Genomic DNA, 57671 nt, shown 5'->3' on the forward strand with positions numbered 1-57671 from the left:
GTTTTGACGTCATTACCAAGAGGTGATAAAGCTCCTAATCCGGTAATGACTACTCTTTTACTATTCATAAGTTGCACCTCACCTTTCTTTTAGCGGCCCCAGCGCATGGCGATGGCTCCCCATGTCAAACCTCCGCCGAAGCCGACCATCACAATGACGTCACCGTCTTTTATTTTACCAGCTTCAAGCTCTTCCACAAGAGAAATCGGAATTGAAGCAGCTGATGTGTTTCCGTATTTATGAACCGTTTTAGACATTTTTTCGACTGGAAGCTCCAAACGTTCGCGCGCCGCTTCCATGATCCGGATGTTGGCTTGATGCGGTACCAAAAAGTCGACATCCTCTTTGGATAATCCGGCTTTTTCAATGACATTCACACTGGATTCACCCATTTGGCGGACGGCAAACTTGAACACTTCTCTGCCATTCATGATTGTATGATCTTTTTCATCCAAGTACAAGTGCTTTCCGCCTCTGCCGTCTGCACCGAGCTCAAAAGACAAAATCCCTTTATCGTCGCTGACAGGCCCGACAACTGCGGCGCCCGCACCGTCTCCGAACAGAACAGCGGTATTGCGGTCATCCCAGTCCGTAATGCTTGAGAGCTTTTCAACTCCGATGACAAGCACATGCTTATACGTTCCGGCTTCGATAAACTGTTTTCCAGTGACTAAACCGTACATAAAACCGGCGCACGCTGCGCTGATATCCATTGCACAGGCATTGAATGCACCGAGCTTTTCTTGAATCATGCAGGACACTGTCGGGAATGCCTGATCAGGAGTAACGGTGGCGACGAGAATCATATCAAGATCTTCCGCCGCGATGTTTGCGTCTTCCATCGCTTTTCTAGCGGCGGCCACAGCCATGTCGGACGTTTTCTCGTCTTCAGCTGCGATTCTTCTTTCTTCTATGCCTGTTCTTGTACGAATCCACTCGTCAGAAGTTTCAACCATTTTTTCCAAGTCGAAATTGGTCAGCACCTTTTCAGGGATGTACCGGCCGATTCCAATAATTCCAGCTTTCATAGGAAAGACTCCTTTATACATGATTTTTTCCAACTAATGTTATGAGTAATTATTAGTATCTGGTACTAATCCTACCCTATTTTTTTTTAGTTGGCAATATATTCGTCTAATCTAGCAGACCAAAACATTCATATAGTAGTGATATATATGAAAAAGGAGGGATGAAGAGTGGCGAACGACGATTTTTTCACAAAAATGATGTTTGGCGCAAACGCACCCGGCAGGCATGAAGAGACGGAGACGGATGCGGATGCCGATGCGGATGCGGAAACCGCCGAAGACGCTGAAGTTCCTCAGGAAGCCGATTACATGCACGTGTTGAATCAGGTTGGAGAAATTATGGATTCGATCGATGAGCTGAAACCTGTATTTAAAGAAATCGGCTCAATGGTCAGCGCTTTGAAAAATAAGATATCCATATAAAAAAGCCACTTCTTCTGAAAAGTGGCTTTTTAAGCGTGTGCGGGCGTTTAAGTCAGGCGTCTGAACCGGCGTCCGCTTTACCGAGCTCGTAAGCCTCGGCCATCACTTTCGTAAACAAGTTCATGAATGGCTCAAGCATTTCCGGGGAAAGTTCGATTCCCGCTTTCTCCATCTCTGCTTTCGCTTCCGGAACGTACTTCATGGCAATTTGCAAAAATTCCATCGATTTTTCGTGCATCTTGATCACCTCAATGTTCGTTTGGCAGTTTGTTTGTTTTTTTGTATTCGTCAATCAGCCGATTCATCTTTTCTTGAAATGACTGATCGACAACAGGGCTGAATTTTCCCATTTCGATGACGCCGTCTTGAATGTCAAATGAGCGCTTGCCGCCTTTAAGCGTTCCTTTATTAAACTCATCGGCGGTGAGTTCATAAGCGTCGTCTACATGCTGTATGGTGCTTGTCAAAACGACATTCTCACCCAATTCCGACTGGTCGCTTACATAGCCGATAGCGTACAGCCCGTCCTTTTTGATTTGTTCGATGACAGGGACATTATACCCGTCTCCGGCCGGATACACAACATCCGCGCCTGCCTTCTTCATTTTTTCATACAGTTTGACGGCATTTTCGCTGTCGTCCCACTGGCCGACATATGCTGTCATCACCTCAATGTCCGGATCGAGGTATTTTGCTCCTTCGGCAAACCCTTCTACTTCAGGTTGCCATTTATACGTTGCGAGCACGCCGATTTTCTTTGTTTTTGACTGATGGGCCGCCGTCATTCCGCCGAAAAACCCCATCGCTTCTCCTTCAAGCGATATGCTTGTCACATTTTGGTGGTCGGCTTTCGAGTTCATTAAAACAAAATGAATATCAGGATAATCTTTGCATATCTCATTAAAGGCTTTTTCATATTCGCTTCCGTGCCCGTAGATGAGGTTGACGCCTTTTTTATGAAAATCTTCTACAGCCATTTTAATGGCAGCGTCATTATCGATTCCCTCTTTATAATAGACGTCGACATTGTAGACGGATTGTATTCTTAATAATCCTTTATATCCTTTGGTTCCCCATACTTGGTCATTTATCGTATCAGGGACAAGCAAACCGACTTTTTCAATTTTCCCTTTCAGCGGCGATTGTCCGCAGCCGCTTAGCGCCAGGAGAATGAAAAAAATCGCGACAAGCCTGTACACCATGCCATGTTCAACTCCCTTTCGAAAAAAAGCAATTCAAATCTATCTTTATTGTATCCTTTCAAGTGTAAATTAGGAAGATCTTTCTTATTTTTTGTCGAAAAATGTAGACTTTTGTCTGCTCCATTCTTGAATGATCTCATCGGCTTTATCGGCTGGCGTCTCCTGTACAAACCGCAAATCCGAAAAATCTTTTTCAACAGCACAGGCAGCGGCTTGTGCGGCCGCGTCGTTCACAAAAAGCGCTCCATCCCTGTTTTGTTTATCCTCTGCCCTGACGTCCCACGGACCGAACAGATCCGGAAGCACGATCAGTTCAACGCCCTTTTCCTCCATGCCGGCGCGTAAATCCTCTTCGAATTGTTCTTGATAGACAAACAGAATAACAGGCTTGTTTTCAACGCCGGCAGCCAGCGCTTCTTCCGGCACTGAGCCTGTGTATTGGATGAAGACTTGTTCGTACGGGGCTTCAAGCTCTTTTTCGATGAGGCGGAAATGCTGGTTTCTCCCCAGCCACATCAGCCGCTCTTCGAGGTACATCAGCTTTTTTTCGTCGCTTGTCTGTTCCAGCTTTACATCGATGTCAACACCCTCTTCAAGTAGATGTTCACAAAATGAAAGGCCGAAGAATTCATCTGCTCCATATACAAGTGCCGGCTTCATTCGATGGACCACCTTTCGTTTCAGCTTTTTTAACCAAGCAAAAAACAGCCCTTTTCACCATTTTCGGGCTGCTATTATTCTATTCTCTATAAGACTTTTTCATGCGTTTTGAAAAAGTTCGCGATTGCTGAATGAATGCGCTGAGGATGTTCAGACAGGTGCAGGGTAAGCCCCACGCTGTGACGGCCTTTAAGCTGGCGCTCCTCAAACGTTTTGGCATGAATCATATACGGATACGGTGAGCCGTTCAGTCTTTGCCAAATATGAACGGGCACGAGATTTTGATAAGGGGAGATGCTTTTGAACGGATAATCGGCAGCCTCCCGCTCCGTAATTCGGTAGCTTGCGGCAATTTCTTTAATAAACTGTTTGTAGAAAAACTTGTTTTCTTTTTCTCGTTTATGATGAGCCTGAAGATCGAGGCAAGGATTAACCATCGCTGCAGAACGTATTTGGTTCGGGATCGAGCGAAGGAGCTCATCTGCAATGAGGGCGCCTGTGCCTTCCGCCAATAGATGAATTTTTTCATTTAAAATCTCTTGTTTGAACACGCAATGAATCAGCTGTTTAGCGTATGCAACCGCTTTTTCGGAGCCCCAGTGCCTGCCGAACAAATTGCTGTTTACCAGGGTGTAGCCTTTGTTTCTCAGGCTCGTTAGAAGCTGATTTCTCCCGTAATGCTGAAGCCAGAAGCTCGAATCTTCCCCGACGAAATGGTTCCGGTCGCCGAAAATGAACACCAGAAAACCGTTCGGCTTGTACGGAAGATGAACCACGTTCCATTCTGAATCCACTTGAAAAAAACGTTCGGTTATTTTCATCACTTGCCTGCCTCCTTCCTGCCGTAATCTGCTCATTATTTTATGTCGTACGTGCAGCAAACGAATAAGGAAAAGTCCCAGTCTTCATGATGAAAAATGAACTTTAATAAAATGTCCTTTCTGATATTTCTGAAAACAGAGTTGAAAGCCCTGTCTTGTTCACTAAAATGTCTTTTCCAGCTGGCTATGTATATGGTATGATAAGTTTTAGAATTGAATGAGAAGGACGAGGTGGAAAACGTGCGATTTGTGGTCGCTTTTTTCTGGACATTTCTTTTGACGCAGATGGCCTGCTATATTGTCGGCGCCATGAACGGTGCTGGGTATGACCTACAAACCAGTGTCATTATGGGCTTTATCATCACCGCAGCCGTTATTGTTCTTGGAGAAATTATGCCTGTTAAACAGGATGCAAGTCAACATTAAAACCCCGGCTTTTGAAAGCGGGGTTTTTTGCTTTAGACAGCCAGCCGTCCGAAAAAGCCGACGGCTGTTTTTTAAGGCTTTCTTTTATATGTCCAGAGCCGGTTATGGTTGGAGGTTTCAGGGAAGAACTCGCCGGCGCTCAATTTGATTTGCTGAGGGTTCTGAACCATGCTTCCCGTTTCGCCGATCTCCACATACACTCCATTATTGGGCGCTTTTTGACCCGGCCGGAATTGACGCTGCTGTCCCATTTGCTTCACTCCCTTTTATGATTAGGTTACCCCACTCTCCCAAAAAACATGTCGATTTTATCTTTACATCTGTTTGCTTTGTGTAGTTTAATGAAAAAAGTGTTCCGAAAATTGAAACGAACCGCCCGTTCATTCCGTCTTTTAAAAGGGCGTCACAACTCGTGGGAAACGGAGGAGTATCATGGATTTTTTAATGTTGATCAAGTATATCCTTTTAGGGTTGCTTCAGGGATTCACAGAGCCGATTCCTGTTTCTTCAAGCGGCCACTTGGTGCTTGCACAGCACTTTTTAGGCTTGAACATTGAAGGCTTCAGCTTTGAGCTTTTGATGAATGCCGGTTCTTTAATTGCCGTATTGCTCGTTTATAAAAACGATATTTTCAGGCTGGCGGTAAACGGACTGTCTTATGTCACAACAAAAAATGAAAAAGGAAAAGCGGACTTCAGGTTTATCATCTATCTGATTATCGCCACGATTCCTGCCGGTGTCATCGGCGTTTTATTTGATGATGAGATTTCGGCTTTCTTTAAAGACGGCGTACGGATCACCGCGGTTACTTTGCTGATCACGGGTCTGGCATTGTTTCTCATTCGCAATTTGCGCGGCCGGAAAAACGACGGCGAAATCAGGCTGAGAGACGCCGTGATCATCGGCTTGTCGCAAATGGTGGCACTTGTTCCCGGTATCAGCCGTTCGGGAGCAACGATCGTTCCTGCGATGGCGCTCGGTCTCAAATCTGAAACCGCGCTCAGGTTTTCATTTTTACTGTACATACCGGTCAGTCTTGGCGGGACCATTTTAAGCATTACCGATATTTTTCATGATCCGCGTTTAGGGGAACTTTTCCTTCCTTATTTGTTTGCGTTCACCGCATCGATTATCGCTACATACTTTTCATTGCGCTGGTTCATGAATATTATGGCGAAAGGAAACTTGGTTTATTTCTCGATTTACTGCTTTGTCATCGGCATCGCCGTTTTAATATTCGCCTAAAAAAACAGCTGATCAAGTGTGATCAGCTGTTTTTTATTTAAGATAACAGTGCTTTTAATAAAGCTTTTTGGACGTGCAGGCGGTTTTCAGCCTGCTGGAATACCGCTGAATTCGGGCCGTCGATGATCTCTGCGGTGACCTCTTCTTCCCGGTGGGCAGGAAGGCAGTGCAGAAAGACGTAATTTGGTTTGGCATGGGAGACAAGCGCTCTGTTGACCTGATAAGGAGCAAAGATATTCATCCGTTCTTCGGCTTCCTTCTCCTGGCCCATGCTTGTAAACACATCGGAATAGATGACATCCGCCTGTTGAACGGCTGACACGGGGTCATTTGTGATTGTGACGGCTGCTCCGGACTCTTCGGCGAATCCCTCGGCCAGTTTTACCACTTCCTGATTCGGCTCATACCCTTCAGGCGAAGCGACCGTAATGTCGCATCCCACTTTCGCGCAGCCGATTAACAGCGAATGCGCGACATTGTTTCCGTCTCCAACATAAACGGCTTTCAGCCCTTTCAATGTTCCTTTCATCTCTTGAATCGTCAAGAGGTCACTAAGCGCCTGACACGGATGAAAAAGATCGGTCAATCCGTTGATCACGGGAATCTCGGCATGCTTGGCAAGCTCTTCGACTTTTTCGTGCTCGAATGTGCGGATCATAATCGCGTCGACATAACCCGAAAGCACTTTCGCGGTATCTGCGATCGTTTCCCCTCTGCCCAGCTGCATGTCTTTACTGCTTAAAAACAGGGCGTTTCCGCCGAGCTGCGCCATTCCGGCTTCAAATGATACGCGCGTTCTCGTCGACGACTTTTCAAAGATCATCGCCAATGTTTTTCCTTTAAAGATGTCTTGAATTTTATTTTGCTTCATCTCTGCTGCCTCTTTCAGCAAATAAACGATCTCTTCTTTTGAAAAGTCTTTCAGGCTTAAAAAATCGTTGCCCGACAGATTGATTTCCCGGGTCGCCCCGATGTTTACAGTAGACATGTCTCCACTTCCTTTTTATATAAATCTTTAAGCGACACGGCTTTAGTCGTTCCATGCCCGCTCGTCAAAAATGCCCGCACCGTCTCTTCCTCCGTCATTACCGCCACACCGTGGGTGACGGCTTCCATTCGCTGCTTGCTCGCCTCTTTTGATTCGGCTAAATGGATGTGCAGCGCTTTGTCTTTCCGTTTGATCCAGCCCGGAAAATCGTCCGACTGTACGGTGAAACCCGCCTGTTCTGCGAGAGAACGAAGCTCACCGGCCCCTTCCATGTAAATGCAGCCTTTCGTTTGCCAGATTCCCGCAAAGATTTTCTTCAGGGCGCTTTCCGGATTGAAGCCGACATACATGCCTTCTCCGGTCGATTTCATTTCCGGCCCAAGCTTCAAATCGACATCCTGAATAGCGTGCGATGAAAAGACCGGAAACTTCACGGCAACGCCGCGTGAGTTTTTGGCGGCGGGCTTCAATTCTTTGAGTGACGAACCGGCCAACAGCTGCGCCGCAAGCGGGATCATCGGAACCCCCATCACCTTGCTGACAACCGGAACCGTCCGGCTCGCCCTCGGATTGACTTCAAGGATGAGCAGTTCATCCGCATCCGCTATAAATTGAATGTTCATAATACCTTTAAATCCGAGCTTGCGGACGATTTTTGCGGCAGCATCCCGCGCGGCGCTTTTCATCTCCGGAGTGACCGAAGGCCCCGGCAAAATCGCGTAGCTGTCACCTGAATGCACGCCCGCTTTTTCAATATGCTCGATATAAGTCGGGATATAAAGATCGTCGCCATCGCTGACAAGGTCGATTTCAAACTCTTTTCCCGATACGTATTGATCGATCAGAATCGGGTAAGGCATTTGCGACGCTCCGCCCAGCAGCTCTCTGAGCTCCGCTTCGGAGTGAACGATCATCATGCCCATACCGCCGATCACATATGACGGCCTGATCAGCACAGGATAGCCGATTTCGTTCGCTTTCTGCACCGCTTCCGCTTTTGATGAAGCCGTTTCTCCTTTGGCATGGGAGATGCCGAGCTCGTCAAGAAGCTGATAAAATTGATCGCGATCTTCAAGTATGTCAAGGGTTTCCGATGATGTCCCAAGCAGGGTGATGCCCGCTTTTTCAATCGCTTCAGCCACATTGATGGCGGATTGGCCGCCGAATTGAACAATCGCAAAGTCGATGTCTTCCGCTTCAGCGACATTGAGAATATGCTCGGGTGTAATCGGTTCAAAGTACAGGCGGTCTGCCATTTCATAATCCGTGCTGACGGTTTCCGGGTTGTTGTTCAGCATAATTGTTTCAAACCCGAGGTTTTTCAGCGTCATGACGCCGTGCACGGCGCTGTAGTCAAATTCGACTCCCTGGCCGATCCGTATCGGGCCGGAACCGATAATCAGTGCGCGCTTTTTCGTTTTTTGAGAGATGTCTCCGTCGCTTTTCCCGAAATACGTCGAGTAAAAATAGTTTGTCTTCGCATCAAATTCTGCTGCGCATGTATCGACGATTTTAAAGGATGCGGCAATGCCCATTTTCTTGCGGAGCGCGCGCACTTCTTCTTCCGTCTTTCCGGTGAGGGAAGCGATCGTAAAGTCGGTAAATCCCTTTTCTTTCACCTTTTTCAAAAGGCTGACGGACAGCGCGTCTCCCTGTTGCATCAACATGTTTTCCAGCTGAATGATGTTAGAAAACACATGAAGGAAATAGTTATCGATTTTCGTTTTCTCGTGTATCTCGCTGATGGAAGCCCCCCTGCTCAGCAGCTCCATGACCGCAAAGAAACGGCGGTCATCAGGGGTCTCAAGCAGCTTCCACAACACTTCTGAAGATACGCCGCCAAGTTCGGGCAAATGGGTTCCTGACGTTTTCAGCTCAAGGGATGCGACCGCTTTTTGCAGGGCCGCTTCAAGATTGCGGTCAATCGCCATGACTTCTCCGGTCGCTTTCATTTTCGTGCCGAGCTTACGGTCGGCTTGTTTGAATTTGTCGAACGGCCAGCGCGGAAATTTGACGACGACATAGTCAAGCGCAGGCTCGAAGCTGGCGTATGTCGAATCTGTGAGCGGATTTTTCAGCTCGGCAAGCGTGTAACCGACAGCCAGTTTAGCCGCCATTTTTGCGATCGGATAGCCGGTCGCTTTTGAGGCGAGCGCCGATGAACGGCTTACTCTCGGATTCACCTCGATGACATAATAATTTTTGCTTTCCGGGTCCAAAGCGAATTGAATGTTGCAGCCGCCGACAACATCGAGCGCGGAAATGATCTTTAAGCTGGCAGAACGAAGCATTTGATAATCCGCATCCGTTAATGTCTGCGACGGGGCGACAACGATCGAATCCCCCGTATGGACGCCGACCGGATCGATGTTTTCCATATTGCAGACGGTGATGCATGTATTGTTTCTGTCACGCATGACTTCGTATTCGATTTCTTTAAAACCGGCAATGCTTTTTTCGACAAGGCATTGATGAATCGGGCTTGCGAGGAGGGCGCTTTCGATTAAAGGCAGGAACTCCTCTTTCGTCGCCGCGATGCCGCCTCCTTTTCCGCCCAGTGTATAGGCCGGCCGCACGATAATCGGAAAACCGATTGAGAGCGCAAAACGAAGCGCATCATCTTGATTGTCAACGATTTCTGAATCCGGCACAGGTTCGTTCAGCTCCTTCATCAAGGCGCGGAATTTTTCCCTGTCTTCGCCCTTTTCGATCGTATCGACAGATGTTCCAAGCAGCTTTACCCCGTATGTTTTAAGAATACCGGCCTTTTCGAGCTCGACAGCCAAATTCAGCGCTGTCTGTCCGCCCAGATTGGCGAGCAGTCCGTCCGGTTTTTCGCGCTTGATGATTTGTGTGAGGCTTTCCACTGTCAAGGGCTCAAAATAGATTTCATCTGCAAAAGATTCATCGGTCATGATGGTCGCCGGGTTGCTGTTGACGAGAATCACCCGGTAGCCTTCGCTTTTCAGCGCCATGCAGCCCTGGGTTCCGGAGTAGTCGAATTCAGCGGCCTGCCCGATAATAATCGGCCCCGATCCGATAACGAGAATGCTTTTGATGGTTTGATCTTTAGGCATGGGCGATCTCTCTCCTTGCTTCGTTCAATTTCTGCAAATATTCGCCGAATATCCATTCGCTTTCAGCCGGTCCCGGATGGGCTTCCGGATGAAACTGAACGGATATGACAGGCAGTGTTTTATGCATCAGCCCTTCTACTGAACCGTCGTTGACATGATGAAACCTGACGGAAAATTCATTTTCGCTGATGGTGTCCCGATCAACGACATAGCTGTGGTTTTGGCTGGTCATGAACACGCGTCCGGTCTCTTTGTCCATGACCGGATGATTGGCTCCCCTGTGGCCGAACGGAAGCTTATAAGTATCGCTTCCGAATGCGAGCGCGATCAGCTGGTGTCCGAGGCAGATGCCGAGAGTCGGATAGGAAGAGATGATATCCCGGATCGCATCCAGATATGGATGGATCGCTTTCGGATCACCCGGCCCGTTTGAAAGGACGATCCCGTCCGGATTCAGCTTTGAAATGCCGTCCATCTCTTGATAGGGAACGACCGTTACTTTGCAGCCCCGGTTTGCAAGCGATGAAGCGATCGACTTTTTATAGCCGAAATCGATCACCGCAATATGCGTATTGCCTTCCCCGAAGGCGCCGTTTTCGTTTTTTCCGGCAACCTGTGCCGCATAGTTTTCCAGCTTGCGCGGAGCCGGAATGCCGTCCTTTTGTTTCGTCAGTCTGGCATTCAGCGTCCCCTTTGCCCTGATATGCTGGACAACCGCTCTTGTGTCCACGTGCGATAAAAGCGGAACATCCCACTTCGCCAAGTATTGCCGAAGGCTTTCTGTCGCCTGATGATGGGAAAACCAGTCACACGCTTCATAGACGACAACCCCTTTTACCTGAGGCCGTTTGCTTTCATCATCGCTTTTATTGATTCCGTAGTTGCCGATCAGCGGGTACGTAAAGACAATGATCTGGCCTTTATAAGAAGGGTCTGTCAAAACCTCCTGATAGCCGGTCATGCCCGTAAAAAAGACGACTTCACCGGTGCAGCCGTCAAGACCGTCCAGTTCACCGCTGAAGGATGTACCATCTTCAAGAACTAAATATCCTTCCATCTTATGCCCACCTTTGATGAATAAATAATGATATTCATGAATTTTTATACTTGTATATCGAAAAAAAATTACTGTTTTACAGTTGAATGATGTGCCATGACAGCTTTCAGCTTTTCCACGGCAGCTTTGATTTCGCTTTTCGCAACCGTCAATGGCGGCAGAAGTCTGATCACGTTCGGGCCCGCGGGAAGAACGAGCAAGCCTTCCTTTTGAAGCGCTTTGATCAGCGGCTGCACAGGTTCTTTGCACTCGATTCCGGCGATCAGCCCTTTCCCGCGGATATCTTTTACAAGCGGAAATTGAAGCTTATCTTTCAGCTGTTGATGCAAAAATGCACCTTTGGCGCTCACTTCTTCAAGAAAGCTTCCCTCAAAAATGGTCTCCAACGTGGCGTGTGCTGCAGCCATCGCCAGCATGTTCCCTCCGAATGTCGTGCCGTGGGAACCCGGAGAGAACGCTTCTGAAAGTTCTTTTTTCCCGATGACGGCTCCGACCGGAAAACCGCTGCCCAGCCCTTTCGCGACCGTGATGATATCAGGTGACAGCCCTTCGTGTTCATAGCCGAAAGCTTTACCGGTGCGTCCGATTCCGGTTTGAACTTCGTCAACGATAAGGAGAGCCTGCTTTTCGCGGCAAAAATCTTGAACGCTCTGCAGAAATTCCCTGCTCGCCGGGATGACGCCGCCTTCGCCTTGAATCGGCTCGAGCATCACCGCCGCGATATCTTTTTCACCCTGCAATTCGGCAAATGCTTTCGGCTCGTTGTAAGGTAAGTAGTGGAATCCTTCAAGCATTGGTCCGAATCCGTGCTTAATCTTTTCCTGTCCGGTTGCGGCCATTCCCGCATATGTCCGTCCGTGGAACGATTGCTGAAACGTTACGATTTTTGTTTTTTGCGTGTGTTTTCGCGCGAGCTTCACCGCCCCTTCATTCGCTTCCGCTCCACTGTTGCAAAAGAAGACGAGATCGCCTGCACTGTTTTTGGCAAGAAGCTGTGCAACCTTTTCTTGAAGCTCATTTTGAAACAGATTGGAAACATGCCAGACATCATCAAGCTGTTTTTTGACAGCAGCTGTCACTGAATCAGGGCAATGCCCGAGATTGCAGACCGCGATTCCCTGGACGAAATCGAGATAGGCGTTCCCCTTTTCATCCTGAACGATCGTGCCTTTCGCTTTTTTAATATTGATATTCCAGCGGCTGTACGTCTGAAATAAATGACTCACGATACGGCCTCCTTTTGTTTGATGATTTTCGTGCCGATGAAATCGTCTTTCGTGAGGAAAGATCCTTTTCCGCTCACGATCATCACTTCATCCACTTCATCTGTGAGGGCTTCTTTTGCAGAATCCACTTTTGGTATCATGCCTCCCGAGATCACACCTTCAGCCATCAGGCTTTCGATGTCTGCGGGCGTCAGCTCTTTCAGCATTTCTTCGTTTTTCATAATCCCTTTGACGTCTGTCACAAACATTAATTTGTCAGCGCGCAAGGCTGCCGCAACAGCCGATGCCGCCAAATCGGCGTTCACATTCAAAGTCTCACAGCCATCCGTCATCGAAAGGGGGGCGATAACCGGAATAAACCCTTTTTCCATGAGCGCTTCGGCCATTCCGACGTTCACTTTTTTAATGCGCCCGACCTGACCGTATTGTTTTTCATTTAAATAGTCGGCAAGGAGCAGTCCCCCGTCTTTTCCTGATACGCCGACAGCCGGAAGGCCGTGCTTTGTCAGCTCTGTAACGAAAAATTTGTTGATCGAACCGGATAAGACCATTTCAGCGACTTCAAGAACCGCTTTTGTCGTCTTGCGCTGTCCGTTGACGAATTCGGTTCGAATATTGAGTTTCTTCAGCATCTTTGTAATATCGGGTCCGCCCCCGTGGACGAGAGCAATTTTCCAGCCGCTTTCGGACAGCTCTTTCAGATTTTGAAAAAATTCATCCGATAGTTCGCGGATGACGCTTCCGCCGCATTTAAAAACGATTGTTTTATCCATTGTGATCCCCTTTTTACGTACGATAGCTCGCATTGATTTTGACGTATTCATAAGTTAAATCGCAGCCCCAAGCCGTACCCTTTCCTTCACCTTCCTGCAAGCGAACCTCAATTTTCACTTCGCTGTTTTCTAAATATGTTTTGGCCAGCTCTTCTGAAAACGGCTGCGGTTCATTATTTTTAAAAAGGCATTGGCCGCCGAGGTAGATTTCCACCTTCTCCGGTGTCACAGCAGCCATGCTGTCCCCGATCGCGACAACGATTCTGCCCCAGTTCGCATCCGTGCCGTAAACCGCGGTTTTTACAAGGTTTGAGCCGACGATTTTTTTGGCGATGATTTGCGCTTCAAGATTGCTTTTGGCGCCGTTCACTTCAACCTCGATCAGCTTTGTCGCCCCTTCCCCGTCTCCCGCGATTTGTTTAGCGAGGTCTGTGCAGACAAGCTGCAGGCCTTTTTTGAAAATCGGCCAATCTTCGTGTTCTTCATGGAGGCGCTCATTTCCGGCGCATCCGTTCGCCATGACGAGCACCATATCGTTAGTCGATGTGTCACCGTCGACCGTTATCTGGTTGAATGAAACGTCCGTAATTTCCCTTAATGCCCTTTGCAGCGCGCTTTCTTCGATGCATGCATCTGTTGTGACAAAGCCGAGCATCGTCGCCATATTCGGGTGGATCATCCCCGACCCTTTGGCTGCTCCGCCGATCGTCACTCTTTGACCGCCGATCATCAGTTCATAGCACGTTTGTTTGATCACCGTGTCTGTCGTTAAGATCGCTTCTTCGAAAGCGCCTTCGGCAGGCTCAGTCTCTGCGAGAAGGCTGATGCCTTTTGTAATGCTCTCCATATTGAGGTATTCGCCGATGACGCCGGTTGAGGACACGGCCACCAGTTCCGGCTCGATCCCAAGCATATCAGCGCTTTGGCGGCGCATCTCATATGCATCTTTTAAGCCCTGCTCTCCCGTGCATGCGTTGGCATTGGCACTGTTGACGATGACGGCTTGCAAATGCGCGCTTTTTTTGAGACTTTCCTGCGTCACCTTGATCGGCGCAGCCTGAAAGTGGCTTTGCGTATAAACGGCGGCGCTCACCGCCGGTCTTGAGCTGATGATGATTCCAAGATCCTTTTTTGAATAGCGGAGGCCGCAGTGGACCCCTTTTGCCAGATAGCCTTTAGGCGAAGCGACGTTTCCGTCTGTTTTTTTTATGCTGTCTTGACTCACCTGAATCATAAGTTTGTTCTCTCCCGTCTTATGGATAAATTGGTGTAAATTCAAGCCCGGCGGTTTCGCTCCAGCCGTTCATAATGTTGAAATTTTGAACAGCCTGACCCGCGGCTCCCTTCATCAAGTTATCGATCACTGACACAATTGTCACTCTGTTCGTCCGTTCATCAACGGTAACGCCGATATCGCAAAAATTGCTGCCGTATACCTCTTTAGTCGCAGGGAATGCACCGGGTTCTCTCACCCTGACAAAGTACGAATCTTTATAAAATTTAGAAAAAATAAACTGGAGCTGTTCGGCATCCTTGCTGTCTTTCAGCTCTGTGTAGATGGTCGCCATAATGCCCCTTGTCATCGGAACTAAATGCGTGCTGAATGTGATCGGTTTAAATGCGGAGTCCCACTGTTTAACAGTCTGCTCGATTTCAGGCGTATGCTGGTGTTCGTTTACTTTGTATATTTTGAAATTATCATTGATCTCTGAAAAATGAGTGCCCATCGACGCCTTTCTGCCTGCTCCCGATACCCCTGTTTTCGCATCGATGATGACAAAAGATTCGTTGATGCTGCCGCTTTTGACGAGCGGCGCCAAGCCGAGAAGAACCGCTGTCGGGAAACATCCTGGATTGGCTATGTACTGCGCCGTTTTAATGTCTTCCCGATTCAGCTCAGACAGTCCGTATACCGCTTTTTGAAGCACGTGTTCAGGCGCGGCTTCCCTTTTATACCACTTTTCATAGACGCTCGGGTTCTGCAGCCTGAGATCGCCGGACAGGTCAATGATCGGTATGTCATATGCATCGAACTGTGGTGTCAGCCGGCTGGATACCCCCGGAGGCGCAGCCATAAATAAAAAATCGATTTCGTTCGCAATCTTCTTTACCTCGATTGGTTGCAGGTGTTGATCTGTCAGTTTCATAAGGTGCGGGTATGCGGCATCATAGCGGGCTCCCTCATCACTCGATGAATACAATATGCATTCATCTGCATAAGGGTGAGACTTCATAATCCTCATAATCTCTGCCCCTCCATAGCCAGTAGCACCTATAATACCTATTTTCAAAACAAGTTCACCTTCTTGGTCTTTGTGAAATTATTTAACATTATAACATGAATAAAAATTAATTCAATTGTATATTTAATATTTTTTCATTCACCTTTCATATTGGTTCTTTCCTCCCGCCGGCGGTCCTTTCGGCGGCTTGGTCGTGCTCCGTTCCCAACTTCCCGGATTCTCCGTTTTTCAAACCGGAAAATGTGCCGGCTGGCGTTTTTGCAATAAAAAAAGAACGCCTTGTACAAGCGTTCTTTTTTATAACAGGAGTGGTGAGTCTGCCAGGATACGCCCGCGTATCTATTCCGGCGGCTCCCTTTTCGAAACAGAAGAGCCTGTCAACGAATGAGCAGGCTCTGAAAACGTTTATTGGATGCCAAGTGCGATTTTCGCATATCGCGACATTTTGTCCCGTGTCCAAGGCGGATTCCAGACGATTTGAACGTCAACTTCCTTGACTTCTGGAATATCTGCGAGCGCTTTTTTGACTTCATCTACGATGATCGGCGCCAGCGGACAGCCCATTGAAGTCAAAGTCATGGTCACGTCTGTTTTGCCGTTCTCATCCATATCCACGTCATATACAAGACCGAGATTGACGATATCGACACCCAGTTCAGGGTCAACGACCTGCTCAAGGGCGCCCATGATGTTCTCTTTTAATGCTTCATCCACTCTTCCTCACTCCTTTTTTCATCAGTATAACGCACTTCTTTCATTTTCTAAACCGATAGCACTTAAAGGTACGCTTCAAACCATTCGACTGTTTTCAAAAGACCTTCCCTCGATACTTTATGTCCGGCCCGCTCATCTTCGATAAAATGCAGCAAATCAGGCTGAGCTTTATACAGCGGAATCGTCGATTCATAGAAGCGGCGCGCCAAAGCAAACGGAACGGTGCCATCCTGTTTGCCGTGCCAAAATAAAAGCGGCCTCATCTTCAATTTATCCGGCTGCAGACTCAAGTCAAAACGCTTCAGTTTATCGCGCTGCTGTTCGATTTGTTCTTCTGTGAAAGGAAGTTCGATTTTCTTTTCACGCATAAAAGCGAGCTGTTGATCAAAAAATTCTACATAGGCGGGACTGCCCATTAAACTGACGGCAGTTGTAATCCATTCGTATTGGGTCAAAGCGCCGAGCGTGACAATGCCGCCCATCGAAGTTCCGGCGGCGCCGATACGGCCCTTTTCAATCAGGTTTTCCTGTTCAAAGTGGTTTTTCAGCACTTCGAGCTCTTTGATTTCATTCGTGACGATCTCCCAAAACCTCGGGGCGAGCTCTTCCTGAGTGAGCTGTTCATCCCTCTCCCCGTGATAAAGAGCCTCAGGCAGGATCACGCGCATTCCTTTTTCGGCAAGCAGATATGCGAAGTGAAGGTTATGCTCTTTTGCGCTTGTAAAACCATGTATGAAGAAAACAAGAGGAAGAGCTTTCTCTTTTTTCTCCTCTTTTACAATATGCAAAAGAGGAATGTTTGAAATATGTTGCTTCTCGATTATGATCACGACTGTTTCTTCCTCCTTTTAGGATGTCCATCAACATCAGTTTAACATGTAGACAATAAAGAAGGTAAAAAGATACACTATAGGTAAGTCAGAACTTTCAAATTCACAACAAAGGAGCATTTATGGAGACAAAACCATATTTAATTGCATTGGACTTAGACGGTACATTATTAAAAGACGACAAAACCATCTCGGAAAGCTCCAGCGACGTCATCCGCAAGCTGCGGGAAGATGGACATTACGTGTGCATTTCTACGGGAAGACCGTTCCGAGCAAGCTCCGTGTATTATGATCAGCTCCAGCTTGATACGCCGATCGTCAATTTCAACGGGGCGTTTGTCCATCATCCTAAAGATCAAAGCTGGGGACGCTTCCACACATCTCTTGATCTCGAGGTGGTCAAACAGATCATTGAAGTGAGCGAGACATACAACGTACATAATATCCTTGCTGAAATTATCGATGATGTTTATTTTCATTATCATGACGAAAAACTGATTGATGTCTTTACGATGGGCAGCCCGAATATTACGGTCGGAGATTTAAGGACAAACCTCGGCCAGGATGTGACAAGCGTACTGATCCACGCAAAAGAAGAGGATGTTCCGGCGATCCGCTCCTACCTGTCAGACGTTCACGCGGAGATGGTCGACCATAGAAGATGGGCGGCCCCGTGGCATGTGATCGAACTGATTAAAAGCGGCATCAATAAAGCGGTCGGCTTAGAGAAAATCACGAACTACTACGGGATACCGCCTGAGCGGGTGATTGCCTTCGGCGATGAAGACAACGACCTTGAAATGCTCGAGTTCGCGGGCTGCGGCGTAGCGATGGGCAACGGCATCGAAGGGGTCAAAAGCGTTGCAAACAAGGTTACAAAATCGAACGAAGAAGACGGTATCGCAGTCTTTTTAAAGGATTACTTCGCTTTATAATTTTATAATTTGCCATTCATAAACGGCTTTTCAAAACGGCAATACTATGAGAAGACGGCCGCACCGGACCGTCACTCGTGTTAAGGGGGAATTTCAAGATGGGTAAACGCAGCAAATCAAAACGGTTTATTCAGCAAGGCAAGGATTCGCTTAAACAGCATGCCTCCAGGTTCCCTTATCGCTCCACATTAGAAGAGGCTGAACAAAAGAGCGGCCCGACGGAATGCGGAGGGCTGTAACATGAGAAACGAACTGTTTCAAATGGCCAAAGCAGCCGTTCATGAAGCTGAAGCTTCGACGGATTCAGGTGAAAAGGCGAAAGCTGTTGCAAGAGCCAAAAACGCCCTTTCCTCAGCATTTGCCAATTCAACTGATGCCGAACGGCGCCAGCTTCACAATCTTCAGGAGCAGCTAAATCAACTATCATAAACACCCACCGGCTTTTTTGACAGCCGGAAAGGAGTCTGTGCCATCGGCACGGCTCCTTTTTTATGTTTCTAATTTCAAAACATAAAAATTTGACATCGGAAGCAAAAGGAAGTACATTATAAAAGGCGAACATTTTATATAAAAAACAAATAAATATTCGTTTTTGGGGGTTTTTATATTGGAAAACGTGTTTGATTACGAGGATATTCAACTAATTCCTGCAAAGTGCATCGTCCAGAGCCGCTCTGAATGTGATCCGTCCGTGCAGTTCGGCGGAAGAACATTTAAACTGCCTGTGGTGCCCGCCAATATGCAGACCATTATAGATGAAAAGCTGGCTGTTTCATTAGCGGAAAACGGTTACTTTTATGTGATGCACCGCTTTGAGCCGGAAACACGGATCGATTTTGTGAAAGACATGAAAGCGCGCGGTTTATTTTCTTCAATCAGCGTCGGTGTCAAAGATGAAGAATACGCGTTTATCGAAGAGCTGACGAGAGAGAATCTCACGCCTGATTACATCACGATCGATATCGCCCACGGTCACTCGAACGCCGTCATCAATATGATTCAGCACATTAAAAAACATCTTCCGGACAGCTTCGTGATCGCAGGAAATGTCGGAACGCCTGAAGCTGTGAGAGAACTTGAAAATGCCGGCGCCGACGCTACAAAAGTCGGCATCGGTCCCGGAAAAGTCTGCATTACAAAAATTAAAACCGGTTTTGGAACGGGCGGTTGGCAGCTGGCTGCGCTGCGCTGGTGTGCAAAAGCGGCGAGCAAGCCGATCATTGCAGACGGCGGCATCCGCACCCACGGGGACATCGCCAAATCGGTCAGATTCGGGGCGACGATGGTCATGATCGGTTCGCTGTTTGCCGGACATGAAGAATCGCCCGGGGCAACGATCGAAAAAGACGGCAAGCTCTACAAAGAATATTTTGGTTCTGCTTCTGAGTATCAAAAAGGTGAAAAGAAAAATGTCGAAGGCAAAAAAATGTACGTGGAGCATAAAGGCGCAATCATGGATACGCTGACAGAAATGGAACAGGATCTGCAGTCATCCATTTCCTATTCGGGAGGAAACAAGCTCGATTCGATCCGCAACGTAGATTACGTCATCGTTAAAAATTCTATTTTCAACGGGGATCAATATTAACGGTCACAGGGTGGTGTTCAGGCAGCAGCCGTCCCTTCCTGCCTGACAGCATACAAAAAAGGCATCCTTCCCGGGATGCCTTTTTTGACGGCTATTTCACTTCAAACGTTTTGCCGGCCCTCAAAGTTGCAAACTGTTCCGATCTTCCCAAAAATGTCACGTTTACTTCATACGTGCCGGGTTCAGGCACCTCTTTCCATACATCAGTAAAATCGTAAGACTCTTTCGGATTAAGCGTCATCGTTTGGAACGCCTGTGTAAACATTTTTCCTTTCGAGTAGCGGTACCTTTCATTCCCTTCTTTGTCACTGACAATCAGTTCAAATTTCTGTCCGCTGCTGAATTCAAACTCTGCCACGTCATCCGTATGGTTGACAACCGACATCCGAAATTCGATTTCTCCCTGCTTCTGGACGGGTTCAACTGTTAATGCCACACTCCCGTTATTCACTTCCCCTGATACCTCCTTATCGGGGACTTGATCCCCGTTTTGCCCGCATCCACTGACAAACAGCAACATTACAATCATGGAAATCAGCCGCATTCTTCACCCTTTCATTAATCTTTGCGGAAAAACCCTAAAACCTGCGTTGTCTGGACGACGTTTGTGAAAGCGTTTGGATCCACTTCATTAATGATTTTTTCCAAGTCGTATAATTCGTACCTTGTGATAACAATGATCATCATTTCTTTCTGTTCATTCGTAAAGGCGCCTTTTGCCGGAACGGTTGTAATGCCGCGGACCATCTTTCCGTAAATCGCTTCTTTGATCTCCTCCGCTTTCTTTGTGACAATCATAACGGTGAGCTTGGCGTGGCGGGTGTGGATGGCATCAATCACCCTGGTTGTCACATATAGTGTAACGAGCGTATATAATGCTTTCTCCCACCCGTTCAATAATCCTGCTGTTAAAATGATTGCACCGTTTAAAATAAAAAAATAGGTGCCGACCGGCTTATCCTTCCATTTCGCCAGAATCATGGCGATGATGTCCAAACCGCCCGTTGAAGCTCCGTATTTCAGCGTCAGCCCGATTCCGACCGCAGAGATCACTCCGCCAAAAACGGCGTTCAGCAAGATATCGTTTGAAAGGCTTGTTTCCGGCAGCATGCCAAGGAACACCGTTGTCAGCGCAACGCTTAAAACACTGTAAACCGTAAAAGAACGCCCGACCTTCAGCCACCCCAAAATGCCGACGGGAATGTTTAAAATAAACAATAGCGTCCCCGTTGAAAAATAAACCGGGCTGTACTGGTCAAGCGCACTCGATAAAAGCTGCGCCACCCCCGTAAAGCCGCTGGCGTAAACATCGGCGGGAATCAGAAACAGATTCAATCCGATGGCATTTAACAAGGCGCCGATGATGACAATGAACAATTTTTTTGCTTCAGCTATGACCATATTTAGTTCCTCCGCTACTTTCGTATATATTTGGTTTACCCTTAAAACAATATTTTGAAAACGTCAATGTGAAAATATATGATATAGTTGACCTAAAAAACGAAGTATACCGAAGGACAGTTTGGTGTCCTTTTCAACCATTTTTTAGAAAGAAGGGGTTCAAATGAACGTTCACCTTTTAGCAGACAGTGCGGCAGATTTGCCGAAATCTTTTTATGATGAACATCACATCTCATTTATTCCGTTAAGGGTGCTGCTTGATGAAAAAGAGTACGATGACCTTCTGACGATTCAGCCTCTGGATGTTTATGAAGCGATGCGCGAAGGCAAAGCGCCGAAAACGTCCCAGCCGTCCATGATGCGGTTCAAGAATGCATTCAGCGAGCTGGCCGGCGAAAACAAACCCGCTCTCTATATCGCCTTTTCTTCAGAGCTTTCCGGAACATACCAGACGGCTGTGATGGCGGCAAACGAAGTCAAGGAAGAGTTCCCTGATTTCGATCTGCGGATCATCGATTCAAAATGCGCTTCATTAGGCTATGGGCTCGCGGTTAAGCATGCCCTTAAACTCGCAACTAACGGCAATACAATACAAGAAATTGAATCGTCTGTAAAGGACTTTTGCGAACATCTTGAACATATTTTTACCGTTGATGACCTGACTTATTTGGCAAGAGGCGGAAGAATCAGCAAAGCATCGGCATTTGTCGGCGGTTTGCTGAATATTAAACCGCTCCTGCATGTCGAAGACGGCAAGCTTGTCCCCTTGGAAAAAATCCGGGGCAAAAAGAAGCTGCTCAGACGGATGATCGAATTGATGAAAGAAAGAAGCGTCGATTTGAGCGGGCAGACGGTCGGCATCAGCCACGGAGATGACGAAGAGACGGCCGAAGAAGTCAAACGGATGATCGAAGCCGAATTTCAGCCGGGGGAAATCGTCATCAACATGGTCGGTTCAGCGGTCGGCGCCCATTCCGGACCCGGAACATTGGCGGTCTTTTTTCCGGGGAAAGACAAAAGATAAGCTAAAACAGAGGCCTGCTTGATAAAAGCAGGCCTTAGATTTTTGACAAAATCTCAAAACGATTTTTAGTTTTGGGATTTTGTCATCCTTTCAGCGTGACCCGCAACCCTTGCAGTCTAGGAAGGCCGAGCATCGGAAGCTGACTTTCACAGGATGTGATGACGGCGGCGTTCAGGCAGGACGCCTGGGCGGTTAGCCGCCGATCCTTCACCTATGCGTGAGCACCGACTTAGCAGGCCTGACAACGAATGCGAGGGTTTGTCGACACGCTGAGGCCTGCTTGATAAAAGCAGGCCTTCTTCGTCAGCTGTCTTCGGTGACTGTCCCTTCATCGACTGCCGGTGTAAGCGCTCCATCAAGAAAGCCGGCAGCCGCTGTCGCGACATCTGGACCTCCAGACCCCTCGACCACTTTTTCCATTGTGATCGGACAAATTTTGAACGCACCGCCGAAATTGACGACTCCTCCTGCCGAGACACGTTGAATGTTAACTGAGCAGCAATGTTTCATACCAAGTCTCCTTTTTTTGGTCTTATGATATGTGTATGCTGGCGGTACAAGAAGGCATAAACTTCCCGGCAAAAAACATCGCGATTGGAAGAGTACATAGTTTCGCCGGCAGTGCGCAAGCTAAAAGCGACATTTTGACAGGAGGTGCTCCCTCATGAAAGATGATGATAAAAAGCCGGTTGACAATAACGCCGTCAACCAGCAGAAAAACCGGCTCGCCGAAAAGAACAGACAAGCCGGTAAACACCGGGAATCAAAGAAGCCTGATCACCTGTAAAAAACCGGCGGCGTCCTCATCGGAACGCCGCCTCATATCATTTTTTCTCGTATGTCCAACCCTCTTCCTGATAGATTTTATCCTGTTTCATCAGATGGCCGAGCGCCCTTTTAAATGCTGCTTTGCTCATGTTGAAGCGCTCTTTGATATCCTCCGGATCGCTTTTATCCCAGAACGGCATCGCGCCGTTTCTCGTTCTCATATAAGTCAAAATTTGTTCCGCATCAACCGACAAGGCATCCTGCTTTCTTGGCAGTAGCGACAGATTAACAGAACCGTCTTCTTTTACTTTGATCACCCTTGCGGTCAGCTTTTCGCCGAGCCTCGGCTCTTCCTTTCGCTCAGAAGAATGGATGAAGCCTCTGATGCCGGTTTCGGAAATCATAAAAGAGCCTGATGCGATCAAGCGGTAGATCGTCCCGGTGAGCTCTTTATTCATCAGACCGGATGAAGCTTCAGTAAACAGCTCGCTGATCTTATCCTCCGGCGCCGGTTTGGCAAACATCCTTCCGTGCCCCGTGATTTTCAGCATACAGTAGAGCCTGTCCCCTTTTTGCGGCCATACTGATTCATACGGCGGGAGATGCTCTGTCGCAACGAGGGCGTCCTTCGAGAGCCCGACATCGACGAAAACCCCCATGCCGCTGACGGCATCAACGACTTCCACCCAGCCGTACTGTTCAGCGCTGATGATCGGCTTTCTCATCGTAGCCGCCAAGCGGTCTTCATGATCGACATATAAAAAGACATCGATCTCTTCCCTGCCTTCAATATCCTCGGTGATCTCGCTCTGATGCAGAAGGACCGCCGTTTCGCCGTCCGTCAAAAAGTAACCGTAATCGGCTTTATGATCTATTTTCAATGTTAGCTGCTGTCCTGGTTTCATACTGTTTCTTCCTTTCTTATCCGCCTGTTTTTCTTTTTCTTATTATTCCTCCAATGTTCAAATTATTGCCGGATCGCGGCCAGGCAAACCGCTCGATATTGGAAGTTTCACCTTATTCTACTATAATTGATTCATAAGTAAAATGGATGGAGGTTTTCACATGGCGAAAGAAAGCTCATTTGATATCGTCTCAAAGGTTGAACTGCCTGAAGTTCAAAACGCAATCCAGACTGCTCTCAAGGAAATCGGCACACGCTATGATTTCAAAGGGTCAAAAAGCAGCATCACACTCGAAGGAGACGAGCTCGTTCTCGTATCTGACGACGAGTTTAAAATGAACCAGCTGAAAGACGTGCTTGTCGGCAAACTGATCAAGCGGAACGTCCCGACGAAAAACATCGAATACTCAAAGCTTGAGAATGCTTCAGGCGGTACGGTCAGACAGCGCGGAAAATTAGTTCAGGGCATCGACAAAGAAAACGCGAAAAAAATCAATAACCTGATAAAAAAATCGGGTCTGAAAGTTAAATCGCAAGTGCAGGATGATCAAGTCCGCGTAACCGGAAAAAATAAAGACGACCTTCAGCAAATCATCGCGATGGTGAGGGAAGCCGACCTGCCGATTGATGTCCAATTTATAAATTTTCGATAAATTCTTAATTTACTGTTGATTATTCCCCCGATTTTCGGTAAATTGAGTAAAAGTAATCAATAGAAACTAAATAGCTGTTCTTATCAAGAGAGGCAGAGGGACTGGCCCGATGAAGCCTCAGCAACCGGTGAATGAATATTCATGACCAAGGTGCTAAATCCAGCAAGCAGCCTGCTTGGAAGATAAGAAGACGGACAAATGTCGATGAAAAGTCTTCTGCTTCACAGAAGACTTTTTTGTTTACCAAAAATGCTTAAGGGGGAAAACGATGGGTTTTTTGGAGGATATAAAAAGCAAAACGTTAATCGCGGACGGCGCAATGGGCACACTTCTGTATTCCTACGGGATCGACAGGTGTTTTGAGGAACTGAACATCTCCAAGCCCGAAGAAGTGAGACGCGTCCACGAAGCGTATGTACAGGCCGGCGCCGATCTCATTCAAACGAACACGTACGGCGCAAACTTCATCAAGCTGTCCAGATACGGACTCGAAGACGAAACAAAACAAATCAACGAAAAAGCGGTCCGTCTCGCCCGCTCCGCCGCCGGTTCTGCTTATGTTCTCGGTACGCTCGGCGGAATCCGGACGTTCAACAAAAACTCGTATTCTCTGGAGGACATTAAAAGAAGCTTCCGCGAACAGCTCTACCTTCTGTTAAATGAGCAGCCGGACGGACTTCTGCTCGAAACCTATTACGATTTAGAAGAAGCGCGCGAAGTTTTAAAGATTGCCAGAAAGGAAACCGAGCTGCCGATTATTTTGAATGTCTCAATGCACGAAGAGGGCGTTCTTCAGGACGGAACCCCGCTTGCGGACGGCCTGAAGCAGCTGGCATCCCTCGGCGCAGACGTCGTTGGCATCAACTGCCGCCTCGGCCCTTATCATATGATCAGAGCGCTTGAAGAAGTCCCGCTTTTAGAAGACGCCTATCTTTCCGTCTATCCGAACAGCAGCCTCCCGTCCCTTGTCGAAGGCAGGCTTGTTTATGAGACGGATGATGAATATTTCAGGGAAAGCGCGGAGGAATTCCGCAATCAAGGCGCACGGATCATCGGCGGCTGCTGCGGAACGACGCCGAACCACATCAGGGCGATGGCTGAGGCGGTCAAAGGGCTTCCTCCAGTCACCGAAAAGCGCGTGAAAATTAGAGAGAAAGCTGCGCTTGCTATTCAAAACGAAAGGACAGAGCCCGCACTTGACGATCTGGCCAAGCAGAAACGGTCCATTATCGTCGAGCTCGATCCTCCAAAACAATTAAACTTTGAGAAATTTTTACACGCCGCTGAAGAGCTTCAATCAGCCGGAATCGATGCACTAACATTGGCGGACAACTCGCTTGCCACACCGAGGATCAGCAATGTCGCCTGCGGCGCGCTCTTAAAACAGCGCCTCGATATGAGGTCGCTGATCCATATCACATGCAGAGACCGCAACCTGATCGGCCTGCAGTCCCATCTAATGGGGCTTGATACATTGGGGCTGTCAGACGTGCTGGCGATTACCGGCGATCCGTCGAAGATCGGCGACTTTCCGGGAGCGACTTCCGTCTACGACCTGACATCGTTCGATTTGATCAGCCTGATCAAGCAGTTTAACGAAGGCTTGTCATATTCGGGTAAACCGCTCGGCAAGAAAACAAATTTCTCAGTGGCGGCCGCCTTCAATCCGAATGTCAGACACATTGACAAAGCGGTGAAACGGCTTGAGAAAAAAATCGCCTGCGGCGCAGACTATTTCATTTCTCAGCCTGTCTATTCAGAGGAGCAGCTCATCAAAATCCACGAGGAAACGCGGCATCTTGAAACACCGATCTATATCGGCGTCATGCCGCTGACCAGCAGCCGCAACGCGGAATTCATCCACAACGAAATCCCCGGCATCAAGCTGTCCGATTCAATCCGCGAAAAGATGGCGCTGGCGGGAAATGACAAACAAAAACAGGCCGAGGAAGGGCTCGCGATCGCCCGCTCCCTGCTTGATGCGGCGTGCGACCTGTTCAACGGCATTTATCTGATCACACCGTTTTTGCGGTCTGATTTAACCGCCGAGCTGACGGCATATATCCACCAGAAAGAAAAGGAGAAAACAAATGTCTAACATCAATGACCAGCTGAAGAAAAAAATCCTCGTCCTTGACGGTGCGATGGGAACGATGATCCAGGACGCAGGTTTGTCCGCCGCAGACTTCGGCGGCGAGGCCTATGAAGGGTGCAATGAATTTCTTAGCATCACGGCGCCCCATGTCATTCAAGGCATCCACGAAGCCTATCTGGCCGCTAAAGCCGATATCATCGAAACCAATACATTCGGAGCCACCCGGTTCGTTCTGGACGAGTACGACCTCGGGCAGCGCGCCTATGAAGTCAACCTCGCTTCAGTCAAACTCGCCAAAGCGGCCGCCGAAAAGTTTTCAACACCTGAATGGCCAAGGTTTGTCGCCGGCGCGATGGGACCGACGACAAAAACCCTTTCCGTCACCGGCGGCACGACCTTTGACGAGCTGATCGATAACTATGAGGAACAGGCAAGAGCACTGATCACAGGGGGAGCCGACCTCTTGCTGCTCGAAACGAGCCAGGATATGCTGAACGTTAAAGCCGGCTTTATCGGCATCAGACAAGCCTTCGAAAAAACCGGCAAAACCCTTCCCCTCATGGTGTCAGGCACGATCGAACCGATGGGCACGACACTGGCCGGCCAGGATATCGAATCGTTCTATATTTCCCTCGAACATATGAAGCCGGTCAGCGTCGGTTTAAACTGCGCGACGGGCCCGGAATTTATGACAGATCACATCAGAACCCTTTCTTCCCTTGCGAGGACGGCCGTCAGCTGCTATCCGAATGCCGGCCTCCCCGATGAGGAGGGGCAATACCATGAATCACCGCAATCGCTCGCGAAAAAAATCAAGGCGTTTGCAGAAGAAGGCTGGCTGAACATTGTCGGCGGCTGCTGCGGAACGACTCCCGCCCATATTGAAGCGCTGGCCGATGAAGTAGCCTCGCTGCAGCCGCGGACGGTCCCTTCGGAAAAAAAGCCGCACACCGTCTCAGGGATCGACGGACTAATTTATGAAGAAACGATGCGTCCCCTTTTTGTCGGGGAGCGGACAAATGTCATCGGATCGAGAAAATTCAAGCGGCTGATCGCCGAACAGAAATTTGAGGAAGCATCCGAAATCGCGAGAGCCCAAGTGAAAAACGGCGCCCATGTCATCGACATCTGCCTTGCAGACCCGGACCGCGATGAAGCGGAAGATATGGAAGGCTTCTTAAAAGAAGCGATGAAAAAAGTAAAAGCCCCGTTTGTCATCGACTCGACGGACAAAACGGTGATCGAAAAGGCGCTGAAATACTCACAGGGAAAAGCGATCATCAATTCGATCAACCTTGAAGACGGCGAAGAACGGTTCGCTGACATCCTTCCGCTCGTCAAACAATTCGGAGGCGCACTCGTCGTCGGCACGATCGATGAAGAGGGAATGGCGGTCTCCGCCGAAAAGAAGCTGGCCGTCGCCGTCCGGTCGCATCAGCTGCTCACCGAAAAATACGGAATACCGGCCAGCGATATCATCTTCGATCCGCTCGTCTTCCCGGTCGGAACGGGTGATGAACAATACATCGGCTCAGCTAAAGAAACGATTGAAGGCATCCGCCTCATTAAAGAGCGGCTCCCTGAATGTTTAACGATTCTCGGCGTCAGCAATGTCTCATTCGGTCTTCCGCCCGTCGGCCGGGAAATCTTGAATGCTGTATTCTTGTACCACGCAACACAGGCTGGGCTTGATTACGCGATAGTCAATACGGAAAAGCTTGAGCGGTTCGCTTCCATTCCTAAAGAAGAAGTCGAAATGGCTGAAAAACTTCTGTTTCACACTGATGACAAAACGCTCGCATCTTTCACTGACTTCTACCGCGGAAAGAAAAAAACGGACAAACAGCCGAAAACATCTCTTTCCCTGGAAGAGCGCTTGGCTGAGTACGTCATCGAGGGTACGAAAGAAGGCTTGATTCCCGATCTCGAGCAAGCGTTGAAAAAATTCGCCGCCCCGCTCGACGTGATCAACGGTCCGCTTATGGACGGCATGGCAGAGGTCGGACGGCTGTTTAACAACAATGAGCTGATCGTCGCTGAAGTGCTCCAGTCGGCAGAAGTCATGAAAGCTGCCGTTTCCTTTCTCGAACAGTATATGGAAAAGAAAGACGACAGCGGCAAAGGAAAGATCATTTTGGCAACCGTTAAAGGCGATGTCCATGATATCGGCAAAAACTTAGTCGACATCATTTTAAGCAACAACGGCTACAAGGTTGTCGATCTTGGGATTAAAGTGACACCGCAGGAATTAATCGAAGCGGTCCGCAAAGAGAATCCCGATATCATCGGTCTGTCCGGCCTGCTCGTCAAATCGGCGCAGCAAATGGTCGTTACAGCGCAGGACCTCGACAAAGCGGATATTTCCATCCCGATTATGGTCGGCGGAGCCGCGCTTTCAAGAAAGTTCACGAACATGAAAATTTCGCCTGAATATAAAGGGCCGGTTTTATACGCGAAGGACGCCATGGACGGCTTATCGCTCGCCAATCAGCTGCGGACGGACCCGTCGCAGTTTCTCGAGAAAAAAGAAGCGACTGCACCCGCCGCCGTCGCAGAAAAAAAGCAGACGAAAGCCGTGATTGAAATGCTTGAAAAACGAGCGCACGTTCCGCAGGCGCCGGTCTTTCAGCCGGAAGACTTGAAGCGGCACTATTTAAAAAACATCGACCTTTCCTATATCGTTCCGTATGTCAATGAACAAATGCTGCTCGGCCATCACCTCGGCTTGAAGGGAAAAGTGAAAAAACTCCTGGCTGAACAGCATCCGAAAGCATTGGAGCTGAAAGAGCTGATTGACGAGTTGCTGAGAGACGGAAAAGAACACGGCTGGTTCGATCCCGCGGTCGTCTATCAATTTTTCCCCGCGTACAGCGACGGGGATTCGCTCCATATTTTAGACCCCGGGAACAAAGACAGCATCCTTGAAACGTTTGTTTTTCCTAGGCAGGAAAAGCTTCCGTACCGCTGTATTTCCGATTATGTCCGACCGAAAGGAGAGCTTGATTATGTCTCGTTCTTTGCCGTAACGGCAGGCAGGCATGTAAGAGCAGCCGCCAACCGCTTTAAGGAGGAAGGCGACTACTTGAAAAGTCATGCGGTACAAGCGCTCGCTCTTGAGCTGGCCGAAGGACTCGCCGAACGGACGCACCAGGTTATCCGCGACCGCTGGGGCTTCCCTGATGCACCAGACTTCACGATGGAACAGCGTTTTCAGGCGAAATACCAGGGACAGCGCTATTCCTTCGGCTACCCGGCCTGTCCGAATCTCGAAGATCAGGAAAAACTCTTCAGACTCATCCAGCCAGAAGGAATCGGCGTGCACTTAACAGAAGGCTTTATGATGGAGCCCGAAGCTTCCGTATCAGCGATCGTTGTCTCCCATCCGGAAGCCAGATATTTCAATGTTCATTAACCCAAAGACCCTGCCTGCCGTTTGCGGCCGGCAGGGTCATCTTGTATGTTCGTAACATATGCCGCGAATATTTCAGGATTTATAATGAGCAACGATGGATTCGGCCATGTTGAGTATCTTCCCGTGCAGTTCTTTAGGTTCAATGATCCTTATGTGCTCTGCGAATCCGAGTATATACCTTTTCGCTTCTTCTTCCGTATCAAAAGATAATGTAACGGGTATCCACCCCTCCTGATCGACCTCATTTGTTTCGATGATCCGCACAAAATAATTGGTAAATGACAGCCTTGGCAAGATGGCCTGCGCCGCCTTCACCCGCACTTCATACGTCGGCAGCCTTTCGATAAATTCCTTTGTTGAAGACTGCCATACGTGAGCAATATCAAAGTTTTCGGGCCTTTCAAATGTTTCGCGAACAGGAATGGCAGATTGAATGCGTGAAGCCCTGTAATTTCGAATCTCCCCATTTTCTTTAGATGCAATCAGATACCAGTTTGACCCTTTAGCTACCAGTCCAAGGGGTGCTACAATTCGATCAGCCGTTTGTCCATCTGCCCGCTGATAAACGATTTTTAATTTTTGATCTTTCCATATGGCGTCTTTCAGCACTTCAAAGGATGCTGCTTTTTCTTTCTTATGGCGCCATGAACGGGTATCAATATATATTCGGTTCCATACGTCTTTCGCGTTTTGACGATATACCGCAGGCAGTGAGGCTATCAGTTTATTTCGGGCTTCTTCGGATATGCGGGTTAAACCGAGATCATCCAGCAATTGTTCAGAAAGCGGGACAAATAATGCGCGTATTTCAGATTCTTTTAAGCCGGTTAAAGTGGTTTGGTAATCATCAAGCAATGACCAGCCTCCGTTTATCCCGCGTTCGGCCACAACGGGAATTCCAGCTCCGCTTAACGCTTCCATATCCCTGTAAATCGTCCGCTCCGAGACTTCCAGCCTTTCCGCTAATTCTTTCGCCGTCATTTGTCCCTGTGCCTGAAGCATTAAAAGAATAGATATCAGTCGATCTCCTCTCATATGACCACCTTTTTTATCAATGGATGAACTTATTTAATAAAATATGACAATGGTTGTCAAGATTGAGCTTTTATAATGAGCATATCTTTTATGATGAAAGGAATGGGATGAATGAAACCGCTGAAAGGAAAAACCGCTCTCGTAACAGGCGGAAGCAGAGGCGCCGGCCGCGCCATCGCTGTCGAACTTGGAAAAGCCGGTGCAACCGTGTATATTACAGGCCGCAGCATCAGGGGGGCTTCCACGAATCAATGGCCCGGTACAATTGATGACACCGTGTCACAAATTGCAGCTTCCGGCGGAAAGGGTATTGCTGTAAGATGTGATCATACGAACGATTCAGAAACAGAGGCTGTCATCGCTAAAATTCGCGAAGAACAAGGAAAGTTGGATATTTTGATCAACAATGTGTGGGGTGCGCACGATCTGGGTGTCGAGGCAAAGCCTTTTTGGGAACTGTCATTGAAAAATTGGGATACGATGTTCACCGCAGGGGTGCGCGCCCAGCTGGCGACGAACCACTTCGCCGTGCCGCTCCTTCGCGAAAATAAACAAGCTCTTATCATTCATACGACCTTTTGGGATGAGAACAAATACACCGGACAGTTTTATTACGATTTAGCCAAGAACGCAATCGTCCGCATGGCGTACGGTCTTTCATTGGAATTAAAACGGGACAACATTGCCGTTCTTGCCGTTTCGCCGGGATTTATGAGAACCGAACTTGTGCTGAAGCACCATGAATCAGATGAGGCGCATTGGCAGGAGTCAGAAGATTTAAGGAAAACCGAAACGCCTTATTATGTCGGACGCGGAATCACAGCATTGGCCCAAGATCCGGATGTGATCGAGAAAAGCGGACGTGCGTTAAGAGTTGGTGATTTAGCCAAAGAATATCAGTTTACAGATGTGGATGGACGATATATTCCGCCATTTACGATATAGGGATTAGGGATCGCCTCCCGGAGGGAAATGTTTCTTTAAAGGCAGATCAGGTGAAGGTGTTCATCCTGCTTTGATCGTTTCCGCCAGCGTTATATAATGGAATGACAGTCATGATTTATAGCAGCATGCGGAATTTCGTTCGCCCTCATCTGAACTGCAACTGAAGGAGGAATCATATGATTGAAGTCAAACCAATAAACGCGGAAGATACGTATGAGATCAGGCACCGCATTCTCCGGCCGAATCAGCCGCCGGAAGCATGCATGTATGAAACCGATTTGCTCGGGGGCACGTTTCACCTCGGCGGATATTATCAGGACAGGCTGATCAGCATCGCCTCCTTTCATAAAGCCGAACATTCAGAGCTTGAAGGCCAAAAACAGTATCAGCTGAGAGGGATGGCGACACTTGAAGGGTACCGCGAGCAAAAAGCGGGCAGTACGCTTATCCGCCATGCTGAAGAGCTTCTTCGAAAAAAAGGCGCAGACCTTTTATGGTGCAACGCCAGGACATCTGTGAGCGGGTACTATAAAAAGCTCGGCTTCAGCGAACAAGGCGGGGTCTACGATATACCGCCGATCGGACCTCATATTTTGATGTATAAGAAATTGACATAAAAGACCCCGCCGGAAGCGGGGCATTCGCGGCCGCATAAGCATTACAGCTTTGCGGCCTCTTTTTTAAATTGCGCAAGCGCGTTTGTCACTTTTCCGAATTCAGAGGCGTGCGGGCGGTCATCGCCGTCCTTATAGCCGTAGTCGATCATCCGGTTTCTGTTGAGGCAAAGCTTCGTCAATTCCGGCTTGAATAAGTCGAACAATTCGAAGCGCTCATGCAGTTCAGGGAATCTCTGCTGATAATCCAAAATCGCATCAGCCAAAGCTTTCCACAGGCGCTTTTCAGGAAGCAGACCATCATTTTCCAAAATATTGGCCACATAGCGCAAATGGCAAATGAAAAGCCCTGTAAAGATAAACTGCACAAGCCCTTCCGGCGGCTCGCTTCTGAGAACGGCTTTTAAATCTTCTGTCAAACCGCTCAGTTCTGGAAGCGGCTGGTCGCTGATATTGACGTCATCTACAAAATCTTTAATCGCCAGCCTGTGCGGCTGATGATCTTTTAAGACAAGAATCGTATTTTGTCCGTGCGGCGAAAATACGGTTCCGTAACGGTACATGAAATGCAGAAGCGGCGGCATCACGGTGTTAAACAGCTTTCCGATCCACTCCTCCGCTGACAGCCCCGACTTTTCGATCAGGCGCCTGATAAACGGCACGCCGTCTTGATCAATGTATGTTAAAGAAGCGAGCGTAACAGGCTGCTCTCCATCTTCCAAATACGTATAAATGCTTTCTCTGAAAATAGCGCCGAGCATTTCCAAATATTGATACGGGGCTTTTTCAAGCGCATGATAGTATTGGTGATCAACGTTCAGACTGGCATTTTCGCCCGGCAGGATCACCCTGCATTCGTCTTTTAGAAATGCGTCGTTTTCGGCGATCCCTTTAATATGCTCAGTAATTCTCGGCGCGATCACTGTCCGCTCCGCCGGCAGTCCTCTGTATACAAGCGTATTTAAAATGCTCATCGGCAGTTTAATATGATGCTTGTGTTTGTTTGTGATGTTTGTAAAGGTCCTGATTGACTGCTGCGGCAGGTACTCGTCTCCGCCTTCCCCTAAAGGAATGATCGCTTTTGAAGCAATTTCTTCCGGAAACTGCTGAATGATCGTATTTGTCCACTGCCATTCGTGGACGGGCAGATAATAATAGTCTTCACTGGCTGCGCCCTGCTTTTCTATCACTTTAGCGAACTGCCTTAAAGTCAGCTCATCAAGCTCCTTATGAATCAGCGTTTCATAATCGAGTCCTTCAACCGAGTGGAATGACGCGGTCTCTTTGTGTACAGCGATCCACAGCAGCCGTTCGGCCCTCTGATTTTCCGGTGCAAACCGGAGGTAGTCATCATAGCCAAAACCGATTCTTCCTTTGTTGTAGACGATCCACGGATGGCCTGTCATCTCGCCTTCAATGACGGCATAATCGGCTTCGGTCAGCTCGTCAGCCGTAAGCCCATCTTTTGCTAAAAGGTGAGCATCCGCCAGCATCGTATGGTTGAACTCCTTGATCAAATGCCCCGCTGTTTCCGGACTCATCGGGATATGCGGCTGGATATCGAGGAGAAATTCAATCGCGCTCACTTGTTTTGTCCATTGTCCGCTCTTGAAGACTTCAATCGTCTCCGGTATCGCGTCAAAACTGTCAAACATGCGGGGTTTGGCGGCAAACCGGTACACCTTATCCTCCGCCATTCTCAGCTCATACCGGTTGATCCCGTCTTCAGTTTCAATGAAATCGGGTTTAATGATATCCTCATACATATATTCAGAAAGCATCTTCGCCAACATTCGCCGATTGACTTCTGTCCACCTGTCCGGATTGAGGACCCTCTTTAATTCATCTTGAAACAACATGATAATGCCTCCTTTATGAGCCGTTTGGCACAGCCGTTTTTTCCGCGATTCCTGTTCCGAATGTCTGAAAAACTGTTTTGTGGCTGACATTGTATACTTCTCTCCCGGCTAGCTGATTGATGATCACCGAGTTCCGGTAAGCGCCGAGTCCCAGGTCAGGCGCTCCGACACCGTGCGTGTGCAGCTCTCCGTTTTGAACGAAAATATGGTTTTTTGATGTTGCCGCTGTCACCAGCCTGTAGTCGCGCGTAATCACATAGCGGCCGCCCGCGTCCTTTTCAATCAGACTGTCAACAGGTGCCAGACATTCCGGCAGCCTCTCTTTATAGCCCGTCGCCAGAACGACCGCATCTGCCTGCCGCTTAAACCGTTCTTCATTCACCCGGTTGGCGCAGTGCAGAATCAGCGTTCCCCCATGCTGTTCGATCTGCTCGACTTCTGTCATGGACTGAAGATCAAAAGCCGCTTCCCGCCCTCCGCAGGTCCGCTCATACAGAAGATGATAAATATCTCTGATCGTCTTCGCGCTGATTCCTTTATAAAGCAGACCCTGCTGCGTTAGCAATTCATCTTTTTTCCACTGCGGAAGCTGATAGAAAAAATCGATATAGTCAGGCGAAAAATATTCGAGCCCGAGGTTCGAGTATTCCATCGGGAAGAAGCCTTTTGAGCGGGTGAGCCAGCTGACATGCTCCGCTTCATCTTCACCGACCAGGTCATAAAACACCTCGGCCGCGCTTTGACCGGAGCCGACGACAGCCACCCTTTTCCCTTTAAATCCGCCGGGCTTTCTCATTAAATACTCAGCTGAATGGAACACCGAGCCACCCAAAGCGTCTGAGAGCGTTTCGGGAACGTGCGGGCCCGTTCCAATGCCGAGCGCAATATGCTTCGCGTAATATACGGCTTCCCCGCCGTTTTCCCGATTCGCGACTCGCACCTCAAAAAGCGCGTCCGAGTTCGATTCAATGAGCGAGATGCATTCAACATTCATCCCGAAGCGGCACGAGTCGAGCTGTTCTGCCACCCAGCGGCAGTAGTGGTTGTATTCCTTTCTCGGAATATGAAAGTCTTCCAGAAAATAAAAAGAATACAGACGGTTATGCTGCTGGAGATAGTTTAAAAAGCTGTATTCGCTTGTCACATCGGCCATGCTCACCAAGTCGGCCAAAAACGGCACCTGCAGTGTCGTTCCTTCAATCAGCATGCCGGGATGCCAGTTAAAGCTTTCATTCCGTTCAAAAAACAGCGCATTAATCTCAGGCACGGAATCGGCCAATGCGGCAAGACCGAGGTTAAACGGCCCGATGCCGACGCCGATGACATCATATACATCAGAGGGTCTCTTTGTAGAGTTCATTTTTCTTCTCCTTTTCAAAAAAACGTTCTCGTTCGCAAAACATCAATAATCCGGTTTTATCAGGGAGATTCACAGGTTTAATCGGGCGAAACCCGCATTTTTCAAAAACATGAATCATTTTTTTGTTGCGGATATCCGGCTCTGCGATGACCTTTTTTGTCATAGGCTCGGCAAATTGCATGCTGACCATCGATTTTAAAAGCGGAAGGGCCAGACCTTTTCCCAAGTACTCTTTTTCCCCGATCAACAGGTGGATGCCCTGGTCAAAAGGTTCATTGTCATAGTGTTGTTCAATGACGTCACCCTTGACCCAGTACGACTCCCAGTAGCTCATCGGCACACCGTCGATGGAACCGATGTAGAGCGTTTGGTGGGGGTCTGTGATGGCCTTGTAAAAATGGGCTTCAAATTTTGCAAACGGCATGTTTAAGTGCCAAAACGGGATGACATGCTCCTCCTGCATCCAGCGGTAGACGAGCGATACGTCTCTTTCATAGTCCGCTTTTTGAAATGTGATCCGGTCATTCATTGGACAGCCGCCGCCTCCTTTAACAGCGGATTGCCGACAGACGTATAGCGAGACTGGGTTTCAAGCGAGCCCGTCAGCTCATCCATGTCGTAAAATCTCGTCAGCAGATTGGCCTTGCACGGAAGCTCCGAAAACCGAAGCAGGCTGTCCGTCAACTCAGTGATGCCGTAAATTTGTTCCGCTTTTTCAAGCCGCTCTCTGATCATGGACAGGAGCGTTTCTTCCCGAATCAGCCCTTCGCAGCCAAAACCGTTCACCAGCCCAAACAAATGGTTGAAGAAGAAATAATAGCGCAATCTCTCAACAGCCACGCCGTCCGAGCAGATCGTCTCGCTCCTTTCGCTCAAGCCTTCGATCAGCTTGGAAAGAATCCCGGCTTTTGATTCGCTGTAATAATAGCCTTGGTTATCCCTGTAGTAAAACGTCTCCGGATAGCCGTTTTTTAAGCGGATGACGGCGTTTTGCTGGTGCGCTTCAATCGCCAGCCCGTATGTTTCAAACAGCCATAAAACAGGCTCAAGCGAAATCGATAAGTATTTGTCAAACCAATCGATGCTCACTTCTTCCGTCGTCCGCCCTTCTTCTAAAGCCAGCCCGCGGATGACTGAGGACAGCCGCGACTCTTTCCCGTAAGCGTGATCTTGACAAAGCCCGGCGACAAGACTGGCAGAACGGTCGTCTTCATAAAACGGATTCTCCCTGATCACGACTTCAAAGCCGGACTCCCCGTTCTCTCCCCGAATCGAGATGTAGGCAGGATCTGTAATGACGCGAAAGCCCGGAAACTCTTGTTTTAACCGTTGACCGAGTTCTGTCTGAAGCAGCCGGGCCATTTCAACACCTCTGTCTAATTCTTTCTGCTTGTTCACACGAAGCGAATTCGTGATTTTGATCGGGATCGAGAATTTGTACATATAGCGCGAGTGCTTGCTGTAAACCGTGCGGACGGAGGATGTCGCCGTGAACGTCCGGCCCTTTGCGCCGAGATATGTAAGGAGACCTTGATCGATCAATTTTTGCACATACGGCTCCTCCAGCAAGGCTCTCGCCTGGAGCGGGTGTGCGGGAAGGAGCGCAAAGTCCGGATCTGCTGTTTGGTCATCCAGCCAGTTATTGTCAATCATCGGGTCGTTTCTCAATTCCTCTTGGATGACTAGCGGCGCTTTTGTTCCTGTACTTGAATCGTGCAGAACGAGCGAGGCATGCGCCTTAAAGTAATGAAGCTGAAACTCCCCTTTCAATTCAGGTGAGAAAATATTTTCCTCTTCAGGTTTCATCCCCTGCCTGCTTTTTGGCGTCGGGTGCATCAGATGGCCGAGCAAGAGCGACTGCTCCGCTTCGATAAACGTAAAATCAGCGCGGCTAAGCTCATTTTGATCACCGGCCCGTTCTTCCACATAACGGCTGATATTGCGGCAGCTCAAAATGACTCTGAGCATGAATTCATCCTCGGCACCCCCGCGGTTTTGCTGAAGAAGCAATTCTTTTGAAGCGAGGGAGACGAGCGTGACATAGTCGAGCGGAAGCGGCTTTTCGTTTTGGGTTGTTTGATAGTAAAGCGGAAATGAGAAAAGGTGCCTTCCCGTCTTCGACCAGTACTTGATCGGAACGATCAGCTCGATTTGCTGGCGTTTTAGCGGGACAATCAGCGTTTTTTGAGAGCCGTCCGCGATCTCACGTGTTTTGATGCCGGTTTCACGCAAATAGCAATTTAAAAAACTTTGAATCGTAGCGTTTTCTGCTATTTCTTTAAATGAACTCATCTTGTTACCCTCCTGCTATTCGTATAAAGACTTGCCAGCTCTTGAATCCTGCCGAGAATGTCGTCAAGATCCGAAATCGTCGTCCGCGGATTCAGCAGCGTGAATTTTAAATACGTTTTCCCGGCTGCTGCCGTCTTGGCGATCACCGCCTGTCCCGTTCTGAACAATTCTCTGTGGATACATTTATTCAAACGGTCGTTCTCTGCGTCGTCTTCTGAGGCGAGGCAGCGGAAGACGACAGCGTTCAGTTCAGGATGCGGATTCAGCAGTTCGAACCGATCGTTTGCGGAGATTTTTTCCGCTGCCGCTTCGGCCAAGGCGAATGTCCAGTCAATCATCTCGGCGAATGTATCTTCTCCAAGCACACGCAGCGAGACAAACAGCTTTAAAGCGTCAAAGCGCCTCGTCGTCTGAATCGATTTATTGACGAGATGAACGATACCCTCCGTTTCATCCTCTTCAGGATTTAAATAATCGGCATGATAACCAATCAAGCGGAAATGCCTTCTGTCTTTGACAAGAAAAGCGCCGCAGCTGACCGGCTGATAAAACTGCTTGTGGAAGTCGACGCTGATCGAGTCGGCCCTGTCGATCCCGGCCAATTTATAGCGGCGGGTTCTGCTCAAAATCAACGCCCCGCCATACGCGGCATCAACGTGAAGCCAAAGCCCGCCGGCATGCGCGGCATCCGCAAGCTCGGAAAGCGGATCAATGCTTCCGAAGTCCGTCGTACCGCATGTGGCAACAATCGCAAATGGATGTAAACCCGATTCCTCCAGTAGCGCTGTTTTTCGCTTTAAATCGTAAAGGCTCATCCGCTTTTCATCATCTGTATCGACGAGTACGACGGCGCGCTCTCCGAGTCCGAGCTGGGAAGCCGACTTTTTCACGGTAAAATGAGCATCCTTTGAACAGAGGATCCGCAGCCTGTTCGCTTCCGGCGGCAGTCCGTCCTTCTGTACGTTCCAGTTCCACTGCTTTTCACAGAAAGCATCGCGGGCCAACAGAAGCCCCATGTAATTAGACTGTGTGCCTCCGCTCGTAAATGTACCGTCAGCATCCTTTCCATACTCGAACTTTCGGCAAAGCCACTGCACCATTTCTTCCTCGATCAATGAAGCCGCTCCGCTTTGATCAAACGAATCCATCGACTGATTCAGCACACTGATCAGCATCTCTGCAGCGAGTGCCGGGATGAGCGGCGGACAGTGCAGGTGTGCGGCGCATTTTGGATCTTCAACATGAATCCGGTGCGGCAAATAGGCTTCTTTCAGACCCTTGAGAACATCCGCAAGCGGTTCTCCCGCTTCCTTAAACGAAAACAAGTTTTTAATTTCGTGCTTTAATTCATTCGGCATTTTCCCGCTGTAGGGCTTCGATTTATTTTTCCAATCGGCCCACAGCGTCTCTACAGCGGCCTCGGCCGCGTCGCGGTATGCTTTGATCCCCTGTTCACCGTTGTGCATAAACAGGGAATCAAAGTTTTTCTGTTTACTTGACTGCTTCATAGACGGCCTCTCTGAAGATCGTGATAATATCGTCAATTTGCGCCTCTGTTACGATGAGCGGCGGCAAGAAGCGGATCACGCTTCCGTGGCGGCCTCCCGTTTCAACGATCAGTCCTTTTTCAAAGCATTTTCTTTGAATCACGCTTGCAAGCTCCGCATCAGCCGGATAGCTGCCGTTTGCGTTTTGTTTTTTATGCGGTGCGACAATTTCGGCGCCGATCATCAGCCCCCGTCCCCGGACATCGCCGATTTCAGGAACGTATTCCTGAATGTCTTGCAATTCCTGCATGAGCTTCGCACCGACTTTTTCTACATGTGATAGTACATCGTGCTCTTTTATATATTTTAACGTTGCACTTCCGGCCGCCATCGCCATCTGGTTCCCTCTGAATGTGCCGATGTGCGCCCCCGGTCCCCACTGATCAAGGTCTTGATCATAGATGACGACAGACAGAGGAAGACTTCCGCCGATCGCTTTTGAAAGGACGATGACATCCGGTATAATGCCGGCGTGCTCGAACGCAAACATTTTTCCGGTTCTGCCGATGCCGGTCTGCACTTCATCGATGATCAGAGGGATTCCGCGTTCTTTTGTGATCCTTCTCATTTCTCTTATCCATTCAGCCCGAGCCGGAACTGAGCCTCCTTCTCCTTGTACGGCTTCAAAGATCATCCCGGCCGGCTGTAAAACTCCGCTTTCCGGATCATCCAGCATATTTTCGATATATGCGCTCGACAGCTTGTGGCTCGCCTCTCCTCCGCTTCCAAACGGGCAGCGGTATTCATACGGGTATGGCAGGAAATGCACATCAGGCATGAGTCCCTGAACGTTTTCCTTTGGAGATAAATTACCGCTCAGCGCCATCGTTCCGTGAGTTGCTCCATGATAGGCCCCGTGAAACGACAAGATGGTTCTTCTCCCCGTTGCCGTTTTGACAAGCTTGAGAGCGGCTTCGATCGCATCGCCGCCGGTCGGACCGCAAAACTGGATCTTCGCCCGTTTGGCAAACGCCTCAGGAAGGCTCGCAAACACTTCGCTGACAAACTCTTCTTTGATTTCCGAAGTGATATCAAGGGTGTGCAGCGGGCGTTTTTCATCAATCATTTTTTGAATCGCTTCAATCACAACTGGATGATTATGACCAAGCGCAAGCGTCCCCGCTCCTGCCAGGCAGTCATAATATTGCTTTCCATCCGCATCAGTCACCAAGACGCCTTCCGCGGTTTGCATGGCGAGCGGAAATCTTCTCGGATATGAACGCGCATTAGACTCTCTTCTATTTTGCTGCTCCAAAAACACTTGATTTTTAGAACTCGTTTGTACAGGCATAGAAAGCACTCCTCCAATTGATAAAGATTATCATTTTCAATGACAAAAAAAGTGTATATTTTGTGACACCGGCATGTCAATAAGATTCAGAAAAATAGGTCGTTTCTCACAATGAGGCGTATGAAGATTTTCTCTGCCGCAAATTCATCTTTAATATGAATCAATAGTTCCTTGAATGATATGTTAATGGAATTTTTTGGACTGTTTTTAAATAACCTGAGGCCTGAAAGCGGGGCGGCTGCTGAACGCCGATTTTTCAGCAGCCGATACAGCCGGGGCTCACATGAGTTTCCCGGCGAGTTCTGCGATCGTTTGAATGCCATAGCGAAGCTCTGGCAAAGAGGCGTACGAATAGGACAATCTGATGCTGGATTTGGCTTCTTTATCGTAGAGGGTGCCGGGATTGATGAGGATGTTTTTCTGTAATGCTTGTTCGAACAAAACGCTGAGCGAGAGCGGCTTTAGAAATGTGATCCAAATGTAAAACCCGCCTGAAGGCTTTTCCCAGCGGGCGATTCCTCTGCAATAGGTCTCAAGACACCGGAGCGCCTCATCCCGCCTTTGTCTCAGTTCGCCTTTGATCCGGCTGAGATTTTTATCATAAAGCCCGCTTGAAAGCCACTTTGCAGCCGCCCATTGCGACAATGAACTTGATCCGTAGTCAGTCTGCATTTTAATATCGGCCAGCCTCTCGATGACGGGCTCCGGACCAGCGACCCAGCCGATGCGAAGGCCGGGGCTGACGGTTTTCGATAGTGTGCCGACATAAAGAATGCTGCCTTCTCTGTCCATGGCCTTCAGCTGCGATGACGGCGGACCGTCAAGCCGCAAGTCGCCGTATGCGTCATCTTCAATAACCGGGAGCGACAGCCGCTTGCTCATTTGAATCAGCTCGCGCTTTCGTTCCTCGGACATCAGTTTGCCCGTCGGATTGTGAAATGACGGAATCGTGTAAAGCAAATCGGCGCCATGCCGTTTTTTTACCGCCGGAATGACGGAGGGGTCTAATCCCCCGCCATCCATGGGAAGCCCGCAAAGCCGCATGTCCATCGATTGAAAAACGTGGAGCGAGTATAGGTATGACGGCGTTTCCGTCAACACGACGGCTCTCCGCTTCAAAAGGCCGATCGATATGAGCTGCAGCGCCTGGAGCGCTCCGGAGACAATCAGAATCGAATCGGCCGATACACGCACACCCTTTCGGCCCAGATGCTCCGCCAGCACCTCTCTTGTATAGCGGCTTCCTTTCGGTTCTTCATACCCGAGCATCAGCCTATCAGACGCGGCGCCGCGAAGAATCTCTTCCATCTGTTGATAAGGCAGCAGTTTAGGCGCCAATTCACCTGTGCCGAGCCTGATGATCCCTTCTGTAAACTCCTGCCTGTTGATTTCCTGAACCGTCATTGAATTGGGACGGTGAATCCCCGAATGTACATAACTCGTCCAGTCAAGCGGCGGCCCCGCCGTCAATTGTGACCATGTTTGATTGGCCACCTTTGTGCCTCCGCCCCGGTTGCCTTCAAGAAATCCTTGGGCTGTCAGCTCGTCCAGAGCCGCGGTAACCGTGCTTCTATTCACTTGAAAAATGGAGGCCAGCTTGCGTTGTGAAGGGATTTTCGTCCCGGCCGGCCATTCGCCCTGTAAAATCTTCTCTTTTATGATCTGTTCGATTTGCTTGTATAACGGAATGTCTGAATGTTTGTTCAGCTGTCTGTGCACTTCATGTTCAGCTCCTTTTTTTAAAAGATAGCATTTGGCTGGGCAGTTAGACCAGCCAAATGGCCGGAGACATTCTCCGCTTCTTGCTCTACAATAAAACGGATGTTTTGAATGAAAGGGGTTTTTGCAGTAATGAACGCAGCTATTCACGGAATAATTCTCGCTTTTGGACTGATCTTGCCGCTCGGCGCGCAAAATGTCCTGATTTTTCAGCAAGGGGCCGCATCATCGGGCATTTGGCGTGTCTTGCCGCTGGTGATCTCCGCCTCGTTGTGCGATTCCCTCCTGATTATACTGGCAGTCACAGGTATTTCCGCGGCTGTCGCCGGCCTTCCCGAAGTTAAATTTGTCCTTTTGACCGGAGGATTTCTGTTTCTCATTTATATGGGATGGGTCACATGGAGAAGCAAGCCGGCGGTAGAAAACGCGTCCCAAGCTATGCCGGCTAAAAAGCAAATCGCTTTTGCTGCGGCCGTATCGCTCTTAAATCCGCACGCCTTGCTCGATATCGTCGGCGTGATCGGCACGAACTCTTTAGCGTATGAAGGTGCGGATCTTTGGCTGTTCACCTGTGCATGTATGATCGTTTCGTGGCTATGGTTCCTGGGACTTGCCGCAGCGGGAAGACTTCTCAAACAGCTCGATTCACAAGGCGTCGTAATGACTTTGTTCAATAAAGGATCTGCGGCTGTCATGTGGGGTCTTGCCGTCTACCTCGGCGCCTCGCTGTTTACCTGATTCTGCGGGAATGCGGCTTCTGTCCGCATAAACCTGAGAAGCAGCGAGCACAATAAGGACATCCGGTAACCCGGCAATGATCAATCGCTGATGAGGGATGTCCATGTTTCGAAAATATAAAAGAAAGGGAGCCGGATTGCGGAGCGCTCCCATTACGAGAGATGCCCTTCTTGATGCCACCGCCGGTATGGCTGATGCGGTGATCGAAGAGCATGAAACAAAAGGCGGACAAAAAGCAGTATTTTACTATTTACATACCATCATTGATCGGGTCATGTTGCAGCAGTCAATCATCAGGCCTCTGATCATGAGCGCCGAAGAACAGTCAATATATCGCTGTTTAAAAACCTTTGTTTTGCACGTTGAACCGATCGTATCTTTGGAAAGCGCAAAGGTGTGGCTGATGTCCGGTTCGATCATCATCCATGATCCGAACAGGCAGCAGTGGTTTGCGATCCCGGTTGAAAATCGGGTCGGCCGGCAGATCGAACCGTCTCAAACCGAAACGGTGATGTACGGTCCGAAAGACAGTTTTACCGAACAGCTCGACGTCAATCTTTCTTTGCTGCGGCGCAGGCTGCCTTTAACCAATTTAAAAGCGGAAAGGCTGACGGTCGGTTCGCTTAGCAAAACATCTGTTGTCATCGTTTATATTGCCGGATTAACTAATCCAGAATTGATTGAGGAAGCCAGAAAAAAAATCGAGGAAACCGATTTTGACATGATTTTCGATTCCGGACAGCTCACTGAATTGATTGAAGATCATCATCATTCGATTTTCCCGCAGTTTTAGAGGACCGAGCGTCCCGACATTTCCGCATACAATTTAAGCATTGGCAAAGTCGCCATTTTGGTCGATCAGACGCCCTTTATATTACATGCGCCGATCACGTTTTTTCACCTTTTTCACTCCGCTGAAGATTATACGACGCGCTGGCCGATTGCCAGCTTTTTTAGAATACTGCGCTACGCCAGTTTTTTTCTGTCTATTTTGCTCATCCCTTTATATGTGGCTTTGTCGACTCATCATTATCATATGTTTCCGCTCCAGATTCTTTATGTGCTGATCGAATCAAGGAGCAAAGTGCCGTTCACCCCGTTTTGGGAAGCGGCCCTTATGCTGCTCGTTATTGAAATTATTAAGGAAGCCAGCGTGCGGATGCCGACAAAATCAAGTTCAACATTGGGGGTCATCTCGGGGATTGTCATCGGGGAAGCGGCGGTGCAGGCCGGCTTTGTCAGCAAAGTGCTGATCGTTTTGGTCGGCATCTCAACGGTCGCGTCATTTTTGGTGCCCAACTACATCGTCGCTAAAGGGCACACTTTGATTCATTTTACGATGCTCATGTTCTCCGCCTGCCTCGGTTTTTTCGGATTGATCTTATGCTCGCTGTCGGATTGCTGTCACAGTTCAACTTGTACGTGTTGTCCAAATGGCTGTCTTCTCCAGCGGCCGCAAAAGGCTATGAAGGCTTCGCCGCTCTCTTCGGCGAACGCAAGCTGCGCTTTTTTATCCTGATCGGCTTAATTCAGCTCGCGTTAAAGATCGCGATCATGATCACAAGCTACGCCGAAGCGGTGAGACACTTCATCTTTCCCGCCATCAATATCAACTGGCTTGTGATCTTGATTCTGGTGATCAGCGGATATGCGGCCTCCCGCGGCATGGAAAATACGATGCGCTTTGTCATCATTGCCTTTATGTCATCATTTTGGATCGTGTTCATTTTTATCAGGTTTTACATCCCCCCGATCGCTTCCTTGACCGATTTATATCCGTTGATTCCTTTTGAGTGGACTGAACATTCTTGGAAGGCGCTACTCGTCATGTGGTCTTCTTTTTCCAGTCCCGAGTATTTGATTTGTCTGGCTCCGTGGTTCAGCAAGGAAGCAAATGTGCTGAAATGTTTATCGGTCGGTAATGCGATTTCACTCTTCGAATACTTGTTTTTGTTTATCGGTGCACTGTTTTTCTACGGCTCCTCTTATTTGCGGGAAACCATTTTTCCGGTGATGAACATGCTCCGCTATTTGCAGTCACCGATTTTGGAGCGGATCGATACGTTTCTTCTGTCTGCCCATATGTTTCATTTTGCGTTTGTGAACGCAATTTTTTTGCTCTGCTTTTACGGAGGCCTCCGCATTTTGTTTAAAAGGATGGCCAAGCCTGTGACGCGAAGAGGATTTCTGTTCAGCTTTCTTTTGCTCATGGGTTTTTCGCTCGTGTTAAGCACCTGGATTTGGCAATCCGGAAAGCAGCAAGATATGTGGTTTTTGATCGAGGTATCCATCGGAGCCGTCACTTACGCATTGATTCCGACTATTCTTGTCATCGCCGGAAAACGAAAGGGGCGCATGCAATGATCAGCGGAAAACGCCTCATATTAAACTGCTGTATCGCGCTTGGGGTTTTCATGACGATTGAGGGCTGCTCTCCATTTGTTGAAAACAATGAGATTGAAGAAATCTCACCGGTTACCTTTTGGTACATCAAAGAAGGAAAAAAAGGAAAGATCTCAATGAGCACCACCGTCCCTCCGGTGGGCCTTGAAAAAAAGCGGCTGTTCAGCACCGAAGTCGATATGATCAAACAAGTCGGCAAGCGGTTTAATTTAAATTATTTCAACGAACTGAAAAACGGGCAGCTGAGAATGGTGATGATAAGAAAATCTCGCCGACAAAGGCATACTTCCGATTATCAACACGCTTCTGTCAGACCCGAAAATCGGCCCCCGCCTTTATCTCATCGTCGTCAACGGCGATTTTGACAAATATATACTGAGCGAATTGAAGCAAAGCGAGAATTTTGACTTTTATCTTTATCAGACGTTAAGGCATTTTGAAAGAGCCAACCAGGGTGAAATGAGCATCGTCAACCTGCATCAATTCAAAAACCAGCTGTACACCCACTATTCAGATCCTTACGTACCTGTTTTCAGCACCGATGGTAACCAGTTCACATATGAAGGAACAGGACTTTTTCGAAACGACAAATTCGTGAAGACACTGACCGGCATAGATGATCAAATTTTTCAGCTGATCAACAATAACAGGTATCTGAAGTTCCTCACGATTCCCAGCTTGTCAATCGTAATCGGCCAAGCCCGCTCAACCGTCACATTTGACTTGAATCAAAACAATACAGCTTTATCAATGAAAGTCACCATAAATGCGGGCATTGAAGAATACACGGGCGACAAAAACTTGCAGGATCAAAGCGAGTTCAGCGCACTCGTCCATGATGTGGAATCCGAATTGGAAAAGAAAACAGCGGACATGATAAAAGACATGCAAAACATTCGGGTTGATCCGCTTGAAGTCGGCGGTGAAGCGCTGTTTCCGTTTACAAAGCCGATAAGCGACAAAGCGTGGCTGAATCGTTGGGAGAAGATGGATGTCGAGGTCGACTATCAGGTGAATCTGAGACCGAATGTGAATGTGCAATAAGGGACACGCGGTTGATTGAAAACGCTAAAGAGAAAGACGGCAGCGGGCGGAGAAACGCTTCCTTCCGCCCTTTTTTCTGTCGATCCTATTGACCGCAGGATTTTCTTCGGCGTACTTTGTCTGTCTTCACAGCCCGTTTATGAGCGTCCCGTTTTATACCGTAAGCCGTTTCGTCTGATATTGAATCTTGACGGGCTTGCCTGTTGACCAGGATTCTGTGGCCGCAAGCGCGATTTCCAGATTGACCGCCGCATCCGCTTCAGTCACAATCGGTTGCGTTTTGTTGCGAACACACTCGGCAAAGTGCTGCAGCTCCAAGCAGTACGCTTCATGGAACCTCGCCTGGAAATCGGGAATGATATCATAGCTGCTCCCCTGCCCGGTCCGCACGGTAACCGCCGGGTTCCGCAGCGTGCCGATGAAGATGCTGCCGTCCGTCCCGATAATTTCGGCGCGTATATCGTGGCCGTAAGACGAATTTCGGCTTGCTTCCGCATCACCCGCCGCCCCCGAATCAAACTCCATATAGGTGAGCGCTTGATCGACATCATGGCATCCCGGCATGAACGCGTGCTTCAAAACCTTTCCGTGGCCGGAAACCGCAGTAATTTCAGCCCCCATTAAATAACGCGCGATATCATAATCGTGAATCGAACAATCGACGAAAATACCGCCGCTTTTTTTAATGAATTCGGCCGGAGGAGAGCCAAAATCGCGCGTGAACCCTTTATAATAGATCGGTTTGCCGATCTCCCCGGCATCGATCCTTCTTTTGGCATCCGCATATGCAGGATCAAACCGCCTCATAAACCCCACCTGGCAAATCACGCCCGTTTCTTTGACTTTAGAAATGACTTCCATCGATTCTTCAAGATTTAATGTCAGCGGCTTCTCGACGAAAATCTGTTTGCCGCATTCGGCCGCCTGTTTGATCACTTCGGCATGGGTAGATGTCGGCGTCACGATGACGACGGCATCAATTTCTAGATCGCGGAGACATTCAAACGGATCTTCAAACCACTTTTCAACACCCAGTTCAGCGGCAACCTCCCTCGCCCTCCCCTCTGCCGGATCGGCTACGGCGGCGAGCACGACTCCGGGCACCTCGGTTTTAAGGTTTTTCGCATGGTAATAGCCGAGCCTTCCGAGCCCCAATACGGCGCATCTCACTCGTTCTGTCATTTTCTTCTCCCCCTTTGCATCTCGCGAAAGCGCTTTATTAATTAGAGAAAGCGCTTTCTCATTTCAATTCTGATTTTACCCTGTATTTATTTTATCCGCAATATTTTTTAGGATTTCATCAGGTCAAGCGCTTGCTCTTTATAAACGAAAAAAGAGCGTTTTTCTTTTAAAACCCGCTCTTTTCGGCATATGCTTCTTTTTTAAATGGAGAGGCCGTTGACTGTCTGACGACAAGTTCAGGCATGAGAATGATTTTGCTTTTCGAGCTTTTCTTGCCGCTGATTTCTTCGGCCAGCAGCTCGGCCGCACGACGGCCCATTTCTTCAATCGGCTGCGACACTGTCGTAAGCGGCGGATCGGTCATTTCAGCTAAAAACGTATTATCAAAGCCGATGACCGATAAATCCTTAGGAACTTGGAGCCCCCATTCCCTTGCAGTCTGAATGACTCCGCACGCGAGCACATCATTCATGGCGAAAACGGCGGTCGGAATGTTGCTTTCGAAAATCTGAGCAGCTGCTTTTTTGCCGCATTCCAGGGAAAAACCGGTTCCGGCGATGAGCGATTCATCCACTTTGATACCGGCTTCATCCATCGCTTTTTGGAAGCCTTTCAGCCTGTCTTTTTCTCCGGTTGTCGATCCGTCGCCAGCGATGCAGGCGATTGTCTTATGGCCAAGCGAAATTAAATGCCGCGTCGCTAAGTATCCGCCCATAAAATCGTCAATGACCACGACATCCAGCGGAACAAGGGCGCGGTCCTGAGAAATCATCACGAGCGGTATGCCCTCTTTTGCAATATCTTCGAGCGCATCCATGCTCTCCTGATTTTCGATGCCGGTCGCAAAAATGATGCCGTCGACGCTTTTTTGCTTGAGCACCGAGAAATACGTTGTCTCCTTTTTCGGATCGCGGTCGGTACTGCATATCATCATGCTGAAGCCAAGCTCGCCCGCCCGCTCTTCAACGCTTTTGGCAAGTTCTCCGAAAAAAGGGTTTGCAATATCGGGCGTCAACAGGCCGATAATGTTCGTGCGCTTTCCGGTAAGTGCAGAAGCGTGAACATTCGGCTGATAATCGAGTTCTTTCATGACGGCATGCACTCTTTGCCTTGTCGACCTGCTGATTCTCCCGGTATTGTTGATCACCCGGGAAACCGTGGAAATCGAAACGCCTGCCGCTTCCGCTACATCATAAATGGTTTTTTTCATTTTGGTCCCCTCTAGTCCGCTGATAAAAGATATCTAATATTACATTATAGAACGTGTCAGCTACCGCCGCAAATCAGCTCCCACTCCTCCCGCAACATTCCGTATCTGATTGAATCATAATAGACTCCGTCATAATATCTGACTTTGCGAATCCGGCCTTCCATCTTAAACCCGGCTTTTTCGGCGCACCTCATCATCCGCCTGTTGCCGGACCACGTCGTCATTCCGATTCTCGGCACATCGACGTTTTCAAATAGGAAGCCGATCCATAATTTGACGGCTTCCGTGCCGTAACCCCCGTTCCAGAACCGCGAATCATAGATGCCGATCCCGCATTCCAGCCAGCGTGTCGGCCGGCATTCCCAATAGTAAGAAACGGTTCCTTTCAGCTCTCCTTCGATCTCAATCGCCAAATAGCGCGGCGGTTTTTCTTTTAAAGCCGGCACAAAAGAGTCGAGAAAATATTGAAACGGTTCGGGCTGAAGCGGAAAATAAGGGGCATCCCATTTTTTCCATTCAGGGTTTCGGGTTCCGTAAATCATTCTCCATAATCCGGGCAGGTCATCCATTGTGATCGTGCGCAGCTTTACTTTTTCACCATTGATGGATGCCAAACTTTTCTCCTCCTATGCTTTGAAAATATCACTCAATATTTCTCTTCATCATCTTTCTGTACTCAACAGGCGAAATCCCTTCTATTTGTTTAAACAGTTTTGAGAAATACGTCGGATCATCGATTCCGACTTGTTCGGCAATCGATGACATTTTGTCGTTTGTAGCAGAAAGGAGCCGCTTCGCTTCAAAAACCTTCGCCTTATTGGCGTATTGGCCCGGTGTGATGCCGAACACCTTTTGCATGCAGCGGGTAATGTAGTCCTGGTGATAGTGAAGGGCAGCCGCAAGCTGCTCCATGCTGAGCTTCTCCTTATAATGGCGGTCGATGTAATGCTGCGCTTCGGATGCCACACGCTCACTCGCCGAAGGAATGTGGAACGCCTCCTTCTGCAGGTGAATCAGCAGCTCTTCGAACAAGAGCTGCTTCCGAAGAGGCAGGTCGGAATTTTGGGCCGAATCGTCAATCAAACGCCTAAACTGCTGTTCAATAAACGCTTTTTGGTCGATCTTTCCCTTTCTCGGAATCTTTAAATGATACAATGTCGGCGTTTCAAACGTCCCCTTCTTCAGCTTGAGCTCGGTCCAGTTCTCACCTCCCTGCTGTGCGAAGCCATAAGACGGCTCCTGAAAGTGCAGCCAAAAATAGCGGGTATCGTCTTGACAGCCTTGGTGTCCATAATGCTCGAGCCCCGGAACAAGGATGATGTATTCCCCTTCCCGGATCTGATGGGGGTCGCCGTCTTCAGTCAAAAATAGTTCCCCCTGTATTACATATAAGAGATCAAACACGGAATATTCACGCCTCACATGCTTTTCCCCTTTTTTGAACAGTCCTTCTCCGCCGGTAATCAACACAGGGAGCGGCGGAATTGTAAAGATGATATGTTCCATGTTCTCTCCCCTTTTCATCAAGTCGGATTTCTCCAAGAAGTATCGGTTTCGTCTCTTCTTATTATAAGAAAATGGCGTTACACTATAAAACGGATTTTTTAAAAGAAAGGGGTCAAACGCCATGAAAAAAACAGCACCTCAAAACCTCTCTTTATTCGCATTGACCTGGCCTATCTTTATCGAGGTTTCATTATATATGTTAATGGGCAACGCAGATACCCTGATGCTCAGCCAATATTCCGACGACAGCGTAGCAGCCGTCGGCGTCAGCAACCAAATGCTGAACTTGATCATTGTGATGTTCGGTTTTATCGCAACAGGAACAACCGTCATTATTTCTCAATTTTTAGGAGCACGGCAAAAAGCCGAAGCGATGGAAGTCGGCTACGTTTCCATCAGCGCCAATTTTATCATCAGTCTATTCATCAGTGCGGCGATTTATCTATTTGCCAAACCGCTTTTGTTGATGATGGGCCTGTCCGCCAACCTGCTTGCCGAGGCCGGCATCTTTCTCCAGATCGTCGGCGGACTGTCCTTTATCCAAGCGCTCATTATGACGTTCAGCGCCATTTTGAAAAGCTACGGGCATACAAAGGACACAATGGTCGTAACCATCGGCATGAATATCCTGAACATCGCCGGCAACTATCTTGTCATATTCGGACCGTTCGGCTTTCCGGTTTTAGGCGTGGCCGGTGTAGCAATGTCCACTTCAATCGCGCGCATCATCGGCCTTTTGGCGATCGCTCTGCTCGTCAAAAAGCGCGTCGGCATGCCGCTGTTGTCCAAACGGCTGTTTGTCTTAAAGAAAAGTCATTTGAAAAAACTGCTGAAAATCGGGATTCCTTCAGCAGGGGAGCAGCTTTCGTATAACGCGTCACAGATGATTGTCACCTATTTTATCACGCTGATGGGCGCGCAGGCGCTGACGACAAAGGTCTATACCCAAAATTTGATGATGTTCATCATGCTTTTCGGCACAGCGATCAGCCAGGGAACGCAAATCTTAATCGGACGCCATATCGGCGCGAAACAATTTGATGAAGCATACAGCCGCTGTCTGAAGAGCCTCTGGTGGGCTCTGGCCATTACAACATGTACTTCCGTTCTCTTCGCTGTGTTTTCCAAACAGCTGATCGGCATTTTCAGCAGCAATCCCGATATTATCGCAACGGCCAGTATACTGATCCTTTTGACGATTATCCTGGAGCCGGGCCGCTCGTTTAACGTGGTTATCATTAATTCTCTCAGAGCTGCTGGAGACGCGAAATATCCGGTTTATATGGCAATTGTCTCAATGTGGGGAATCGGCCTTCCGATCGCTTATATTTTCGGCATTCAGCTCGGATTCGGCCTGGCGGGAATATGGTTTTCCTTCATCGCCGACGAGTGGGTCAGGGGAATTTTGATGTACAGAAGATGGAGATCTAAAATGTGGCTACAAAAAGGCTTTGCGGCATAACCTGCTTTCAGTTGAAAGCAGGTTTTTTCATGTTATAAAACATTACAACAATTTCATTCTATGAGCACAGACCTTTCGAAGAATAGGTCTAATAGATTAATTTTTTTAAAAATTCGTATTGATTTTCAATTTAATATTACTTATGATAATAAACATAACAACACACGTAATAAAACCTTACACCAAAAGGAGGATTTACATTGTGAAAAAAATCGAAACGATTATACGCCCTGAACAGTTTCCCCGCCTCCGCAAAAAGCTTGAAGAGGTTGGCATAAACGGATTAACGGTCTCAGAGGTTGCCGGCTGCGGGCAGCAGCGCGGGAAACAGGCTTTGTTTCGCGGCACCTCCTACGAAATCAAGCTGCTGCCTAAAGTGAAAGTCGAAATGGTGATTGAATCGGAGAGCGTTGATGAAATTATCCAAATCATCGAAAGCACATGTTCGACAAATACAGTAGGCGACGGAAAAATCTTTGTGCTCCCGATTGAAAACGCGATTCGAATCCGGACAGGGGAATCCGGAAAGGAAGCGATTGTGTAAAACGGCCAATTCCCTCCTGTCTCTTTTAACCGATACTTTAGAAAGGGTGATTCTAATGAAAACCAAAGTATCTTTTCTCCTGTTCCTCAGTTTTTTCCTCGCAGCATCAGCTCTGGCCGCCGAACCGACGGCGCAATCGGTCAATGATTCGGTCAACATGACATGGGTGGCCATCGGCACTCTGCTCGTCTTTTTTATGCACGCCGGGTTCGCGATGGTTGAATCTGGATTTACAAGAGCTAAAAACACGTTAAACATTTTAATGAAAAACTTTCTAACGGTCTCTATCGGCTCCATCCTTTATTTCTTCGTCGGATACGCGTTGATGTTCGGGGACAGCGCCGGCGGGTTCATCGGCACAAGCGGTTTTGCTTTAGCGGGTGATCAGGATGTCGGATTTTTCGTCTTTCAGGCCGTGTTTGCCGCTACGTGCGCGACCATTATTTCCGGTGCTGTCGCTGAACGAATGAAGCTTGGCAGCTATATGATCTTGACGCTGTTTATGACCGGTCTCATCTACCCGGTTGTCGGCCATTGGACTTGGGGAGAAGGCTGGCTGTATGACCTCGGATTTGTTGATTTTGCCGGATCTGCGATCGTTCACATGACAGGTGCTGCAGGCGCAGTTGCGGCTGTCATGTTTCTCGGGCCGCGGATTGGAAAATATGCAAATGGAAAGGTCAATGCCATTCCAGGACACAGCATTCCGCTGGGCGCACTCGGTGTCTTTATCCTGTGGTTCGGCTGGTTTGGGTTCAACGGCGGAAGCACGCTTGCGGCCGATCCCGCCGCCGTCCCGCACGTCATCACCACAACCCTTTTAGCCGCGTCGGGCGGAGTCGTCAGCTCAGCGCTGTTCACTTATTTCCGCTACGGCAGGATCGACCCTTCCCTGACGCTGAACGGCGCGCTTGGCGGCCTTGTCGGAATTACCGCGGGCGCGGACGGCGTTTCATTTACAGGCGCGATTTTGATCGGAGTCATCGCCGGTGTCATTTTAGTTGTCGGCGTTCAGTTTATCGACCAGGTGCTGAAGCTTGATGATCCCGTCGGCGCCATTGCCGTTCACGGTGTTTGCGGTGTTTGGGGGACGCTTGCAGTCGGGCTTTTCAATACATCGAGCGGTCTCTTTTACGGAGGAGGAGCCGCACAGCTCGGCATTCAAGCCGTCGGCATTTTGGCGATCGCAGCCTGGACCCTCGCTGCCACATCGGCTGTCACTGCGGTAATGAAAGCTATCACTCCGATCAGGGTATCAAAAGAAGAGGAAATATCCGGACTCGATTATGCCGAACACGGTTCTTCGGCGTACGAGTATAAAGAAAGCTACATCGATCAGGGCGATGTTGACGTCAGCTCCGCTTTCGGAACAGATCTTGTCTCACGGCTCAACAATTTAAAGCCGGGACCGTCTTCCAAAACAGAACAGGTTTGACTCTCATCCATCCGGCTCTCCGGCCGGTCTGCCGATCATTGAAATCAGCGGCGGTGTTCGAAAAAACGCCGCCGTTTCTTTTTGTCTTCAGCGTGTCGACAAACCCTCGCATCCGTTGTCAGACCTGCAAGGGTTTCGGGTCACGCAGAGGGAATGACAAAATCGCAAAACAAAAAGCCGTTTTGCGATTTTGCCAACAATCTGGAACACCCGGCTTATGCCGGGTGTTTTATGTTATTCCTCGATATCAATTCGATAATTCTCAAACCAAGTATGGATTTGGCCAAGGTGCGCGATCAACTGCGGTCCCTTCATCAATTGTCCGTACCAGGGAACTTGAAATGATGCGCCCTCCGTCTCAATCAGCCGCTCCAATTTTTTCTTGTCTAAGAAAACATAAAGCGCCGAGTCTTTTTGCTCCAGCAATGACTCCAGCCAACGAATGACGGCTTTCGTATAGGCCGGGTGGTGCGTTTTCGGATATGGACTTTTTTTGCGGTACAGCACTTCATCAGGCAAAATACCTTCAAGCGCCTTGCGGAAGATGCCTTTTTCACGGTTGCCATGCATTTTGACATCCCACGGAATATTCCAGACATACTCGACAAGCCTGTGATCCGCAAACGGAACCCTGACTTCGAGGCTCGCCCCCATGCTCATTCTGTCCTTTCGGTCCAAGAGTGTTGTCATAAACCAGAGCATATTTAAGTAAAACAGCTCTCTCCTTCGTTTCTCCGCACCCGTTTCTCCTTCAAGCAGCGGTGTTTCTTTAACCGTTTCCTCGTATTTCGCCTTCACATATTCGCTGAGGTTCAGCTTTTTCTGCCAGCCGTCCTGCAGAAGTCCGTTCCGTTCTTCCATTGATCTCATCCATGGGAAACCTTTCACATCTTCTGCCGAATGGAACCAAGGGTAGCCGCCGAAAATTTCGTCCGCGCATTCCCCGGAAAGGCTTACGACAAAATCCTTTTTAATCTCACGGCAAAACCACAGCAGAGAAGAATCGACATCAGCCATCCCCGGCAAATCCCGGACCAGTACGGCTTCTTCCAAATAATCAGCCAGCTCCTCCTGCGAAATCACGCAGTTGTGGTGAACCGTTTCGAATGCATTGGACATTTTTTTAATCCACGGGCCGTCGGCATTTGGCTGAAATGAGCTTGACGTAAAATATTGCTCATTGTCTTCATAATCGATCGAAAACGTATGAAGGGGCGCCTTTCCTTCTTTCTCGAAATGCTTGGCGGCCGTTGCGGTAATGGCGCTCGAATCGACCCCTCCTGATAAAAACGTACATACCGGCACATCAGACACAAGCTGCCTTGTGACGGCGTCCTGAAACAACGACCGCACATTTTCCACTGTTTCGTCAAAGCTGTCCGTATGCTTCTCGCTTTTCACATTCCAGTAGCGCCAAACCGTTAAACCGTCTTTTGAGAAAATCATCGCATGCCCCGGGCGGATCTCTTTTATTCCTTTAAAAACCCCGCTCCCCGGCGATCGCGACGGCCCGAGGCCGAAAATTTCGGCCAGCCCTGAACGGTCGACCTTTGCTTTCACTTCAGGGTGAGCGAGAATCGCTTTGATTTCAGATCCGAACAAAAATGATGAGCCCTGTTCGGTGTAAAAGAACGGTTTAACGCCGAGCCTGTCGCGTGCCGCAAAAAGAAGATCGCGCTTTTCATCCCATACCGTAAATGCAAAAATTCCGTTCAGCCTGTCGATGCATTCCTCTTTCCATTCCATGTATGAATGAAGCAAAACCTCCGTATCTGAGTGGCTCTTGAATTGATGCCCCCGCTGCCTAAGCTCTTTCCGCAAATCCTCCGTATTATAGAGCTCGCCGTTATAGCAAATCGTATAATCGTATCCTTGGTGTGTGCGGGTCATCGGCTGTCTGCCGCCTTCCAGATCCACAACTGCCAAGCGTTTATGTCCAAATAAAACATGGCGCTTTCCCCAAATGTTCGTATCATCAGGTCCTCTGTTCGAAAGCGTATCAGTCATTTTCTCCATGATGGACTGCTCCCGGACAAGCGGCTTCTTAAAATCGACCCACCCCGTTATTCCACACATTGTCGATCAGCTCCAATTCTAATGTTCTTCCTCTGCTTTAGGCTTCACTTCCTTTGTCACTTTACCTATTTTATGCACCTTAAAATAATAGTTGAATTGTCCAACAGAGTCTTGTATGAGACAAGCCCGTTTTGGAAAAAACGAAATAAGAAAGGAGACCGCCTATGGACACCGAACGCCAAAAACGAATTTACGCGGAAAAGCGCAAATGGATTTACGGCAAAATTTTAATGGAAGACGGGATCTGCCTGATTGAAAACGAAGAAGGAGATTTATTTTTAGTTGAAAGCCTGAACAGCCCCGGAGTTTTCATCAGCATAGACGGAGAATGGCAAAAAGCCGAACTGTTTGATCAATTCGCCGTCACGGAAAAGCCGGAGACCGTGAAGCTGACCGGCGGAGAATCGATCCGTTATCTGAAAACGGTAAAACAGGCATTCCTCGAATTTTTGAACGATCTGGAAGACGGACAGTTCTATTCTTTTTTGGATCAGCTGAACAGCTTCGGCTTCTCCGTCTTTGACTGCGTCTTCGCCTATAACGGCTTGAGCTTTTGGCCCGGGAAAAAGGATGTGAAGGGCGTTTCGTTTTATCAGTTTTCTCATGATATGAAACAATGCGCCCTGCAGCATCATTACGAACGAAAAGAGGAATGGAAGGACAGATTCGAATGGACCGCTTCAGACGGGGAACGGATCGTGATGATTTCAACCTTCAAGCCGCCGACATAAAAAGACACCAGTTCTCATCAAGAACCGATGTCTTTTAATTAAAACACTTTAAAGCCGAGTGGAAGCCGGAGTCCAAGCACAACCGTCAAGAGCAGAACGACAATAAAGCCGATCCAGATCCCGGTGGCCGCTTTTCCGTTTTTCCTGCGAATTAAAAGCATTTCCATGAATCCGATGGTGATGAGGCCGAGCAAGGCCTTCGCTATGTATTCTCCGTTCCATGCCGTGAACTTTAAAAAGAGCTGCGCCCCGGTAATGATCACGATAATATAGAATAAGCGGAGAATCATATGTGTAATTTTTGCGCCTTTGCTGTTTCCAGATGAGTAAAGTCCGTAAGCAACGAACACTAAAATGAGTGCGATCACCCAAGATGTGATATGCATATGCGTCATATTCGTTTTTCCCCCTATCAAATCATGTATCGTTCTTATCTTATCATGAACCGGTCCATTAAACAAAACAATGTGAACGCTGTCATTTCCGCAGCAAAAAAGACGCTGAAACCATTCATCAGCGCCTTTTTATTTATTTGTGTTTGTTCTTTTTCATGCTTTTCGTTATCTGTTTCCACCGCTTTTTTTCCTGCTGTGCCGCCCGTTTATCCGTTTTTCTTTCGAGGTATTCGAGCTCTTTTTTTAATTTCAGGTAGCTTTGGAACCGGCCCGCATCCAGTCTGCCGTCAGCCAGCGCCTCCTGCACGGAGCAGCCGGGCTCTGTTTGATGCAGGCAGTCTGAAAATCGGCAGTTTTTTGCAAGCTGGTCAATATCGCTGAAGCTCTGTCTGAATCCTTCTTCCGATTCCCAAAGCTCCAAGGCCCGCATCCCCGGCGTATCGATTAAAAGTCCGCCTTCAGGCAGCAAAAACATTTCCCTGTGTGTCGTCGTATGCCGCCCTTTATCGTCATCTTCACGGACGGACTGGACCGCCTGTCTGTCTTCGTTTAGAAAAAAGTTGATGATCGTTGATTTGCCGACGCCTGACGACCCTAAAAGGGCGACGGTTTCTCCTTGTTTCACATACGCTTTCAACTCATCCATCCCATTGCCTTCATGAGCGCTGATGACATGAATCGGCACCCCGAATGCCACGGATTCCGCCTGGCGCACCTTTTCTTCAATCCGATCAGCGATGTCGGCTTTGCTCAAGACGATGACGGGATTGGCTCCGCTTTCCCACGCCAG

Annotated in this window: 56 protein-coding genes, 2 pseudogenes and 1 riboswitch (2 of these 59 cut by a window edge); of the genes and pseudogenes, 23 read left to right on the forward strand and 35 right to left on the reverse strand. The window is 48.6% G+C overall.

Annotation, left to right across the window (positions count from 1 at the left end; genetic code table 11):
• Both fabF and QMZ64_RS12250 read right to left on the reverse strand, forming a co-directional pair.
• Positions 1-68, reverse strand: partial view of a beta-ketoacyl-ACP synthase II gene (gene fabF, locus QMZ64_RS12245; RefSeq protein WP_243939644.1) — the beginning only. 1171 nt of this gene lie to the left of the window's left edge; only the first 68 of its 1239 coding nucleotides appear in the window; its start codon is at positions 66-68; the stop codon falls past the left edge of the window.
• A 21-nt stretch (positions 69-89) separates the two neighbouring features.
• Positions 90-1028, reverse strand: coding sequence for a beta-ketoacyl-ACP synthase III (locus tag QMZ64_RS12250; RefSeq protein ID WP_243939642.1), 939 nt, complete (start codon positions 1026-1028; stop codon positions 90-92).
• 168 nt (positions 1029-1196) lie between these two features.
• On the opposite strand from QMZ64_RS12250, the gene QMZ64_RS12255 reads away from it, so the two are divergent.
• Positions 1197-1451: a hypothetical protein gene (locus QMZ64_RS12255; protein ID WP_301441326.1), complete on the forward strand. Its 255-nt coding sequence runs from the start codon at positions 1197-1199 to the stop codon at positions 1449-1451.
• Positions 1452-1503: 52 nt separating this feature from the next.
• Here QMZ64_RS12255 and QMZ64_RS12260 read toward each other — a convergent pair whose 3' ends face one another.
• The 4 genes from QMZ64_RS12260 to QMZ64_RS12275 form a co-directional block, all read right to left on the reverse strand.
• A complete protein-coding gene (locus QMZ64_RS12260; RefSeq protein WP_081374695.1) occupies positions 1504-1689 on the reverse strand; it encodes a ComZ family protein in 186 nt (61 codons plus the stop codon).
• Between the two features lie 10 nt (positions 1690-1699).
• Positions 1700-2653, reverse strand: coding sequence for a BMP family ABC transporter substrate-binding protein (locus QMZ64_RS12265; protein WP_301441327.1), 954 nt, complete (start codon positions 2651-2653; stop codon positions 1700-1702).
• An 84-nt stretch (positions 2654-2737) separates the two neighbouring features.
• On the reverse strand, positions 2738-3313 hold the full coding sequence (locus QMZ64_RS12270; RefSeq protein ID WP_301441328.1) for a hypothetical protein: 576 nt from the start codon (positions 3311-3313) through the stop codon (positions 2738-2740).
• Positions 3314-3399: 86 nt separating this feature from the next.
• A complete protein-coding gene (locus QMZ64_RS12275) occupies positions 3400-4134 on the reverse strand; it encodes a hypothetical protein (protein WP_265627344.1) in 735 nt (244 codons plus the stop codon).
• Between the two features lie 231 nt (positions 4135-4365).
• Here QMZ64_RS12275 and QMZ64_RS12280 point away from each other — a divergent pair, with 231 nt between their 5' ends.
• Positions 4366-4560, forward strand: coding sequence for a YjzD family protein (locus QMZ64_RS12280; protein WP_243939626.1), 195 nt, complete (start codon positions 4366-4368; stop codon positions 4558-4560).
• 71 nt (positions 4561-4631) lie between these two features.
• On the opposite strand, the gene QMZ64_RS12285 is transcribed toward QMZ64_RS12280, so the two are convergent.
• Complete coding sequence (locus QMZ64_RS12285; protein ID WP_003180573.1) at positions 4632-4811, reverse strand: YjzC family protein; 180 nt, start codon at positions 4809-4811, stop codon at positions 4632-4634.
• 181 nt (positions 4812-4992) lie between these two features.
• On the opposite strand from QMZ64_RS12285, the gene QMZ64_RS12290 reads away from it, so the two are divergent.
• Positions 4993-5805 (forward strand): undecaprenyl-diphosphate phosphatase, encoded by an 813-nt coding sequence (locus tag QMZ64_RS12290; RefSeq protein WP_265627345.1) that lies wholly within the window; start codon positions 4993-4995, stop codon positions 5803-5805.
• 37 nt (positions 5806-5842) lie between these two features.
• On the opposite strand, the gene argF is transcribed toward QMZ64_RS12290, so the two are convergent.
• The 9 genes from argF to QMZ64_RS12335 all read right to left on the reverse strand — a co-directional run bounded on the left by argF (position 5843) and on the right by QMZ64_RS12335 (position 16713).
• A complete protein-coding gene (gene argF / locus QMZ64_RS12295) occupies positions 5843-6793 on the reverse strand; it encodes an ornithine carbamoyltransferase (protein WP_265627347.1) in 951 nt (316 codons plus the stop codon).
• Positions 6781-9870, reverse strand: coding sequence for a carbamoyl-phosphate synthase (glutamine-hydrolyzing) large subunit (locus QMZ64_RS12300; RefSeq protein WP_265627348.1), 3090 nt, complete (start codon positions 9868-9870; stop codon positions 6781-6783). The genes argF and QMZ64_RS12300 overlap by 13 nt, the downstream gene beginning before the upstream one ends.
• Complete coding sequence (locus tag QMZ64_RS12305; protein ID WP_301441329.1) at positions 9863-10927, reverse strand: carbamoyl phosphate synthase small subunit; 1065 nt, start codon at positions 10925-10927, stop codon at positions 9863-9865. Before QMZ64_RS12305 ends, QMZ64_RS12300 begins: the two co-directional genes overlap by 8 nt.
• 68 nt (positions 10928-10995) lie before the next feature.
• Complete coding sequence (locus tag QMZ64_RS12310; protein WP_265627350.1) at positions 10996-12153, reverse strand: acetylornithine transaminase; 1158 nt, start codon at positions 12151-12153, stop codon at positions 10996-10998.
• A complete protein-coding gene (gene argB, locus QMZ64_RS12315) occupies positions 12150-12926 on the reverse strand; it encodes an acetylglutamate kinase (protein WP_265627351.1) in 777 nt (258 codons plus the stop codon). The genes QMZ64_RS12310 and argB overlap by 4 nt, the downstream gene beginning before the upstream one ends.
• Before the next feature lie 13 nt (positions 12927-12939).
• Complete coding sequence (argJ, locus tag QMZ64_RS12320; RefSeq protein ID WP_265627352.1) at positions 12940-14160, reverse strand: bifunctional ornithine acetyltransferase/N-acetylglutamate synthase; 1221 nt, start codon at positions 14158-14160, stop codon at positions 12940-12942.
• 19 nt (positions 14161-14179) lie between these two features.
• Complete coding sequence (gene argC, locus QMZ64_RS12325; RefSeq protein WP_243939611.1) at positions 14180-15217, reverse strand: N-acetyl-gamma-glutamyl-phosphate reductase; 1038 nt, start codon at positions 15215-15217, stop codon at positions 14180-14182.
• Positions 15218-15574: 357 nt separating this feature from the next.
• Positions 15575-15883 (reverse strand): metal-sulfur cluster assembly factor, encoded by a 309-nt coding sequence (locus QMZ64_RS12330; protein ID WP_075754968.1) that lies wholly within the window; start codon positions 15881-15883, stop codon positions 15575-15577.
• A gap of 62 nt (positions 15884-15945) precedes the next feature.
• Complete coding sequence (locus QMZ64_RS12335) at positions 15946-16713, reverse strand: prolyl oligopeptidase family serine peptidase (RefSeq protein WP_301441330.1); 768 nt, start codon at positions 16711-16713, stop codon at positions 15946-15948.
• A gap of 122 nt (positions 16714-16835) precedes the next feature.
• Here QMZ64_RS12335 and QMZ64_RS12340 point away from each other — a divergent pair, with 122 nt between their 5' ends.
• From QMZ64_RS12340 to guaC, 4 genes are all read left to right on the forward strand, one after another.
• Positions 16836-17648 (forward strand): Cof-type HAD-IIB family hydrolase, encoded by an 813-nt coding sequence (locus QMZ64_RS12340; protein ID WP_301441331.1) that lies wholly within the window; start codon positions 16836-16838, stop codon positions 17646-17648.
• A 98-nt stretch (positions 17649-17746) separates the two neighbouring features.
• Positions 17747-17887 carry a hypothetical protein gene (locus tag QMZ64_RS12345; protein ID WP_165426648.1) on the forward strand — a complete coding sequence of 47 codons (141 nt, stop codon included), beginning with the start codon at positions 17747-17749 and terminating at the stop codon, positions 17885-17887.
• A 1-nt stretch (position 17888) separates the two neighbouring features.
• Positions 17889-18077, forward strand: coding sequence for a DUF3813 domain-containing protein (locus tag QMZ64_RS12350; RefSeq protein ID WP_301441332.1), 189 nt, complete (start codon positions 17889-17891; stop codon positions 18075-18077).
• 178 nt (positions 18078-18255) lie between these two features.
• Positions 18256-19236, forward strand: coding sequence for a GMP reductase (gene guaC, locus QMZ64_RS12355; protein WP_301441333.1), 981 nt, complete (start codon positions 18256-18258; stop codon positions 19234-19236).
• Positions 19237-19327: 91 nt separating this feature from the next.
• Here guaC and QMZ64_RS12360 read toward each other — a convergent pair whose 3' ends face one another.
• Both QMZ64_RS12360 and QMZ64_RS12365 read right to left on the reverse strand, forming a co-directional pair.
• Positions 19328-19780: a BsuPI-related putative proteinase inhibitor gene (locus tag QMZ64_RS12360; RefSeq protein WP_347880847.1), complete on the reverse strand. Its 453-nt coding sequence runs from the start codon at positions 19778-19780 to the stop codon at positions 19328-19330.
• Positions 19781-19794: 14 nt separating this feature from the next.
• Complete coding sequence (locus QMZ64_RS12365) at positions 19795-20637, reverse strand: YitT family protein (RefSeq protein WP_265627355.1); 843 nt, start codon at positions 20635-20637, stop codon at positions 19795-19797.
• 163 nt (positions 20638-20800) lie between these two features.
• Between QMZ64_RS12365 and QMZ64_RS12370 the strand changes: the two genes are divergently transcribed.
• The gene (locus QMZ64_RS12370; RefSeq protein ID WP_243939601.1) at positions 20801-21661 is read left to right on the forward strand and encodes a DegV family protein; all 861 of its coding nucleotides are present in this window, start codon (positions 20801-20803) and stop codon (positions 21659-21661) included.
• A 303-nt stretch (positions 21662-21964) separates the two neighbouring features.
• Here QMZ64_RS12370 and QMZ64_RS12375 read toward each other — a convergent pair whose 3' ends face one another.
• Complete coding sequence (locus tag QMZ64_RS12375; protein WP_152847465.1) at positions 21965-22171, reverse strand: spore germination protein; 207 nt, start codon at positions 22169-22171, stop codon at positions 21965-21967.
• 154 nt (positions 22172-22325) lie between these two features.
• Here QMZ64_RS12375 and QMZ64_RS12380 point away from each other — a divergent pair, with 154 nt between their 5' ends.
• Positions 22326-22448, forward strand: coding sequence for a DUF3941 domain-containing protein (locus QMZ64_RS12380; protein ID WP_243939600.1), 123 nt, complete (start codon positions 22326-22328; stop codon positions 22446-22448).
• A 37-nt stretch (positions 22449-22485) separates the two neighbouring features.
• Here the strand turns inward: QMZ64_RS12380 and QMZ64_RS12385 are convergent.
• Positions 22486-23354, reverse strand: a pseudogene (locus tag QMZ64_RS12385) (CvfB family protein).
• 140 nt (positions 23355-23494) lie between these two features.
• Between QMZ64_RS12385 and QMZ64_RS12390 the strand changes: the two are divergent.
• The 3 genes from QMZ64_RS12390 (at position 23495) to metH (ending at position 29493) form a co-directional block, all read left to right on the forward strand.
• Complete coding sequence (locus QMZ64_RS12390; protein ID WP_003180528.1) at positions 23495-23986, forward strand: YajQ family cyclic di-GMP-binding protein; 492 nt, start codon at positions 23495-23497, stop codon at positions 23984-23986.
• A gap of 77 nt (positions 23987-24063) precedes the next feature.
• Positions 24064-24175: riboswitch (SAM riboswitch) on the forward strand.
• A gap of 79 nt (positions 24176-24254) precedes the next feature.
• Entirely contained in the window at positions 24255-26084 is a 1830-nt protein-coding gene (locus tag QMZ64_RS12395) for a bifunctional homocysteine S-methyltransferase/methylenetetrahydrofolate reductase (protein ID WP_265627357.1), read from the forward strand.
• Positions 26077-29493: a methionine synthase gene (gene metH / locus QMZ64_RS12400; protein ID WP_301441335.1), complete on the forward strand. Its 3417-nt coding sequence runs from the start codon at positions 26077-26079 to the stop codon at positions 29491-29493. Before QMZ64_RS12395 ends, metH begins: the two co-directional genes overlap by 8 nt.
• A 72-nt stretch (positions 29494-29565) precedes the next feature.
• On the opposite strand, the gene QMZ64_RS12405 is transcribed toward metH, so the two are convergent.
• Positions 29566-30528, reverse strand: a complete 963-nt coding sequence (locus QMZ64_RS12405) for a helix-turn-helix transcriptional regulator (RefSeq protein WP_243939585.1) — start codon at positions 30526-30528, stop codon at positions 29566-29568.
• Between the two features lie 111 nt (positions 30529-30639).
• On the opposite strand from QMZ64_RS12405, the gene QMZ64_RS12410 reads away from it, so the two are divergent.
• Both QMZ64_RS12410 and QMZ64_RS12415 read left to right on the forward strand, forming a co-directional pair.
• Positions 30640-31473, forward strand: coding sequence for a dehydrogenase/reductase SDR family member 1 (locus QMZ64_RS12410; RefSeq protein WP_301441336.1), 834 nt, complete (start codon positions 30640-30642; stop codon positions 31471-31473).
• Positions 31474-31649: 176 nt separating this feature from the next.
• Positions 31650-32090, forward strand: coding sequence for a GNAT family N-acetyltransferase (locus QMZ64_RS12415; protein ID WP_265627360.1), 441 nt, complete (start codon positions 31650-31652; stop codon positions 32088-32090).
• Between the two features lie 41 nt (positions 32091-32131).
• Here the strand turns inward: QMZ64_RS12415 and QMZ64_RS12420 are convergent, their stop codons facing one another.
• The 7 genes from QMZ64_RS12420 to QMZ64_RS12450 all read right to left on the reverse strand — a co-directional run bounded on the left by QMZ64_RS12420 (position 32132) and on the right by QMZ64_RS12450 (position 42155).
• Entirely contained in the window at positions 32132-33946 is a 1815-nt protein-coding gene (locus tag QMZ64_RS12420; protein ID WP_243939579.1) for an IucA/IucC family protein, read from the reverse strand.
• Positions 33947-33959: 13 nt separating this feature from the next.
• Positions 33960-35306 carry a lysine N(6)-hydroxylase/L-ornithine N(5)-oxygenase family protein gene (locus QMZ64_RS12425; RefSeq protein ID WP_265627361.1) on the reverse strand — a complete coding sequence of 449 codons (1347 nt, stop codon included), beginning with the start codon at positions 35304-35306 and terminating at the stop codon, positions 33960-33962.
• A complete protein-coding gene (locus QMZ64_RS12430) occupies positions 35281-35835 on the reverse strand; it encodes a GNAT family N-acetyltransferase (RefSeq protein ID WP_265627363.1) in 555 nt (184 codons plus the stop codon). The genes QMZ64_RS12425 and QMZ64_RS12430 overlap by 26 nt, the downstream gene beginning before the upstream one ends.
• Complete coding sequence (locus QMZ64_RS12435; RefSeq protein WP_265627364.1) at positions 35832-37598, reverse strand: IucA/IucC family protein; 1767 nt, start codon at positions 37596-37598, stop codon at positions 35832-35834. Before QMZ64_RS12435 ends, QMZ64_RS12430 begins: the two co-directional genes overlap by 4 nt.
• Positions 37595-39106, reverse strand: coding sequence for a pyridoxal phosphate-dependent decarboxylase family protein (locus QMZ64_RS12440; protein ID WP_265627365.1), 1512 nt, complete (start codon positions 39104-39106; stop codon positions 37595-37597). The genes QMZ64_RS12435 and QMZ64_RS12440 overlap by 4 nt, the downstream gene beginning before the upstream one ends.
• Entirely contained in the window at positions 39090-40436 is a 1347-nt protein-coding gene (locus QMZ64_RS12445; RefSeq protein ID WP_265627366.1) for an aspartate aminotransferase family protein, read from the reverse strand. Before QMZ64_RS12445 ends, QMZ64_RS12440 begins: the two co-directional genes overlap by 17 nt.
• A 279-nt stretch (positions 40437-40715) precedes the next feature.
• Positions 40716-42155: an aminotransferase-like domain-containing protein gene (locus QMZ64_RS12450; RefSeq protein WP_265627367.1), complete on the reverse strand. Its 1440-nt coding sequence runs from the start codon at positions 42153-42155 to the stop codon at positions 40716-40718.
• Positions 42156-42287: 132 nt separating this feature from the next.
• On the opposite strand from QMZ64_RS12450, the gene QMZ64_RS12455 reads away from it, so the two are divergent.
• The 5 genes and pseudogenes from QMZ64_RS12455 (at position 42288) to QMZ64_RS12475 (ending at position 46340) form a co-directional block, all read left to right on the forward strand.
• Positions 42288-42893, forward strand: a complete 606-nt coding sequence (locus QMZ64_RS12455) for a LysE/ArgO family amino acid transporter (protein ID WP_265627368.1) — start codon at positions 42288-42290, stop codon at positions 42891-42893.
• A gap of 103 nt (positions 42894-42996) precedes the next feature.
• Positions 42997-44271, forward strand: a pseudogene (locus tag QMZ64_RS12460) (spore germination protein); the annotation flags it as partial.
• A 5-nt stretch (positions 44272-44276) separates the two neighbouring features.
• A complete protein-coding gene (locus QMZ64_RS12465) occupies positions 44277-45257 on the forward strand; it encodes a GerAB/ArcD/ProY family transporter (RefSeq protein ID WP_265627369.1) in 981 nt (326 codons plus the stop codon).
• A complete protein-coding gene (locus tag QMZ64_RS12470) occupies positions 45254-45661 on the forward strand; it encodes a hypothetical protein (protein WP_265627370.1) in 408 nt (135 codons plus the stop codon). Before QMZ64_RS12465 ends, QMZ64_RS12470 begins: the two co-directional genes overlap by 4 nt.
• Complete coding sequence (locus QMZ64_RS12475; protein ID WP_442872666.1) at positions 45618-46340, forward strand: Ger(x)C family spore germination C-terminal domain-containing protein; 723 nt, start codon at positions 45618-45620, stop codon at positions 46338-46340. The genes QMZ64_RS12470 and QMZ64_RS12475 overlap by 44 nt, the downstream gene beginning before the upstream one ends.
• 153 nt (positions 46341-46493) lie before the next feature.
• Here the strand turns inward: QMZ64_RS12475 and iolX are convergent, their stop codons facing one another.
• From iolX to QMZ64_RS12495, 4 genes are all read right to left on the reverse strand, one after another.
• Positions 46494-47522, reverse strand: a complete 1029-nt coding sequence (gene iolX / locus QMZ64_RS12480; RefSeq protein WP_301441337.1) for a scyllo-inositol 2-dehydrogenase — start codon at positions 47520-47522, stop codon at positions 46494-46496.
• A 166-nt stretch (positions 47523-47688) separates the two neighbouring features.
• On the reverse strand, positions 47689-48732 hold the full coding sequence (locus QMZ64_RS12485; protein ID WP_265627374.1) for a LacI family DNA-binding transcriptional regulator: 1044 nt from the start codon (positions 48730-48732) through the stop codon (positions 47689-47691).
• A 56-nt stretch (positions 48733-48788) separates the two neighbouring features.
• Positions 48789-49346, reverse strand: a complete 558-nt coding sequence (locus QMZ64_RS12490) for a GNAT family N-acetyltransferase (RefSeq protein ID WP_265627375.1) — start codon at positions 49344-49346, stop codon at positions 48789-48791.
• 28 nt (positions 49347-49374) lie between these two features.
• On the reverse strand, positions 49375-50238 hold the full coding sequence (locus QMZ64_RS12495; RefSeq protein WP_243939548.1) for a helix-turn-helix transcriptional regulator: 864 nt from the start codon (positions 50236-50238) through the stop codon (positions 49375-49377).
• Positions 50239-50359: 121 nt separating this feature from the next.
• Here QMZ64_RS12495 and QMZ64_RS12500 point away from each other — a divergent pair, with 121 nt between their 5' ends.
• The 3 genes from QMZ64_RS12500 (at position 50360) to QMZ64_RS12510 (ending at position 53679) form a co-directional block, all read left to right on the forward strand.
• Positions 50360-51700 (forward strand): MATE family efflux transporter, encoded by a 1341-nt coding sequence (locus QMZ64_RS12500; protein WP_243939547.1) that lies wholly within the window; start codon positions 50360-50362, stop codon positions 51698-51700.
• A gap of 202 nt (positions 51701-51902) precedes the next feature.
• On the forward strand, positions 51903-52244 hold the full coding sequence (locus tag QMZ64_RS12505; protein ID WP_265627377.1) for a P-II family nitrogen regulator: 342 nt from the start codon (positions 51903-51905) through the stop codon (positions 52242-52244).
• 55 nt (positions 52245-52299) lie between these two features.
• Positions 52300-53679: an ammonium transporter gene (locus QMZ64_RS12510; protein ID WP_265627378.1), complete on the forward strand. Its 1380-nt coding sequence runs from the start codon at positions 52300-52302 to the stop codon at positions 53677-53679.
• A gap of 234 nt (positions 53680-53913) precedes the next feature.
• Here the strand turns inward: QMZ64_RS12510 and asnB are convergent, their stop codons facing one another.
• Positions 53914-55755 carry an asparagine synthase (glutamine-hydrolyzing) gene (asnB, locus tag QMZ64_RS12515; RefSeq protein ID WP_265627379.1) on the reverse strand — a complete coding sequence of 614 codons (1842 nt, stop codon included), beginning with the start codon at positions 55753-55755 and terminating at the stop codon, positions 53914-53916.
• Between the two features lie 164 nt (positions 55756-55919).
• On the opposite strand from asnB, the gene QMZ64_RS12520 reads away from it, so the two are divergent.
• A complete protein-coding gene (locus tag QMZ64_RS12520; RefSeq protein WP_265627381.1) occupies positions 55920-56486 on the forward strand; it encodes a DUF2777 domain-containing protein in 567 nt (188 codons plus the stop codon).
• Positions 56487-56524: 38 nt separating this feature from the next.
• On the opposite strand, the gene QMZ64_RS12525 is transcribed toward QMZ64_RS12520, so the two are convergent.
• Both QMZ64_RS12525 and rsgA read right to left on the reverse strand, forming a co-directional pair.
• Positions 56525-56881 (reverse strand): YisL family protein, encoded by a 357-nt coding sequence (locus tag QMZ64_RS12525; RefSeq protein WP_011197750.1) that lies wholly within the window; start codon positions 56879-56881, stop codon positions 56525-56527.
• Between the two features lie 133 nt (positions 56882-57014).
• Positions 57015-57671, reverse strand: partial view of a ribosome small subunit-dependent GTPase A gene (rsgA, locus tag QMZ64_RS12530; protein WP_075754914.1) — the 3' portion only. Its footprint extends 396 nt past the window's final position; the window shows 657 of its 1053 coding nt (coding positions 397-1053); its start codon lies off the right edge, out of view — the gene reads right to left on this strand; the stop codon is at positions 57015-57017.

It is taken from the genome of Bacillus sp. LB7 (assembly GCF_030449715.1).
GTDB lineage: Bacteria > Bacillota > Bacilli > Bacillales > Bacillaceae > Bacillus > Bacillus paralicheniformis.

Excerpts from the sequence above, each read along its gene's own strand:
- metH (WP_301441335.1), top strand. The coding sequence starts at position 26,077 with ATGTCTAACATCAATGACCAGCTGAAGAAAAAAATCCTCGTCCTTGAC.
- QMZ64_RS12465 (WP_265627369.1), top strand. The coding sequence starts at position 44,277 with ATGCTCGCTGTCGGATTGCTGTCACAGTTCAACTTGTACGTGTTGTCC.
- argJ (WP_265627352.1), bottom strand. The coding sequence starts at position 14,160 with ATGATTCAGGTGAGTCAAGACAGCATAAAAAAAACAGACGGAAACGTC.
- QMZ64_RS12520 (WP_265627381.1), top strand. The coding sequence starts at position 55,920 with ATGGACACCGAACGCCAAAAACGAATTTACGCGGAAAAGCGCAAATGG.
- QMZ64_RS12300 (WP_265627348.1), bottom strand. The coding sequence starts at position 9,870 with ATGCCTAAAGATCAAACCATCAAAAGCATTCTCGTTATCGGATCGGGG.
- QMZ64_RS12390 (WP_003180528.1), top strand. The coding sequence starts at position 23,495 with ATGGCGAAAGAAAGCTCATTTGATATCGTCTCAAAGGTTGAACTGCCT.
- QMZ64_RS12510 (WP_265627378.1), top strand. The coding sequence starts at position 52,300 with ATGAAAACCAAAGTATCTTTTCTCCTGTTCCTCAGTTTTTTCCTCGCA.
- iolX (WP_301441337.1), bottom strand. The coding sequence starts at position 47,522 with ATGACAGAACGAGTGAGATGCGCCGTATTGGGGCTCGGAAGGCTCGGC.
- QMZ64_RS12275 (WP_265627344.1), bottom strand. The coding sequence starts at position 4,134 with ATGAAAATAACCGAACGTTTTTTTCAAGTGGATTCAGAATGGAACGTG.
- QMZ64_RS12260 (WP_081374695.1), bottom strand. The coding sequence starts at position 1,689 with ATGCACGAAAAATCGATGGAATTTTTGCAAATTGCCATGAAGTACGTT.
- QMZ64_RS12265 (WP_301441327.1), bottom strand. The coding sequence starts at position 2,653 with ATGGTGTACAGGCTTGTCGCGATTTTTTTCATTCTCCTGGCGCTAAGC.
- QMZ64_RS12395 (WP_265627357.1), top strand. The coding sequence starts at position 24,255 with ATGGGTTTTTTGGAGGATATAAAAAGCAAAACGTTAATCGCGGACGGC.
- QMZ64_RS12445 (WP_265627366.1), bottom strand. The coding sequence starts at position 40,436 with ATGCCTGTACAAACGAGTTCTAAAAATCAAGTGTTTTTGGAGCAGCAA.
- QMZ64_RS12345 (WP_165426648.1), top strand. The coding sequence starts at position 17,747 with ATGGGTAAACGCAGCAAATCAAAACGGTTTATTCAGCAAGGCAAGGAT.
- QMZ64_RS12360 (WP_347880847.1), bottom strand. The coding sequence starts at position 19,780 with ATGCGGCTGATTTCCATGATTGTAATGTTGCTGTTTGTCAGTGGATGC.
- QMZ64_RS12405 (WP_243939585.1), bottom strand. The coding sequence starts at position 30,528 with ATGAGAGGAGATCGACTGATATCTATTCTTTTAATGCTTCAGGCACAG.
- QMZ64_RS12525 (WP_011197750.1), bottom strand. The coding sequence starts at position 56,881 with ATGACGCATATGCATATCACATCTTGGGTGATCGCACTCATTTTAGTG.
- QMZ64_RS12500 (WP_243939547.1), top strand. The coding sequence starts at position 50,360 with ATGAAAAAAACAGCACCTCAAAACCTCTCTTTATTCGCATTGACCTGG.
- argF (WP_265627347.1), bottom strand. The coding sequence starts at position 6,793 with ATGTCTACTGTAAACATCGGGGCGACCCGGGAAATCAATCTGTCGGGC.
- QMZ64_RS12350 (WP_301441332.1), top strand. The coding sequence starts at position 17,889 with ATGAGAAACGAACTGTTTCAAATGGCCAAAGCAGCCGTTCATGAAGCT.
- QMZ64_RS12485 (WP_265627374.1), bottom strand. The coding sequence starts at position 48,732 with ATGAAAAAAACCATTTATGATGTAGCGGAAGCGGCAGGCGTTTCGATT.
- QMZ64_RS12370 (WP_243939601.1), top strand. The coding sequence starts at position 20,801 with ATGAACGTTCACCTTTTAGCAGACAGTGCGGCAGATTTGCCGAAATCT.
- QMZ64_RS12285 (WP_003180573.1), bottom strand. The coding sequence starts at position 4,811 with ATGGGACAGCAGCGTCAATTCCGGCCGGGTCAAAAAGCGCCCAATAAT.
- asnB (WP_265627379.1), bottom strand. The coding sequence starts at position 55,755 with ATGTGTGGAATAACGGGGTGGGTCGATTTTAAGAAGCCGCTTGTCCGG.
- QMZ64_RS12420 (WP_243939579.1), bottom strand. The coding sequence starts at position 33,946 with ATGTTGTTTCAAGATGAATTAAAGAGGGTCCTCAATCCGGACAGGTGG.
- QMZ64_RS12365 (WP_265627355.1), bottom strand. The coding sequence starts at position 20,637 with ATGGTCATAGCTGAAGCAAAAAAATTGTTCATTGTCATCATCGGCGCC.
- QMZ64_RS12440 (WP_265627365.1), bottom strand. The coding sequence starts at position 39,106 with ATGAAGCAGTCAAGTAAACAGAAAAACTTTGATTCCCTGTTTATGCAC.
- QMZ64_RS12380 (WP_243939600.1), top strand. The coding sequence starts at position 22,326 with ATGAAAGATGATGATAAAAAGCCGGTTGACAATAACGCCGTCAACCAG.
- QMZ64_RS12430 (WP_265627363.1), bottom strand. The coding sequence starts at position 35,835 with ATGAATGACCGGATCACATTTCAAAAAGCGGACTATGAAAGAGACGTA.
- QMZ64_RS12270 (WP_301441328.1), bottom strand. The coding sequence starts at position 3,313 with ATGAAGCCGGCACTTGTATATGGAGCAGATGAATTCTTCGGCCTTTCA.
- QMZ64_RS12410 (WP_301441336.1), top strand. The coding sequence starts at position 30,640 with ATGAAACCGCTGAAAGGAAAAACCGCTCTCGTAACAGGCGGAAGCAGA.
- QMZ64_RS12425 (WP_265627361.1), bottom strand. The coding sequence starts at position 35,306 with ATGAACTCTACAAAGAGACCCTCTGATGTATATGATGTCATCGGCGTC.
- QMZ64_RS12435 (WP_265627364.1), bottom strand. The coding sequence starts at position 37,598 with ATGAGTTCATTTAAAGAAATAGCAGAAAACGCTACGATTCAAAGTTTT.
- QMZ64_RS12290 (WP_265627345.1), top strand. The coding sequence starts at position 4,993 with ATGGATTTTTTAATGTTGATCAAGTATATCCTTTTAGGGTTGCTTCAG.
- argB (WP_265627351.1), bottom strand. The coding sequence starts at position 12,926 with ATGGATAAAACAATCGTTTTTAAATGCGGCGGAAGCGTCATCCGCGAA.
- QMZ64_RS12305 (WP_301441329.1), bottom strand. The coding sequence starts at position 10,927 with ATGGAAGGATATTTAGTTCTTGAAGATGGTACATCCTTCAGCGGTGAA.
- QMZ64_RS12340 (WP_301441331.1), top strand. The coding sequence starts at position 16,836 with ATGGAGACAAAACCATATTTAATTGCATTGGACTTAGACGGTACATTA.
- QMZ64_RS12415 (WP_265627360.1), top strand. The coding sequence starts at position 31,650 with ATGATTGAAGTCAAACCAATAAACGCGGAAGATACGTATGAGATCAGG.
- QMZ64_RS12250 (WP_243939642.1), bottom strand. The coding sequence starts at position 1,028 with ATGAAAGCTGGAATTATTGGAATCGGCCGGTACATCCCTGAAAAGGTG.
- QMZ64_RS12455 (WP_265627368.1), top strand. The coding sequence starts at position 42,288 with ATGAACGCAGCTATTCACGGAATAATTCTCGCTTTTGGACTGATCTTG.
- QMZ64_RS12470 (WP_265627370.1), top strand. The coding sequence starts at position 45,254 with ATGATCAGCGGAAAACGCCTCATATTAAACTGCTGTATCGCGCTTGGG.
- QMZ64_RS12495 (WP_243939548.1), bottom strand. The coding sequence starts at position 50,238 with ATGGAACATATCATCTTTACAATTCCGCCGCTCCCTGTGTTGATTACC.
- QMZ64_RS12375 (WP_152847465.1), bottom strand. The coding sequence starts at position 22,171 with ATGAAACATTGCTGCTCAGTTAACATTCAACGTGTCTCGGCAGGAGGA.